47 protein-coding genes and 1 tRNA gene (1 of these 48 running past the window's edge) are annotated in these 57,671 nt (G+C 57.6%); 25 read left to right on the top strand and 23 right to left on the bottom strand.

Features of this window, described 5'->3' with window-relative positions; genetic code table 11:
* Window positions 1-132, bottom strand: the 5' end (the start) of a protein-coding gene (locus ACP2AU_RS12185; RefSeq protein ID WP_426376474.1) for an MBL fold metallo-hydrolase. Its footprint begins 516 nt before the window's first position; the window shows 132 of its 648 coding nt (coding positions 1-132); it begins with the start codon at window positions 130-132; the stop codon falls past the left edge of the window.
* 58 nt (window positions 133-190) lie between these two features.
* Between ACP2AU_RS12185 and ACP2AU_RS12180 the strand changes: the two genes are divergently transcribed.
* From ACP2AU_RS12180 to ACP2AU_RS12155, 6 genes are all read left to right on the top strand, one after another.
* Window positions 191-361, top strand: coding sequence for a hypothetical protein (locus ACP2AU_RS12180; protein ID WP_426376473.1), 171 nt, complete (start codon window positions 191-193; stop codon window positions 359-361).
* On the top strand, window positions 354-3,293 hold the full coding sequence (locus ACP2AU_RS12175; RefSeq protein ID WP_426376472.1) for a hypothetical protein: 2,940 nt from the start codon (window positions 354-356) through the stop codon (window positions 3,291-3,293). Before ACP2AU_RS12180 ends, ACP2AU_RS12175 begins: the two co-directional genes overlap by 8 nt.
* Window positions 3,286-4,713, top strand: a complete 1,428-nt coding sequence (locus tag ACP2AU_RS12170; protein WP_426376471.1) for a hypothetical protein — start codon at window positions 3,286-3,288, stop codon at window positions 4,711-4,713. The genes ACP2AU_RS12175 and ACP2AU_RS12170 overlap by 8 nt, the downstream gene beginning before the upstream one ends.
* Entirely contained in the window at window positions 4,706-5,332 is a 627-nt protein-coding gene (locus ACP2AU_RS12165) for a condensin complex protein MksE (protein ID WP_426376470.1), read from the top strand. The genes ACP2AU_RS12170 and ACP2AU_RS12165 overlap by 8 nt, the downstream gene beginning before the upstream one ends.
* Window positions 5,333-5,535: 203 nt before the next feature.
* Entirely contained in the window at window positions 5,536-6,615 is a 1,080-nt protein-coding gene (locus ACP2AU_RS12160) for an efflux RND transporter periplasmic adaptor subunit (protein ID WP_426376469.1), read from the top strand.
* Window positions 6,615-9,653, top strand: coding sequence for an efflux RND transporter permease subunit (locus ACP2AU_RS12155; RefSeq protein WP_426376468.1), 3,039 nt, complete (start codon window positions 6,615-6,617; stop codon window positions 9,651-9,653). The genes ACP2AU_RS12160 and ACP2AU_RS12155 overlap by 1 nt, the downstream gene beginning before the upstream one ends.
* 73 nt (window positions 9,654-9,726) lie before the next feature.
* On the opposite strand, the gene ACP2AU_RS12150 is transcribed toward ACP2AU_RS12155, so the two are convergent.
* Window positions 9,727-11,568, bottom strand: a complete 1,842-nt coding sequence (locus tag ACP2AU_RS12150; protein ID WP_426376467.1) for a diguanylate cyclase domain-containing protein — start codon at window positions 11,566-11,568, stop codon at window positions 9,727-9,729.
* Between the two features lie 215 nt (window positions 11,569-11,783).
* Here ACP2AU_RS12150 and ACP2AU_RS12145 point away from each other — a divergent pair, with 215 nt between their 5' ends.
* The 6 genes from ACP2AU_RS12145 to ACP2AU_RS12120 all read left to right on the top strand — a co-directional run bounded on the left by ACP2AU_RS12145 (window position 11,784) and on the right by ACP2AU_RS12120 (window position 17,429).
* Window positions 11,784-13,259: a DUF3360 family protein gene (locus tag ACP2AU_RS12145; protein WP_426376466.1), complete on the top strand. Its 1,476-nt coding sequence runs from the start codon at window positions 11,784-11,786 to the stop codon at window positions 13,257-13,259.
* A 23-nt stretch (window positions 13,260-13,282) separates the two neighbouring features.
* A complete protein-coding gene (locus tag ACP2AU_RS12140) occupies window positions 13,283-14,314 on the top strand; it encodes a hypothetical protein (RefSeq protein WP_426376465.1) in 1,032 nt (343 codons plus the stop codon).
* A 75-nt stretch (window positions 14,315-14,389) separates the two neighbouring features.
* Window positions 14,390-15,595 (top strand): CynX/NimT family MFS transporter, encoded by a 1,206-nt coding sequence (locus ACP2AU_RS12135; RefSeq protein ID WP_426376464.1) that lies wholly within the window; start codon window positions 14,390-14,392, stop codon window positions 15,593-15,595.
* 67 nt (window positions 15,596-15,662) lie between these two features.
* Window positions 15,663-16,424 (top strand): SDR family oxidoreductase, encoded by a 762-nt coding sequence (locus ACP2AU_RS12130; protein WP_426376463.1) that lies wholly within the window; start codon window positions 15,663-15,665, stop codon window positions 16,422-16,424.
* Between the two features lie 70 nt (window positions 16,425-16,494).
* The gene (locus ACP2AU_RS12125) at window positions 16,495-17,067 is read left to right on the top strand and encodes a glutathione S-transferase family protein (RefSeq protein WP_426376462.1); all 573 of its coding nucleotides are present in this window, start codon (window positions 16,495-16,497) and stop codon (window positions 17,065-17,067) included.
* Between the two features lie 59 nt (window positions 17,068-17,126).
* A complete protein-coding gene (locus tag ACP2AU_RS12120) occupies window positions 17,127-17,429 on the top strand; it encodes a monooxygenase (protein WP_426376461.1) in 303 nt (100 codons plus the stop codon).
* 42 nt (window positions 17,430-17,471) lie between these two features.
* On the opposite strand, the gene ACP2AU_RS12115 is transcribed toward ACP2AU_RS12120, so the two are convergent.
* Window positions 17,472-17,548, bottom strand: a tRNA-Arg gene (locus ACP2AU_RS12115).
* Window positions 17,549-17,741: 193 nt separating this feature from the next.
* Between ACP2AU_RS12115 and ACP2AU_RS12110 the strand changes: the two genes are divergently transcribed.
* On the top strand, window positions 17,742-18,314 hold the full coding sequence (locus ACP2AU_RS12110) for a hypothetical protein (protein WP_426376460.1): 573 nt from the start codon (window positions 17,742-17,744) through the stop codon (window positions 18,312-18,314).
* Window positions 18,315-18,371: 57 nt separating this feature from the next.
* Here the strand turns inward: ACP2AU_RS12110 and ACP2AU_RS12105 are convergent, their stop codons facing one another.
* Window positions 18,372-21,212, bottom strand: a complete 2,841-nt coding sequence (locus tag ACP2AU_RS12105; protein WP_426376459.1) for an insulinase family protein — start codon at window positions 21,210-21,212, stop codon at window positions 18,372-18,374.
* A 42-nt stretch (window positions 21,213-21,254) separates the two neighbouring features.
* Window positions 21,255-21,554 (bottom strand): hypothetical protein, encoded by a 300-nt coding sequence (locus ACP2AU_RS12100; protein WP_426376458.1) that lies wholly within the window; start codon window positions 21,552-21,554, stop codon window positions 21,255-21,257.
* Window positions 21,555-21,924: 370 nt separating this feature from the next.
* On the opposite strand from ACP2AU_RS12100, the gene ACP2AU_RS12095 reads away from it, so the two are divergent.
* Window positions 21,925-23,910 carry an SDR family oxidoreductase gene (locus tag ACP2AU_RS12095; RefSeq protein ID WP_426376457.1) on the top strand — a complete coding sequence of 662 codons (1,986 nt, stop codon included), beginning with the start codon at window positions 21,925-21,927 and terminating at the stop codon, window positions 23,908-23,910.
* Window positions 23,911-23,963: 53 nt separating this feature from the next.
* Here the strand turns inward: ACP2AU_RS12095 and rnt are convergent, their stop codons facing one another.
* Window positions 23,964-24,629 (bottom strand): ribonuclease T, encoded by a 666-nt coding sequence (gene rnt / locus ACP2AU_RS12090; RefSeq protein WP_426376456.1) that lies wholly within the window; start codon window positions 24,627-24,629, stop codon window positions 23,964-23,966.
* Between the two features lie 37 nt (window positions 24,630-24,666).
* Window positions 24,667-25,698, bottom strand: a complete 1,032-nt coding sequence (gene pyrC, locus ACP2AU_RS12085; RefSeq protein WP_426376455.1) for a dihydroorotase — start codon at window positions 25,696-25,698, stop codon at window positions 24,667-24,669.
* Between the two features lie 157 nt (window positions 25,699-25,855).
* Between pyrC and ACP2AU_RS12080 the strand changes: the two genes are divergently transcribed.
* Window positions 25,856-26,785, top strand: coding sequence for a flagellar protein MotY (locus ACP2AU_RS12080; RefSeq protein ID WP_426376454.1), 930 nt, complete (start codon window positions 25,856-25,858; stop codon window positions 26,783-26,785).
* 25 nt (window positions 26,786-26,810) lie between these two features.
* On the opposite strand, the gene ACP2AU_RS12075 is transcribed toward ACP2AU_RS12080, so the two are convergent.
* A complete protein-coding gene (locus tag ACP2AU_RS12075; protein ID WP_426376453.1) occupies window positions 26,811-27,737 on the bottom strand; it encodes a histone deacetylase family protein in 927 nt (308 codons plus the stop codon).
* Window positions 27,738-27,940: 203 nt separating this feature from the next.
* Between ACP2AU_RS12075 and ACP2AU_RS12070 the strand changes: the two genes are divergently transcribed.
* A complete protein-coding gene (locus ACP2AU_RS12070; protein WP_426376452.1) occupies window positions 27,941-30,688 on the top strand; it encodes a GNAT family N-acetyltransferase in 2,748 nt (915 codons plus the stop codon).
* A 13-nt stretch (window positions 30,689-30,701) separates the two neighbouring features.
* Here the strand turns inward: ACP2AU_RS12070 and rdgC are convergent, their stop codons facing one another.
* From rdgC to ACP2AU_RS12030, 8 genes are all read right to left on the bottom strand, one after another.
* Window positions 30,702-31,628, bottom strand: coding sequence for a recombination-associated protein RdgC (gene rdgC / locus ACP2AU_RS12065; protein WP_426376451.1), 927 nt, complete (start codon window positions 31,626-31,628; stop codon window positions 30,702-30,704).
* Between the two features lie 99 nt (window positions 31,629-31,727).
* Window positions 31,728-31,928: a DUF2788 domain-containing protein gene (locus tag ACP2AU_RS12060; protein ID WP_426376450.1), complete on the bottom strand. Its 201-nt coding sequence runs from the start codon at window positions 31,926-31,928 to the stop codon at window positions 31,728-31,730.
* Window positions 31,929-31,988: 60 nt separating this feature from the next.
* A complete protein-coding gene (gene yaaA / locus ACP2AU_RS12055; RefSeq protein ID WP_426376449.1) occupies window positions 31,989-32,759 on the bottom strand; it encodes a peroxide stress protein YaaA in 771 nt (256 codons plus the stop codon).
* A 12-nt stretch (window positions 32,760-32,771) separates the two neighbouring features.
* Window positions 32,772-33,005, bottom strand: coding sequence for a glutaredoxin family protein (locus ACP2AU_RS12050; protein WP_426376448.1), 234 nt, complete (start codon window positions 33,003-33,005; stop codon window positions 32,772-32,774).
* Window positions 33,006-33,758 (bottom strand): YciK family oxidoreductase, encoded by a 753-nt coding sequence (locus ACP2AU_RS12045; protein WP_426376447.1) that lies wholly within the window; start codon window positions 33,756-33,758, stop codon window positions 33,006-33,008. It lies immediately after the preceding gene.
* A 62-nt stretch (window positions 33,759-33,820) separates the two neighbouring features.
* The gene (gene gph, locus ACP2AU_RS12040; RefSeq protein WP_426376516.1) at window positions 33,821-34,471 is read right to left on the bottom strand and encodes a phosphoglycolate phosphatase; all 651 of its coding nucleotides are present in this window, start codon (window positions 34,469-34,471) and stop codon (window positions 33,821-33,823) included.
* A 4-nt stretch (window positions 34,472-34,475) separates the two neighbouring features.
* Window positions 34,476-35,192, bottom strand: a complete 717-nt coding sequence (gene ubiG / locus ACP2AU_RS12035; RefSeq protein WP_426376446.1) for a bifunctional 2-polyprenyl-6-hydroxyphenol methylase/3-demethylubiquinol 3-O-methyltransferase UbiG — start codon at window positions 35,190-35,192, stop codon at window positions 34,476-34,478.
* A gap of 21 nt (window positions 35,193-35,213) precedes the next feature.
* On the bottom strand, window positions 35,214-36,542 hold the full coding sequence (locus ACP2AU_RS12030) for a TRZ/ATZ family hydrolase (RefSeq protein WP_426376445.1): 1,329 nt from the start codon (window positions 36,540-36,542) through the stop codon (window positions 35,214-35,216).
* A 200-nt stretch (window positions 36,543-36,742) separates the two neighbouring features.
* On the opposite strand from ACP2AU_RS12030, the gene mtnA reads away from it, so the two are divergent.
* Window positions 36,743-37,798, top strand: coding sequence for an S-methyl-5-thioribose-1-phosphate isomerase (mtnA, locus tag ACP2AU_RS12025; protein WP_426376444.1), 1,056 nt, complete (start codon window positions 36,743-36,745; stop codon window positions 37,796-37,798).
* On the opposite strand, the gene ACP2AU_RS12020 is transcribed toward mtnA, so the two are convergent.
* The 4 genes from ACP2AU_RS12020 to ACP2AU_RS12005 form a co-directional block, all read right to left on the bottom strand.
* Entirely contained in the window at window positions 37,791-38,564 is a 774-nt protein-coding gene (locus tag ACP2AU_RS12020; protein WP_426376443.1) for a helix-turn-helix domain-containing protein, read from the bottom strand. The genes mtnA and ACP2AU_RS12020 overlap by 8 nt on opposite strands.
* A 3-nt stretch (window positions 38,565-38,567) precedes the next feature.
* On the bottom strand, window positions 38,568-40,733 hold the full coding sequence (locus ACP2AU_RS12015) for a carboxy terminal-processing peptidase (RefSeq protein ID WP_426376442.1): 2,166 nt from the start codon (window positions 40,731-40,733) through the stop codon (window positions 38,568-38,570).
* A gap of 238 nt (window positions 40,734-40,971) precedes the next feature.
* The gene (locus ACP2AU_RS12010; RefSeq protein WP_426376441.1) at window positions 40,972-43,122 is read right to left on the bottom strand and encodes a 3-hydroxyacyl-CoA dehydrogenase NAD-binding domain-containing protein; all 2,151 of its coding nucleotides are present in this window, start codon (window positions 43,120-43,122) and stop codon (window positions 40,972-40,974) included.
* A gap of 30 nt (window positions 43,123-43,152) precedes the next feature.
* Window positions 43,153-44,361, bottom strand: a complete 1,209-nt coding sequence (locus tag ACP2AU_RS12005; protein WP_426376440.1) for an acetyl-CoA C-acetyltransferase — start codon at window positions 44,359-44,361, stop codon at window positions 43,153-43,155.
* A gap of 185 nt (window positions 44,362-44,546) precedes the next feature.
* Here ACP2AU_RS12005 and ACP2AU_RS12000 point away from each other — a divergent pair, with 185 nt between their 5' ends.
* Window positions 44,547-44,810 (top strand): late competence development ComFB family protein, encoded by a 264-nt coding sequence (locus ACP2AU_RS12000; protein WP_426376439.1) that lies wholly within the window; start codon window positions 44,547-44,549, stop codon window positions 44,808-44,810.
* Between the two features lie 4 nt (window positions 44,811-44,814).
* Here the strand turns inward: ACP2AU_RS12000 and ACP2AU_RS11995 are convergent, their stop codons facing one another.
* Window positions 44,815-47,262 carry a DUF349 domain-containing protein gene (locus tag ACP2AU_RS11995; RefSeq protein ID WP_426376438.1) on the bottom strand — a complete coding sequence of 816 codons (2,448 nt, stop codon included), beginning with the start codon at window positions 47,260-47,262 and terminating at the stop codon, window positions 44,815-44,817.
* Between the two features lie 153 nt (window positions 47,263-47,415).
* On the opposite strand from ACP2AU_RS11995, the gene ACP2AU_RS11990 reads away from it, so the two are divergent.
* Window positions 47,416-47,892, top strand: a complete 477-nt coding sequence (locus tag ACP2AU_RS11990; RefSeq protein ID WP_426376437.1) for a regulatory protein RecX — start codon at window positions 47,416-47,418, stop codon at window positions 47,890-47,892.
* Window position 47,893: 1 nt separating this feature from the next.
* On the opposite strand, the gene mltF is transcribed toward ACP2AU_RS11990, so the two are convergent.
* On the bottom strand, window positions 47,894-49,354 hold the full coding sequence (gene mltF / locus ACP2AU_RS11985; RefSeq protein WP_426376515.1) for a membrane-bound lytic murein transglycosylase MltF: 1,461 nt from the start codon (window positions 49,352-49,354) through the stop codon (window positions 47,894-47,896).
* A gap of 320 nt (window positions 49,355-49,674) precedes the next feature.
* Here mltF and purL point away from each other — a divergent pair, with 320 nt between their 5' ends.
* Both purL and ACP2AU_RS11975 read left to right on the top strand, forming a co-directional pair.
* The gene (purL, locus tag ACP2AU_RS11980) at window positions 49,675-53,580 is read left to right on the top strand and encodes a phosphoribosylformylglycinamidine synthase (RefSeq protein ID WP_426376436.1); all 3,906 of its coding nucleotides are present in this window, start codon (window positions 49,675-49,677) and stop codon (window positions 53,578-53,580) included.
* Between the two features lie 440 nt (window positions 53,581-54,020).
* Window positions 54,021-54,332, top strand: coding sequence for an NGG1p interacting factor NIF3 (locus tag ACP2AU_RS11975; RefSeq protein WP_426376435.1), 312 nt, complete (start codon window positions 54,021-54,023; stop codon window positions 54,330-54,332).
* Between the two features lie 21 nt (window positions 54,333-54,353).
* Here the strand turns inward: ACP2AU_RS11975 and ACP2AU_RS11970 are convergent, their stop codons facing one another.
* Entirely contained in the window at window positions 54,354-54,896 is a 543-nt protein-coding gene (locus tag ACP2AU_RS11970; RefSeq protein WP_426376434.1) for an NUDIX hydrolase, read from the bottom strand.
* Between the two features lie 95 nt (window positions 54,897-54,991).
* On the opposite strand from ACP2AU_RS11970, the gene ACP2AU_RS11965 reads away from it, so the two are divergent.
* The 4 genes from ACP2AU_RS11965 to purT are packed head-to-tail and all read left to right on the top strand — an operon-like array spanning window position 54,992 to window position 57,500.
* Window positions 54,992-55,579, top strand: coding sequence for an NUDIX hydrolase (locus tag ACP2AU_RS11965; RefSeq protein WP_426376433.1), 588 nt, complete (start codon window positions 54,992-54,994; stop codon window positions 55,577-55,579).
* 1 nt (window position 55,580) lies between these two features.
* Window positions 55,581-56,117 carry a gamma carbonic anhydrase family protein gene (locus tag ACP2AU_RS11960; protein WP_426376432.1) on the top strand — a complete coding sequence of 179 codons (537 nt, stop codon included), beginning with the start codon at window positions 55,581-55,583 and terminating at the stop codon, window positions 56,115-56,117.
* The gene (locus ACP2AU_RS11955) at window positions 56,114-56,296 is read left to right on the top strand and encodes a DUF1289 domain-containing protein (RefSeq protein ID WP_426376431.1); all 183 of its coding nucleotides are present in this window, start codon (window positions 56,114-56,116) and stop codon (window positions 56,294-56,296) included. The genes ACP2AU_RS11960 and ACP2AU_RS11955 overlap by 4 nt, the downstream gene beginning before the upstream one ends.
* Window position 56,297: 1 nt before the next feature.
* Window positions 56,298-57,500: a formate-dependent phosphoribosylglycinamide formyltransferase gene (gene purT, locus ACP2AU_RS11950; RefSeq protein ID WP_426376430.1), complete on the top strand. Its 1,203-nt coding sequence runs from the start codon at window positions 56,298-56,300 to the stop codon at window positions 57,498-57,500.
* The last annotated feature ends 171 nt before the right edge of the window (window positions 57,501-57,671 follow it).

Here is a 57,671-nt window from a genome sequence, read left to right as displayed (position 1 = left end):
AACAGCTGCACGAATCCGGCCCAGGTCGCCGCCCGGGTCGACCACTGCTGCCTTGTGGGTTTCAGTACACCAGAGCAGGGTGCAGTTCTGTTCAAAGGGGGTGACGGGAACCACGCGATACTTCAGGGACATAGTCTGCCTCGGGTTGTAAACTTTTCTGCAAGTTTACCAAGGCCGTTACAGGTGAGCCATGGATCGACCGCCTGGTGAACGTCCTTCGGAGTATTGCTTCCTCAAAGACGCTGGCGAAAGGTTTACAAAGGCCATCATGCTGGCGGAAGATCTTGGGTTTGTGTCGCGGGCGCGGGTTTTCCTCGCCGCTGGCAAATTCATGGAACAGGAGATAATTCTGGATGAGTGACTCCCAGGGAAGCCCGGGCAATTTCAATTTTGGTATCCGTCGCCTGGTGCTGGTGGATTCCGCCGGCTTCTGTTACGTGGAAATTCCGGTGGACAACCATGGCCTGATCCTGGGCCCCGGCAATCTGGGCAAGTCTAGTCTGCTGAATTCCCTGCGGCTGTTCCTGCTGCCGGAAAACAACTTCAAGAACAGCCGCAAGAAATTTGCCTTCCGCAATGCCAGTGCGGGCAGTTTCTATTCCAACGAGGAAAGCTATCAGCATTACTTTCCCAGTCAGTTCAGCTTCCTGATCATGGAAGCGGAAAACCCGGCCGGGGTGCATTGCCAGATTCTGTACCGGGACAGTGCCAGCCAGCTCAGCTATGGCCGCGCTTTCGTGCCGGTGGGTTACGACCAGCTGCGGCCCCTGTTCTGGAATGGGGATGACGAGGACGGAATCGGCCAGGCGGTGCCGGAGCTGTCGTTCAGCCGTTTATCCGAGGCGCTGAAGAAGTTCTCCAAAGACACCCGACTGGTGAATGACCCGGCCAAGCTCAAACAGATGCTGTACAGCAGCGAGCTGATGAACGCCGATGCGGTGCGCTATTCCGTACTGCCCCTGGGTGAGTCGGACGAGCGCCGGGTGCAGTCTTTGCGCACACTGATTCTGTTGCTGTTTGAAATGAAGGCAGACGATCAGGCCATGTCCAATGCGGTGGCCAGCATCATCGAGGCGGACAAAAAGTTTGCCGATGACGCCTTCGATTTCAACATCGATGAGTTTCTCAACCGGCACGATCAGCTGAAACAACAGCAAATCCAGCTGAACCAGATCGAAAAAGAGCGCTCACGGTTCGAGAAGCTGCAAAGGGATCATCAGGCCTACCAGACCTTGCTTCGCAGTCAGCATGATTTTGCCGCGTTTCGCGATGGTGTGAGCCATGCTCTGCAGGACATTGGCGCAAGGCGTAAAGCCGCGGTGGAGGCGTTCAACGAGCAGAACGAGACGCTGCGCCATGTGCTGCAGGCCCTGAAAAAGCTGGAGCAGGACGCCAGCGGCCTGAAGGGCGAGATCCGTTCCGCTGATCGGCGCATCAAGCAGGCCGAGCAGAACCAGAAAGATGGCGATTTGCTGGTGTCCCAGTACGGGGAGATGACTCTCCAGGAGATCGAGGACATCCTGAAAGAGGAACTCGATAGCAAGAAAGGGCATCTGGCCGCCCTGAAAAGTGCCGCCCAGGCCGAGATCCGGCTGGAGCAGATCCAGAAAAAGAAGCAGGAACTCGAGCGCAAGCTGGAATCCCTGAAGGAACGGGAAAGCAAGCAACATTGGCAGCTTCAGAACCAGCTGGACGAGGCTACCGCCGCACCGCTGCGGGCCGTAGACCCCCGGTTGGTGATGGCCAGCCCGGGCCAGGATCTGGATGCGGACAGCAAGGCGGCCATCGAAGCGTTTGCCCGGCTGTTTGTGCCCAATGACAAAGGCTTTGACTGGTTCGATGCCGAATACCAGGCCCAGCCGGCCCGGCAGACCGACTTCGCAGAGCAGCGCCGGCATATTGAAGGTGAGCTGCGTGGCATGGAAAAGGAACGGGCGGAGCTGGCAGACACTGCCAACCAGGAACATGACCGGCCACAGTTGATAGAGCGTACAGAAAAAGAAATCCGTGCCATCGAGAAGGATCTGGATACCCTGAGCCGTTACCCGGCCGCCGCGACCACCCTTCGGGATGCCACTGAGGAAAAGCAGGCGGCGGAAGAGCAGCTGGCGAAGCTGGAAGAACAGGCCCGGCTGGAGCAGGAGAAGCAGGATGCGGTTCAGCAGAAGGCCGCCAAAGCCAGGGCCGACAAAGAGCGTATCGAAGAGCGGGAGCGTGAGCTGGCGGGTCTGAGCCGCAGCGTTGGCACGGTAGAGCACCGTTTTCCGCATCTGAAAGCGGTGGAAGCCGAGCAGCCGCTGGTGATTGAGCAGGTGTCTGTTGCTGCTTTCGACGACCTGCAAACCCAGCTGGACGACCTGGAAGAGCGTAGGCGCAGCATCCTCGACCACCTGCGCCAGTTTGTTTATCTCGGCATCCACGAAGACACGGAAGGCGAATTGCAGAAAGACAGCCCGGCGTCCTCCGTGATCCGTGAGACCTTCAAAAGCCTGTCGGATCGGTTTGCCGGCATGGCCGAGCGCTGGAATGTGCTGGAGCAGCAGGTTGGCATCCACAACGAAACCGTGGCCAGCTACCGGCAGGCCCTGAAATCCAACCACGAACACATTGCCCGTTTTGAAGCACAGCTGAACCGCGAGCTGGAGGGCGTGCGCATCAACGACCTGGTGGAAATCCGGGTCGACATCCACACCGATCCGAAATTCCGCAATCTGGTGGAAGAAGCCAACAACATCGATCCCTATGGCAACCAGCTGCAATCGGATGCGTTCTATGACCGTTTACGGGTGTTCGTGGCGGACTTTTTCGGGGAGGGCGGTAGCAAGCGCCTGACCATGGACAAGGTGATCACCGGCATTTCCTACCGCACCCGAAAGGAAAACGCCGCGAATCTGGACAAGAAGGGCCAGTCCACCTCGACCACCGCCCTGATCAATCTGGAACTGGTATACCGGCTGCTGAAGCGGGTGCTGTACCCGGGCGTTCAGTTGTCGTTCCCCATGGTGCTGGACGAGCTGGCCAGCGTGGACATCAGCCAGATGCCCTCACTGCTGGAGCGTCTCCGCAAGCAGGGCTTCAACCTGTTCTCGGCAGCCACCCACAGCGCCAGCGCGGAGATGATTTACCTGATCGGCCGGCACCTGGAAGTCGGACAGATGCGCACCGCGCGGCCCTACAGCCCGCAGCGCACCCTGGTGTTCTGGGGTGGGGCGGAAGGCTTCACCAACGGCGAGCCCCTGAGCCACTGGGCGGACCAGACCCAGAACAATCTGCTGGAGCCGGTGGATGAGTAAACGCTTCAGCACCCTGGACACCACCCGGCTGCTGTTCGAGCACCCGAAGATTCTGTTCCGGATGATTGAACGGATGGACCGGAATGAAGCCCGGTATATCCGCGAGAGCGATCTGGTAGCCGAGGTGATGGACTACACCCGTGCCCTTGGCAATGCCGATCGGGATCGGGTGCGTTTTGCGCTGAATACCGACAATCTGTTCCGCAGCGGTCTGGTGATCGACATCATCAAGGCCGAAGGAGAGCGTCGCCTGGTGTTCCAGGATGCACTGATCAACCTGATGCGGGCCTGTAACGCATCGCTTTACCAAGAACTGACCGATGCCCGCCTGCGGGGCCATCTGGTGACTCTGCGGGATGTGCGGAATCGCCTGGAAACCAGTAGTTTCAGTGACGCGGACCCGGACTACACCGAATTGAGGGATGATCTGAACGAACGGGTCAGTCAGCTCATCGGCTTACTGCGCCAGAACGTGCTGCGCATGCAGACCATCAGTGCCCAGCTTGCGGATTTATCTGGTGACGCCAGTCGGGCGCCTGAGAAATTCCTGGAGTTCCGCCAGAACCTGTTCGAGCAGATCGTGACCCTGTACGAACGCCACATCAAGCCGACTCTGGTGTTTCTGAACCCGGATACCCGGCTGCCGGATGGCAGCAACCTGTTCGAGACCCTGGAAGCGATGGTGCGGTTGCTGGAAAATCACGGCGATCACAGCCTGGCAGACCAGTTGTTCCGTTCCTCCATCAGCCTGAACGCCCTGTACAAACCCATTCAGGCGGTGGCCCAGGAGGTGGAACACTTCCTGCGCAAGACGCGCCAGGGCATGGTCCAGTACAACGCCATGGAGCATTTCTACGGCAAGCTGCAGGAACTCAAGGACGAAACCGAGACCCTCAGCCTGAAACGAAAGTGGCTGGAAGGTGGCGATTTTGCCCGCAGCACCGGCTTTCTGGTGGGCCTTCGGGCCCAGCAACGCCCCAAACATTACGCCTTCGGCGAATCGTCCAGCTACTACCAGCTGTTGTTCAGCGAACTGGACTTGCGCCTGAACGACCTCCGCCGCAAGGCTGAAGTACCGGTTTTGCAGCAAGTGGATGGCAGCGGCAAGCACACCCGGATTGATGTCCAGCGCATCAACCAGCTCTATCAATGGCTGGAGACTCTGGAGCTTCGGCCCACCACGGATCTGGTGCGGGAGCTGCACGGTCGCCTGGACGGTTTTGTCCCCGGCTATCGTTTTCCGGACCTGCTGGCGGCGTTGAACCGGCTGGTCAACTCGCCGCCGGAAGGCCTGCAGGTGGTGACCACCAACCGTTTTCGAATCCTGGATCAGTCATCCGACAGCGAGCAGTTTGTCTATCGCAAGCGCCGCCTGGAAACCGATACCGAGACCAATCAAGAAGAGCAACACCATGCCTGAATTCTCTGACGCGATGGAAACAAAGGAATCCGTGGACCATTCACAAGGTTCGTCCAGCTTCGAGCAGATCCTGCCGGCCCGGAGCGCCGCCATTTACCGGGAATTCCAGGCCGGCCGGGTGATTGTGCGGGATGTGTGGGACAGCAACCGCTCCGAGCTGCGTGCCAATCCGCTCTACAATCTGCTGTACAACCACCTGTCCCATTTCCGGACCTTCTACGAGCACCTGGGCAGCGAATTGGTGTTCAACGAAACCGGTGCGTTTTTCTTTCTCAAGGAAAGCAGTGACGACGAGAGTGAAGAGCACGACGAGAATGCTTTCCGGGTGCAGGTGGTATTGCTGCTGATCGGGCGTTATTTCGCGCGCAGCGGGCGGGATCTGGAGTATCTGGGGCGCCCGGATGCGGGCTTGAATGAGCAGGATCTTGCTGCGCTGGCAGACGACGAGGAATATCAGGAAATTCTGAGGGCTGCACGCTTCGAAAAAGGTCTTGCCGAGGCGTTGGAATACCTGCTCAAACGCAATCTGCTTTTTCGCTCGGGAGCGGTTCATTACTTCCTGAGTTCCGCTGGCTGCTATTTTCTGCGTGAGCTGGTACGGGAATTTGAGCAGAGTTAACCAACGTTGCGTTTCGGTTTATACATTCATGTATGTATGTATATTGCCTGCCTCACACGGTATGATTGACTAAAATCAGGGTCGTTTGTGGGATGTTCAATGGTGGCAGGCCGATAAATTGACCGTTCGGACCGGGCTGGGGACGGATGATGCCAGGTCGAACACCGCCGTGCGGAGTCGCGAGAATGAGAGGAAAGAGAACCATGAGTCGTTTGCTTACCGGCAAAAGTGTGTTTGTTGCGGTCGTAGCGTTAGGTGTGTTTTTGGCGGGCTGTTCCGGCGATACGCCCGATGTGGAGCCGGCCAAGCCAGCGTCCGCTCGGCCTGCTGCGATTATGACCATCAATCCCGAAGGCATGGGTAGCATGAGCTTCAGCGGTGTTGTTCGTGCCGCAGAGAGAGCGGATCTGGCGTTTCGAGTGCCCGGAAAGCTCACAACGATGACGGTGGAGGAAGGCGACAAGGTTCAGGCCGGAGAGGTGCTGGCGGAGCTCGAACAAGAAGAATTCCTCAGAGCGGTTGATTCGGCAAAAGTCGAGTTCGATAAAGCGCAGGCGGACTATCAACGTGGTCTTCAGATTTTCGAATCGACCCAGGCGATCGCCAAAGCGGATCTGGAGAAATTGAAGGCGCAGCGGGACCTGGCCAGAAACCGGCTCTCGAATGCTCGCCAGGATCTCGATAACAGTCGTTTGCAGGCGCCGTTTACCGGTGTTATTGCACAGAAAGTCGTCAGTAATTTTCAGAATGTTAATGCCGGCCAGACCGTTTACGTGCTGAACGATCTTGAGCAGCTGGAAGTGGTTGTTAATATCCCGAGTAAGTTTTTTCTGAAACCGATAAGCCAGAGAAGAGGCTATGCCCTGATTGAGGGTGAAAGCGAGGTTCGCCTGCCCCTGTCTTACAAAAGCTACTCGCCGGTAGCCGATTCGATTTCCCAGACCTATCGGGTGGTATTGGAGCTCATCGACACCAAGGGCCAGAACGTGCTGCCGGGTATGAATGCCCGGGTACACGCCATTGGCGATGGCACTGAGGGCGAAGCGGTGATTCAGGTGCCGGTGCAGGCGGTGGTGCCAACCAATACCGGAGACGAATTTGTCTGGGTTGTTGGCGACGAAGGCAAGGTGGAGAAACGGCTGGTTGAGGTAGGCCGTCTGATGGATGACCAGGTGGTTGTGGAAGATGGCCTTGCCACTGGCGACCGCATTGTCACCGCTGGCGTAGGCGCGTTGACCGAGGGCATGAAGGTTCGGCCTCTCGACAGCGAGGAGCAGCCGTAATGGATTTCGCCCGCTTCGCAATCGAGAAAAGAACCAGTGTCTGGGTGATTGTGTTCCTGGTCTTGCTGGGTGGCTACATCAGCTATATGAATCTGGGGCGCTTTGAAGACCCCGAATTCACCATTCGAAAAGCGGTCATCATTACGCCCTACGAGGGTGCCAGTGCCCAGGATGTGGCGGATGAGGTAACCGACCCCATTGAAGCCGCCGTCCAGACCATGCAAGAGGTAAAAGAGATTACCTCGGTCTCTATGCAAGGGCGTTCTGAGGTTAATGTTGAGATCGAATTGTCGTTTGCCAAGACCAAAGCCGAGCTGGAGCAGGTTTGGGACAAGCTCAGGCGCAAGGTGAATGACGCCCAGCGGTCACTGCCCTCCGGGGCCGGGCCGTCGTTTGTCAACGATGACTTTGCCGATGTCTATGCGCTGTTTTATGCCATCACCGCACCTGGCTATACCAGCAAGCAATTGCATGAGTACGCCGATTTTCTGAGCAAAGACCTGGCGCTTGTTGACGGCGTTGCGAAAACCGCGCTCATTGGCCAGCGCGAGGATCGTATTTATATCGAGATTTCGAGTGAAAGGCTGGAAAACCTCGGCGTAACGGCTGAACAGGTTTATCAGGTATTGCAGAAGCAGAACAGTATTACCGTGGCCGGTGACCTCCGGGCCGGGCCCATGCGCCTGCCGGTGATCCCGAAAAATGCCGTGGGCTCGTTTGAGCAACTGCAAAACCTTCCACTGGGCATTGGCAGTGACGAGCAAACCGTCAGGCTGAAGGATGTGGCCACGGTTGAGCGCGGGTATCAGGAGCCGCCACCCTTCCTGATGGAGTACAACGGTGAACGGGCGATTGGTCTCGGTATTTCCAATATATCCGGCGGCAACGTGGTTGAAATGGGCGATGCGGTGAAAGCCCGGCTGGCTGAAATTGACGATCAGCGACCGGTTGGTATGTCGCTGAATCCCGTATCTGTGCAGTCTGATGCCGTGCGGGCTTCAGTGTCTGACTTTGTTGCCAATCTGGCAGCGGCGGTCGTCATTGTTTTCATTGTTCTGCTGGCGTTCATCGGTTTGCGTTCCGGCATCATCATCGGTTTTGTTCTGCTGCTGACAGTAGCCGGCACGCTGATCATCATGCTCATGGACAACATTGCCATGCAGCGCGTTTCCCTGGGGGCGTTGATCATTGCGCTCGGTATGCTGGTGGATAACGCGATCGTGGTGACCGACGGGGCCCTGGTCAGACTCCGACAAGGTGAAGACCGCTACAAAGCCGTGATCGAGGTGGTCCAGTCCACCAAGTGGCCGCTGCTGGGCGGGACGATAGTGGGGGTTCTGGCGTTCAGCGCAATCGGACTCTCACCAAGCGATATGGGCGAATACGCCGGCTCGCTGTTCTGGGTCATTCTGTATTCGATGTTGCTCAGCTGGATCCTCTCGGTGACGGTTATCCCAATGCTGTGCTATCAATTCCTGACGGTTAAGGAAACCGACACGACAGCAACCGAAGGCCCGGTTTTACGTGGCTATCGCAGTTTGCTGCACTGGGTTTTGGGGCACCGCAAGACAACCGGGCTGGTGCTGTTGGTTCTGTTCGCGGGCGGGATGGCTGGTACCAGCCTGGTGCCACCGGGTTTCATGCCGGAGTCCCAGCGCGCTCAGTTTGTGATCGACGTGTATCTGCCGCAAGGTTCCGACATCTCCCAAACCGAGGAAGTGTTGGGCGGTATCGCAAGTGATGTGGCGGAACACGATGGGATAACCGATGTCACCTCCTTTATTGGTGGTGGCGGTTTACGCTTTATGCTGACCTATTCGCCGGAACCCAGGAACTCTGCGTACGGGCAGCTGCTGATTGATGTCGACGATGCCAAGGCAATCTCCCCGCTGATTCCGGTGTTGCAGGATAAGCTAACGGCGCGGTACCCCGATGCTTCGATAAAAGTCTGGAAATTCATGCTCGGCCGTGGCGGTGGCAAGAAAATAGAGGCGGCCTTTAGTGGGCCGGATTCGGCCGTGCTGCGTGAGCTTGCCGAGCGGGCGAAAGCGGTGATGGAAGAGGAAAGTCGTCTGATTGCGGTGCAGGATGACTGGCGCCAGCAAGTGCCGGTTGTGGTGCCGGTATACGATCACTCCCTGCTTCAGAAACTTGGGTTGACCAGCGTCGAACTCAACCAGGCGATGGCACAAACGCTGAACGGGCGCGCCGTCGGCCAGTACCGCGAGGGAGACGACCTGATTCCGCTGATTGTGAGGGCGCCATTGGATGAACGGCAGCGCGACCGCGTGCTGGAAAGCATCAAGGTATTCAGCCCGAAGTTGGGCGCATCAGTGCCGATCAGTGAGCTGACCGAGCGCATGACGGTCAATTGGCAGGATGCGATGATTCGCCGGATTGATCGCGAGCCGACAATTATGGTTCAGGCCGATCCGGCTCCCGGCGTGGTAACGGCCGAGGCATTCAACGCGGTTCGCGGCAAGATCGAATCCCTCGAACGGCCGCCAGGTTATGATCTGACCTGGTATGGGGAATACAAGGCCTCCAACGATGCCAATGAGGGCCTCGCCGTGTCTGCACCCTACGGGTTTGCAGCCATGATTCTGGTGGTGGTGTTCATGTTCAATGCGATCCGCCAACCCCTGGTGATCTGGCTAACGGTGCCTTTTGCGGTGGTTGGCGTGGTTGTCGGGCTGGCGTCTTTCCAGGCGGCGTTCGAGTTCATGGCGATACTCGGTTTTCTCAGCCTGATCGGGATGATGGTGAAGAACGCAATCGTGCTTGTTGATCAGGCCGACAATGACATCCGTGCCGGTATCGAACCGTTCAACGCTGTGGTTCAGGCTGCCCTTGCACGGGCACGGCCGGTTGTGCTCGGTGCTCTGACCACCATACTCGGGGTTGCGCCCTTGCTGATGGATCCGTTTTTCAAGAGCATGGCCGTGACCATCATGTTCGGGTTGCTGTTCGCAACGGCACTGACCCTGGTGGTTATTCCGTTGCTCTATTCCGTGCTGTTCCGGATTCGCACGCCCTGATCACTTTCCCGGCTTTTCTGGCCTGTATGTCCTGAGGCTTCTGAATTCAGGAGCAGGCCAGAGCTGGAGAGCGTCAGGCGAAAGCCAGGTTATTCCGGCCGCTGGTTTTCACCGAATACATAGCCTGGTCTGCGTTGGCCTGGAGCTCCCCGGCAGTCTGGCCGTCGTGTGGGTAGAGCGCGATGCCCACAGACGCACCAATGCGGGCCTTCTGTCCCTGAATATGAAACGGCTGGTTAAGGGCCTCGATCATTTTACGGGCAATCAGGCGAGTATCTTCGTGGTCATCCAGGGGGCCGGTAATAATCAGGAATTCATCACCACCGCGACGCCCCACAACGTCGTCTGCCCGCACCGTGTGTTTTAGCCGCCGGGCGACGTTCTGGAGTACCTCGTCGCCGGCCTGGTGCCCCAGGGTATCGTTGACGGCTTTGAATTTATCCAGGTCCAGAAACATCAGCGCAAATTGATGATGCTGGCGCCGCGCCTGTTCAATCGCCTGTTCCAGATGGGTGTCCAGGGCGGTCCGGTTGGGCAGTCCGGTGAGCTTGTCGAAATGTGCGAGCCTGAACATTTGTCGTTCGGCTCTTACCCTCGCCGTGATATCGCTGAACGTGAGAATTAATTGTTGGATCTGGCCCCGGGTGTTACGCACCGGTGAAATGGTGAGCAGGTTAGGGGAGGCCTCGGCCTCGGGACCGTTCAGCCAGACTTCACCCTGCCAGGCGTTCTCGGCCAGCAAGTGGCGCTGGATTTCGGCACGACTGATGTTCTTGCCTCGGTCGCAGTCGATAAACGCCATCAGGTTGGCGTTTTTGAGTGCCTTCGCCGTTGCGCCAGTGATGTCCTGAAAGGCCGGATTGGCGCGAATCACCCGTAAACCGGGGTCGCAAATCACGATGGCTTCATGGGTATGGCTGAAAACCTGTTGGGCGAGCCTGAGCTCTTCGGCCGAGCGGGCAATTTGCGATGCCTGATTGATCAAGGCGTGGACCACAGGGTTGAGTGACCACCAGACGATGGCGCCGGCCACCGCCGATAACAGAAGGATGAGCGCGACGCTGACCACGATGTCCTCGATGACCTCTTCAAAGACCTTGGAAATCCGGGAGTTCATGTGCACTTCCCAGGGGTATCCGTCCAGTGGACGAATAAAGGCCAGAACGCGGGTGCCATCGGAGAGTGATGTCCGGAAAAAGTCGGAGTCTGCGACATCGGGGTTATCGGCGGTTGCCAGGCAACCCTCCGGCGCCGACAGTTGCAGCCGCTGGCCGGTTGGGGTGAGTGCCAGTCGCCGCGTTCTATTGGTGTCCACCAGGCACAGGCTGGAGTCGTCACCCACCTCGAACGTTGGTTTCAGTGGTGCAAGATCGAATAACAGCAAGTCGTAGCCCACGATTTTCTCATCCGTGATGATGGGGGCAGACGCGTGGAGCAAGGGCGTTGCGGAATTGTCGGCGGCCAACGTATAGCCCCGGATATCCAGTCTTGAGGGCAAGTTTATGTTGGTGGGTATCTGGTCTTTAAACTGGCCGACGCGAACGATTTCCTTGCCCGAGGCATCGTAGCGTATCAATGCAACGAGGTTGTCGATTCGTCGGGCGGCGTCTTCGAGTCTCGGCCGTGAGAAGTCTGCCAGGGCCTCAGGAGTGATGTCGCCCTTCGCATAGGTTGCCATGGCCCGCGCCAGTTCCGAGCGGCTGGCGGTTTGGCGGGCCAGCTCCTGATGCCGGTCGAGAAACCCCTGGATACCGGCTGCTTTCGCGTTGGCCACCTGGCTTGCCGAGCTCGATGCCTGGCTGTGAATCTGGTTAATCAGCGGCGTAGAAACCGCAGCGGCAATAATGATGCCGGTGAGAACCACTGCAACGATCGCGACGGTGATTATGCGCCGTTTTTGCTCGAAAATGTCCATAGTGCCGCTTGCGAAAGCCGAGACGATTAAACGCCTATATCTTATAGCTTTTCAGCAATAAATGCCGCTATCAGCAGTTGTTTTATGTCATATGCGAATACACGTTTGCCCGACGTTGCGTGCACCAGGTCTCTGTTTTAGCCAAAGGCCCAATGGTTCAACCGCGAACGGATCCCTACCATCGCCCGCACAAAAATTCCAACGTGCGAGTATTCATGACCGATAAAAACAGCAAAAGCAGTTACCTGGCCGACCGCAAACCAAGATCACAGTTCACCTCCCGCAAGGATTACCTCGACCATGAGTTGCAGGTTATGGCGCCCCGCCGATGGCAGCCTAACCTACCGTTCCGGGACTATCGTTTCGAATGGGAAGACCTTGTGCCGGCGATGGCCGCAACCATCGGCAAAGTCGTTATGGTGGCAGCCGTGGTGGCCGCCTTCGCAGCGCCTCTGGGCCTGTCGGCCGAGTTTGTCACCGAGAACGTGCGCTTTGAGTTGATCATTGCGGCGGTGCTCTTTGTAATACTGATTTCCGGTTTCCTGAACCCCACCAGTAATCTGGCGGGAACACACGGCCCCCTGATTCCCCTGATACCGCTGATTGTTGCCTCCGGGGGGCATCCGATGGCCCTGGGTATTCTGATCGGGGTTTTCGGTTTTCTGCTGGGGATTTCCCGGGGCGGCAGTTTGCTGGCGCGCTTGACCAGTAACGGGGTATGCGGCGGTCTGCTGCTGTATCTGGGTTTTATCGGGATCACCAGCCAGATCGATCGTTTGTTTGGCTGGGCAGAGGGCTTCGACAAAGGATACGTGGCGTTCATCGTGGTGGCGGCGACAATCGTGATGTATGCGTGGCTCGAGCATATCAAAATGCGCTGGCTGGCCATTCCGCTAGGGTCGGTTCTGGCAGCGGTGATTGCCTTCGCGTTGGGTGCCCCGTTCGAGTTCGTGACCGAGCCTGGTATCCCCAACATGGACCCAACCTACTGGTGGGGTGAAAACACAGGCTGGCAGCTCGGCTGGCCCGACCTGCACAGTTTTCTGGCGGTTGCCCCCTTTGCCGTGCTGGCGGTGGCCATGTGGTCGCCGGATTTTCTGGGGCACCAGGTGTTCCAGAAACTCAATTACCCACCCAGGACGGAGCGGGTGTTGATGAGCATCGACGATACCATGGTATCGGCGTCGGCACGCCAGGTGGTGGGAACGCTGCTGGGCGGCGGCAATATTACCTCTTCCTGGGGCACGTATATTGTGCCGGCGGCCATTGCCAAGCGCCCGATTGCCGCCGGTGCCGTTGTGACCGGTATCCTGTGCGTGGTAACCGCATTGCTGGGCTATCCGATGGATCTGGCTGTGTGGCCGCCGGTGCTCAGCGTGGCGCTGATTGTGGGTGTGTTCCTGCCGTTGCTGGAAGCGGGTATGCAAATGACCCGTAAAGGCAAGACCACCGAATCGGCCGCTGTGGTGATTTTTGCTTCAGCCCTTGTGAACCCGGTGTTCGGCTGGTCACTGACGGTACTGCTGGATAACCTGGGGCTGATTGGCTGCAAAGAACGCGGCAAGGAGCTGGGCCACACTGGCCGGTGGATTATCCCCGGGCTGGTGTTTGTGATTCTGTGCGCGGTTATGCTCGCCATCGGTATGTTCCCCGGCATCGCCCCCATGCTGGAGACTTTCCGTGTAGACTGAGGTTTTCCCGGCAGGAGCATGGAATGACGGAGCCTGCGCTGTTCCGCTCGCGGCAAAGACGGCGAACTCTGTGGCTGGCGCTTTTCGCGCTGGCCGGTGCCGTGCTTATTGCTGTGAGTTTGAAGCCGCAGCCAATCGAAGAACGTATGGTGCGGTTACAGGCACAGGATGCTTTCGGTGCCGGGTCCGGGCTGTTGCAGCAGCCTCTGGCCATTCAGGCGCTGCTGCTGGACTATCGCGATGATCCTTTGCTCCTGCTCAAGGCCCGTGCGGCTTTGCACGTCTACCCGGAAGATGCCCGCTTTCTGATGGAGCTTTTCGGCACGGAAGCGGAATTCCAGAAAGCGCTGAGCGCTCACGGCGAATACCTCATCCCACCGGTTATGCATTTCTATCGGGCTTCGGTTGGCTCTGTCGAGTTGATCAACCGGGTGGCGGGCACCGGCCGCCCGCTAAGCGCCGCTGAGCGAGCCTGGTATGCCATCAATTTCGTCAACAAGGAAGGTCAGGACTTTACCGGACAGTTCGAGGTGGGTCCGGATGGTAAAGTCCACTGGATCTGGACCGAGCGGATATCCGAAGGCCTTGTGCAGTTTTTCACCAGAGGCATCCGCACCCTGGAATCCCGTTATCGGACCGACCAGCCGATCCGGGCCGAGGATGTGGGTTGGGCCGCTGTCGATGTGCTTTTGATCGGGAGTGCCGCCAAATTCCTGAAAGCGGGCAGGGCGGCCGCCTCTGCCAGCAGGGGAGCAACGGTGAGTGCGCGCTCTGCGGCTTATTCTTCGCGCCTTGCCAGGGCAGGGCGCATGGCGTCCATCATGGTCAGCAATGCCCGATGGCCGGCTATCGCAGCGCTGGCCTACGTGGTGGTGAAACATCCGGCCTTGCTGAACGATCTGTTTGCGGGCATAGCCACGGTGCTTGGCGTGCCGCCCTGGGCTGTTCAGGTTCCGGCCTGGTTTTTGGTACTGCTGCCCCTGTTGCTGCTGACACGCTGGCTGTTTCGGTTCTGCGTCCGGTTTCTGCCCCGGCGTAGAGTTGGTCTGATATAGATCCTTTGCCGTATCGGCTCGGCTCTGCGTAACAATCGCCACGCATTCAAAGTCATTTAACTCCCGGAACGACCTATGCATACCGATTACGACAGATCCTATGGTGCTCTGGCGCGCCTGTGGCCGTTATTGATTATTGCCGGCCTGGCCGTAAACCTTCGGCCCATGATGACCGCCACAGGGCCCTTGTTGGGTGCCATACAAGAGACCACCGGCCTGGGCCTGCAATCGTTGTCGCTGCTGACAGTGCTGCCGATGTTCTGTATGGGCGTTTTCCCGCTGCTGCTGCCCTGGCTGGGCTGGCGGTTTCGTGAAACCGTCTGGATTCAGGGAGGCTTGTTAGCCATTGCGCTGGGTAACTTGTGGCGCTTTGGGGTAACCGATGGCGGCACGTTGATTGCCAGTACGGTGGTTGCCGGTACCGGTGTGGCCGTCGTTCAGGCACTGGCTCCGGGTGTGGTAAAGCGCTGGTACTCTGCCAATGTACCCGTGGCGATGGGCGTGTATTCCGCGTCTTTGATGGCCGGAGGCGGTCTGGCGGCGACCGTCAGCCCGATCGTGGCGGATTATTACGACAGCTGGCAGTGGGGGCTGGGTGTCTTCGCATTACCCGCAGTGCTCGCGATTTTGCTCTGGCACACCCGGCCATCGGAGCGCGACAAAGGTGGCGGGAAGGGCGTTGCTGTTAACTTTTTCCGCAACAGGCGCGCCTGGTTGCTGGCCGGTTACTTCGGCTTGGCGAACGGTGGCTATGCCTGCATGATCGCCTGGTTGCCTTCGTTTGCCCAGGAGCTGGGCTGGAGCGCCCAGGACAGTGGAGACTTGATCGGCATCATGACAGTTTTCCAGGTGATGGCGGCCCTGGGCGCGCCGGCTCTGTCAGCGGGACGACTGGACCGTCGGCCCTGGTTGCTGCTTGCGGTCGTGCTGCAGTTGATCGGGTTCAGTGGTCTGGTATTTTTCCCGGATGCGGCCCTTACGGTCTGGGTCGCACTGATTGGTGCCGGCCTGGGCGCGTGTTTTTCACTGACGCTGACGGTGGCTCTGGATCACCTGTCTCATCCCGGCTTTGCGGGCGCATTGACAGCGTTTGTGCAGGGGATCGGTTTTATGATCACAGCCACCGTGCCTTATCTCGCTGGTGCACTGCATGAACTGACAGGCTCGTTTTACGCAGCCTGGGTAATGTTGCTGATGACCCTGCTGTTAATGCTGGTCGCGTCTTTCCGTTTTACCCCCTCGGGTTATCAACGGGCAATGGGGCATCTGGAGGCGGATTGATGGCTGGATGTCCGTAACGCCAGGCGATTCCAGCACAAAGACACCGGCGCAGTGGAGGAAAAGCAGCATGAATAGTACACAGAAAGCAGTTCTGGTTACCGGCGGTGCCAGGGGAATAGGCCGGGGCATTGTCCGGCATCTTGCGGATGCGGGGTGGCGGGTAGCTTTCTGTGATACCGATACCCCGGCGGGCCAGGCGCTTTTGGGGGAATCAGCTCACGATCTGTTGTTTCTTGAAGGGGATGTCAGTTCCGAAACAGATGTGACCAGCATGATTCGAGATACCGTGACCTGGGCTGGCAGGCTGGATGCCGTCATCAACAATGCGGGGATATCAGACCCGCACACCGGCCCGGTCGAGGCGCTCAGCCTGGCGCAATGGCAGCGGCGGCTGGACATCAACCTGACCGGACCGTTTCTGCTAGCCAAGCACGCGATCCCCTTTCTGAAAGACTCCGGTGGTGCCATCGTGAACATCGCCTCGACCCGGGCGATGCAGTCCGAGCCGGATACAGAAGCCTACGCTGCTACCAAAGGCGGTATTGTCGCTTTGACGCACGCGCTTGCGGTGAGTCTTGGCCCGGATGTTCGGGTGAATTGCATCAGCCCCGGCTGGATTGATACCCAAAGCTGGCAGGGCGATGATGACGCTTGTGCAGAAACCTTGTCTGAGTCGGATCACGATCAGCATCCGGCTGGCCGGGTTGGAAGGCCGGAAGATGTGGCTTCGCTGGTGGCGTACCTGATCTCGCCGGAGGCCGGATTCGTGACTGGCCAGAATTTTGTCGTAGACGGCGGCATGACACGTAAGATGATTTACCAGGAGTGAGTGGTAAACCGCCGCCTCATACAATCCCTTAATGTTTACCGGGAGCTCCCCCATATCCCATGGAGAAATCATGAAACTGATTGGATCAACCACTTCGCCATTCGTCCGTCGCATTCGGCTGCTGCTGGGCGATGAACCCTGCGAGTTTATTAACCTTGATATCTACGGGGAGGGCCGCGATGAGCTTCGGCGCAACAACCCCACCCTGAAAATTCCGGTATTGATCGATGGTAACCAGGAAATCTATGACTCGCGGGTAATCGCCCGTTATCTGGGGCAAGCATTCGGGCATGAAGCCCTGACCTGGGGCCAGGAAAACCAGTTAACGCTGATTGACGGAGCCAATGATTCTGCCGTCACCCTGGTGCTCTCTGAACGCTCCGGCATTGATACCAGCCAGGACGCGATGTTCTACAACCTCCAGCGGGAACGCATTATGACCACCCTGCGGACGCTGGCGGCGATGGTTGAACAAGGTGATTTCCAGCAGTGGAATTACCCGGCAATTTGTCTCTACTGCCTGGTGGACTGGCTGGAGTTCCGGGATCTGGTGGATTTCTCCGGCGTGGAGAGCTTGCTGGCGTTTCGCGACAGCCATCGGGAGCAGCCCCGGGTGAGTGAAACCGATCCTCGTGATGCCTGAGTGACTATCTTTTAAGCTGAAAGTAAAACGAATTATCTTGAGCAGAAGGAATCCCCGATATGAAAACGCTACTGCAGATTGATTTTCCGTTCGATGGCCCCTTTGGGGATGAGATGGCCAAGGCCATGGCCGAGCTCGCCCGCTCTATCGCAGACGAGCCGGGCTTTCTCTGGAAAATCTGGACAGAAAACAGAAACACCCATGAAGCGGGTGGCATCTACTTGTTTGAGGATGAGTCCAGCGCTCAGGCCTATCTGGAAAAGCACTCGGCACGATTGAAGGAATTTGGCGTGCCCGAGGTCAACGGTAAAGTGTTTCAGGTTAATGGGGCATTGACTGCTATTGATCATGGGCCTGTTTAAAACAGGTTTGGTCAGACAATGACCTTTTGAGGAGTGCTGGGATGGTACCCCCGGCAGGACTCGAACCTGCTACCTATCCCTTAGGAGGGGATCGCTCTATCCAGATGAGCTACGGGGGCACAACAGCAGAGCGCGTATAATAACGGTCTGGGGCAGTGGGCTCAAGGCTGGCATTTTTCATTTGTTCACATTGACTTGCCGTTTGCGGGTAGATTCTGCCGGTGGTCGCTGACTATCATGACCTCTGCCTGTGTTCAGGCAGGGGATGGCGAGGAGCCGTCGCATCTAGTACCGGATAAAAAGGATGTCTGCATGAAGTTCTGCAAGTCGCTCGCGTTGTTTATGGTGCTCGCGTTTTCCCAGGCTGTTACCGCCCAGGGATTTGGCGGGTTTGAATCCTATGGTTCTGGCACCAAGTCTCTGCTCAACACGATTGTTGATCAACTCGGAATCAACGACCCTGACAACAGCGTGAAGATGAAAGTGTTCGATACCATTGATGTGGCACTCGAGAGCAACTGGTACTCGTATTGGGTCGGCATGAACGATCTGGCCAGTTCGCAGTACGAGAACGGCGCGGAGAAGGGTTTTTTGCAGGTGTTGTTGCCGACAACTGAGTCCGGTATCTGGATTTTAACCTTTAATAAAGCCCGGGACGTTCCGCAAATCATCATTTCCATGGCCCAGATACGCCATGGCAGTCAGGATGGTGCCTTGTCGGTCTACAATGAAAAGAAGAACGACAGCCAGAACTATGAAGTAAAGAATGAGGCAGACACCTACGCGTTCATTCAGGAGAAGGGCAAGGTCGCCTTCACGTTGTTGAACGTTGGCACGGGCACCGGCTCGGTGGTGTACTTCAACCAGTTTTCCGTTGATCTCTGAGCCTTTCTGTCAGGCCGGAGAGCGCCCCGTGGGGCGGCTCTCCGGATTCGTGTTTACTCAGGTTCCGGGCACGGGACTTTGAGCTCGCAGCATCCGCAATGCCTCTTCCCGGTTTTCAGCCTTGTCGCCGGTGTTGACCCTGAGAGCCCGCTCGCGTTCAAGAACCGAGCGCTCGAAGGTCTCCTGCAATTCAGTGAGTGAGACCGCCCGAATTGCCTCGGCGAGCGCCTCGCGACTGTCAAAGGCCGTATTTTCCCGATCAATTTCCCGCCAGTAGCGGCTGGAAACGTCGTTCAGTTTTCGATCGCGTTCCAGCAACCCGCTGATCACGGCCTGTTTTTCCCGGTTGAGTCGGTCCTCGTCCATTTCCGACAGTTGAGTCGAGAACGCTTTACTGAAATCCCGAATGGCTGAGTCGATGCTTGCGGCATCGGCTGACGGGGATTGCACGACCAGCCCCAGCGCCGGCGTTTCCAGGATTTCAAACGCGGTGGCGTAGACGATGTAGCCCAGCTGGCGCGTGGTGCGGATCTCCTCGTAGAACGGACTGCTGAGAATCTGGGCCAACAGCCGGTATCGCGCCCGCTCCGCATAAGACCGGTTATCGCCCTGCAGATACAGCGTATAGCCGGTGTCCGGGTGATCAACGTTCAGGCCCACATCTGTTTGGCCTGTGGGAACGCGGCGCATACGGGCACGTTCCACACGGGTGCGATCGCGGCCGCTCAGTGCCAGTGCCTGCACTTGTTTTGCGATGTTCAGCGCGCTGGCTGGCGTCAGGTTACCGTGAGCCAGCATGACAGGGTCGGTCTTGTTCAGGAAATTGCCGGCGAACCGTTTCAGTTCCTCCAGTGTGACGTCCCGGGCGGCCGCCAGACGGTCTGAAACCGGGAATGTACCTTCCAGCAAGGCGATTTGTACGAATTCCGACGTTTGTTGAACCGGGCGTTCCCTTGCCTTGTTTTCAAGGCCATCTATCAGATTCTGGCGGGCGATATCAAATCGCTGTCTGGTAATAGCCGGATTAACGAACTCTCCCAGAATCCGGTTGGCTAGCTTATGCAGCTTGTCGTTGTAGCCGCTGACACGCAGGGTAACCCCGCGAAGATGCGGATACACACGGTAATCCAGCCCCGCCAGCCGGGCAGAGTAAGCCCAGGCGTTGAGATTGGTGTTGATTGCGTCTACCAGCAGTTTCGTGAGCACCGTGTTGCGGGCAGAACTCCTTGCTGCCGGCGTTCTCAGGCTTACGTACAGATTGGCTTTGGGCGTTTCAAAGCGGGTGTCGCGGGCATACCAGATATCAAGGCCGTCGAGTTCGGCGATTGTCTCCGGGTGAGCCATGTCGGTACCGGCAACCAGTTCCAGGTTCTCCGGAATGAACGGGTTGGGTGCCGGCAGCGCCAGTTTGCCGGCCAGTGCGGATGCTTCCCGGTTGCCTGACAAGGTTTCGCGAACCCACGGTGTCTGGTACCACTGGGTACGCTGCGGACTGTCGGCGTCCAGGTCCGGGGCGGCGAGCCAGATCATCACGTTATCGGGCGTCAGCCGATCAAGAATAGCCTGGTAGCGTTCGGGGGCGTAGCGCTCCATAAGCCAGGGTGCGGTCAGCACATCTTCGGGTGGATATTCCTTCAGTAGTCTGGACAGCCGCATGGCCTCGCTCTGAGGCTCGCCGCGCTCCCGGAAGCGAAAGTCGATCATGGCCAGCTGGCGCATTTCGTTGAAATAGCGCTGGCTGATGCCATTCTGGCGAATACGGCCGATGTAGTCGAAGGTCAGGTTTGTGATGTCGTCCTGGCGTTCCAACCCCTGCCGCGTCAGCGACATACTGATATCCAGGGTGGCGTGCTCTCCGGTATCCATGCCGGACCCGGCTGACAGGCTCTCTACCAGGCCGGCTTGTTTGAGTACGTCGAACAGACTACCGGGCCCTTCATGCCCGAGCAGATTGGCCACGTAAGCCGTTGGCTTGCTTTTGTAGTACTGCCGCTGTGAGGGAATGGGAAACGACAGGGTCATTCGGCGCTGGTCTTTCAGTGTTTCTGCGGTGACCTTTGCCGGCAGGCTCGCGGTGTCGTACAGCGGGTGAGGATAAACCACGGCCTTCAGGTTGCGGTTGGCGATGGCACCAAAGCGTTCTCTGACCATGGTTTCCAGGTGGTCCAGCGGTTGGGGCCCGTAGACCGCCAGGGTCATAATGTTGGCGGAATAGTTGTTCTCCCAGAACCGGATTAAATCCGGCCGGAGCGGGTTTGTTTCGGTGTTTTCCAGGGTCTCGAGGTTGCCTACGGCGAACTGGCTGAAGGCGTGCGCCGGATTGCCGGCGGCTTTGCGCACGGACAGTAGTCTCCGGCCATCATCCTTCAGCTTGGAGCTGTACTCCGAGTGCACGGCGTTGCGTTCGCGGTCGACCAGGGCCGGCGTAAACAGCGGGTGCGAAAACTGCTGGGCAAAGCGGTCCAGGGCGGGCTCAAGAAACTGCGCCTCAATGTCGAAAAAATAGTTGGTGTCTTCGAACGCCGTGAAGGCGTTGTGACTGCCGCCATGGCTGCGGATGAATTGCTGGTATTCCCCCGCCTCGGGGTATTTCTCTGTGCCCAGGAACAGCATATGTTCCAGAAAGTGGGCCAGGCCTTCCCGGTCTTCCGGGTCGTTGCCGCTGCCCACGGCCACATTCATTGAGGCGGCCGCTTTGTCTGTTTCCGGGTCCGAGGCGAGTAGAACACGCAGGCCATTGTCCAGTTTCAGAAACCGGTACTGGTTTGGGTCGTTCGGGCTTTGATCGGGCGACACGCTTGCCAGCGCCAACGGCGCCAGAAGCAGGGTGACAACGAGCAACAGGATCTGTAACGGGGCGTTGCCAGAGAATACAGGTAACTGAGATTTCGCGGTCATAGGGCCTCGGAAGTCCGGTGTCACGTTCAGGTGTAATAAGGATCAGTGCATCAGGTTGTTTTTGCTGCCTTCCGGCTGCTTCTCGATGGTTTTACGCGCCAGCGCGGCAGCCTGATCAGCATCGAGTTCGCCGGATGCGATCCGTTCGAGTACGGTCGCCATGATCGCAACGGACTGACGATAGTCTGCAAATTCAGACTGGAACGCCTTGTCGATAGCCTGGTATACGGCCTGAATCTTTTCTTCGCGGGAACCGCTGTCAGCCGAAGTATCGTTGATGGCTTTCAGGCAGGCGCGGGCAATGGCGATGTAACGTTCGGTATTCGGGTTATCTTTTGGCATGGTATGGGCTGAACCTTGGTGTCTTGCTCTAATAATGACGGCGACAGGCGCCGGAAGTTCCTGATTATGTCATTGGCGGGAGTCTGTTGCATTGCGGTGCGGTAATTAACCGGTGGAATGCCTTGGCGGGGATTTCTTGTGCTAATCTCAGGTTCATTGTGTCGACTATCCGTACAGAGAAGCCGCACGGGTGGTTAATTTAGAGTATTGGCTCTAATAAAAACAACGGCTTACAGAGTAAAAGCTCTAAAATAGTCCGATACATGATGATTACAATTAAGTAGAATTGCCGGCCGATGGAATCAGCTAAGACTTTGGTCGAAGCTGTGTCGGTAAAAGACAAAAACACAAAAGGCAGAATGGAGTACCTATGAACTATTTCCTGACGGGTGGCACCGGTTTTATTGGCCGCTTTCTGGTTGAAAAGCTGTTAGCGCGAGGCGGTACGGTTCACGTGCTGGTGCGGGAGCAATCCCAGGACAAGCTGGCTCAGCTGAGGGAGCGCTGGGGCGTTGATGATACCCGGGTGAAGGCTGTTATCGGGGACCTCACCAGCGAGAATCTCGGCCTGGATGCCAAGACGCTGAAGTCTCTGAACGGAAATATTGACCACGTATTCCATCTGGCGGCGGTCTACGACATGGGGGCGGACGAAGACTCCCAGGCTGCTACCAATATCGAGGGCACGCGAGCGGCGGTTCAGGCAGCCGAAGCCATGGGCGCCAAACACTTTCACCACGTTTCTTCCATTGCGGCGGCCGGGCTCTACAAGGGGATGTTCCGCGAGGATATGTTTGAAGAAGCGGAAAAACTCGATCATCCATACCTGCGCACCAAACATGAGTCTGAAAAGGTGGTACGCGAGGAATGCAAGGTGCCGTTCCGGATATACCGCCCGGGTATGGTCATTGGCCATTCCGAAACGGGTGAAATGGATAAGGTGGACGGCCCTTATTACTTCTTCAAGATGATTCAGAAAATCCGGCACGCCTTGCCACAATGGGTACCCACCATTGGTATTGAGGGCGGAAGGCTGAACATTGTACCGGTCGATTTCGTGGTCAACGCCCTGGACCATATCGCGCACCTTGAGGGTGAGGACGGCAATTGTTTCCATCTGGTGGATTCCGATCCTTACAAGGTGGGTGAGATTCTCAATATCTTCTGTGAGGCCGGTCACGCGCCCCGGATGGGCATGCGTATCGATTCCCGGATGTTCGGTTTTATTCCGCCGTTCATTCGCCAGAGCATCAAGAACTTGCCCCCGGTCAAGCGCCTCACCAGCGCCGTGCTTGACGATATGGGGATTCCGCCTTCAGTGATGTCGTTCATCAATTACCCGACCCGCTTTGATACCCGGGAACTGGAGCGGGTGCTCAAGGGCACAGATATTGAAGTGCCGCGCCTGCCTTCCTACGCGCCGGTTATCTGGGATTACTGGGAGCGTAACCTTGACCCCGATCTGTTCAAGGATCGCACGCTCAGAGGTACGGTTGAGGGCAAGGTGTGTGTTGTGACCGGGGCCACCTCGGGTATTGGCCTGGCAACGGCCGAAAAACTGGCTGAGGCCGGTGCCATCCTGGTGATTGGTGCCCGAACCCGGGAAACCCTGGACGAAGTGGCGGCCAGTCTGGAAGCCAGGGGTGGAAACGTGCACGCCTATCAGTGTGACTTTTCCGATATGGAAGACTGTGATCGTTTTGTGAAGACCGTGCTGGATAATCATGGCCATGTGGATGTGCTGATCAATAACGCAGGGCGCTCTATCCGCAGGTCGCTTTCGCTGTCGTTTGATCGCTTCCACGATTTTGAGCGCACCATGCAGCTGAACTATTTCGGCTCGGTTCGCCTGATCATGGGGTTTGCACCGGCCATGCTCGAGCGGCGCCGTGGTCACGTGGTAAACATCTCGTCGATTGGTGTACTCACCAACGCGCCGCGTTTCTCGGCCTACGTGGCGTCCAAGTCGGCACTGGATGCGTTCAGCCGCTGTGCCGCTGCCGAGTGGTCTGACCGTAACCTTACCTTTACCACCATCAATATGCCGTTGGTGGCCACGCCGATGATTGCGCCCACCAAAATCTACGATTCGGTACCCACCCTGACGCCGGATGAAGCGGCACAGATGGTGGCAGACGCCATCGTGTACCGGCCCAAGCGCATCGCAACCCGGCTGGGCATTTTCGCCCAGGTGCTCCATGCACTGGCGCCGAAGATGGGTGAAATCGTGATGAATACCGGTTACCGAATGTTCCCGGATTCGCCGGCGGCGGCTGGAAGTAAGTCTGGTGAAAAGCCGAAGGTGTCCAGTGAGCAGGTCGCGTTCGCAGCGATTATGCGGGGAATCTACTGGTAAGCATCAGGAAGGACGAAAAAAACCCGCTTCGGCGGGTTTTTTGTTCCGGTTTGTCAGCCTTGTGGCTCTTCGGCAATCTCGACCGGCGGGGGCGGAAAGCCGCCCAGATCCTGCCAGCGGTTGACGATTCCGCAGAACAGGTCTGCGGTTTTTTCCGCATCGTAAGCCGCAGAGTGGGCTTCCTTGTTGCTGAAGGGAATGCCCGCCAGTTTGCACGCTTGCGCCAGAACGGTGTGGCCATAGGCCAGGCCGGCCAGGGTAGCGGTGTCGAAGGTCGAGAACGGGTGGAACGGATTGCGTTTGATATCCGCCCGTAACGCCGCAGCGAAGACAAAGTTGTGATCAAACGTAGCATTGTGCCCCACCAGTACCGCACGTTTGCAGTCGTGTTCTTTAACGGCCTTGCGGATGGGAGAGAAAATTTCGCTGAGGCCTTCCCGCTCGGGCACCGCTTCACGCTCCGGATTCCAGGGATCAATGCCGGTAAAATCGAGAGCGGATTGCTCGAGGTTGGCCCCCTCGAAGGGATCAATCTGCTGCACGTGGGTTTCGCCTCGATGGAGCCGGCCATTGTCATCCATGGTCAGCAACACGGCGGCGATTTCCAGCAGTGCATCCCGTTCCGGATTGAAGCCTGCGGTTTCCACGTCAACCACCACTGGCAGGAAGCCACGGAAGCGCTGGGATAAAGGGTGGGGCTGTTTGTTTTCTTCTGACACTCGAACTCCGATGTTCGCGGTGGTGAATGAATAGGGTTTACGCCAGACGCCAGTTAACGGTTTCGCCGGCCTTTAACGGCACAATGCTGCCACTGGCCAGAGGCAACTGCTCGGGCATGGTCCAGGGCTCCCGCACGAGAGTAATGGTATCGGTATTGCGCGGCAGACCGTAAAAATCGGCCCCGTTCAGGCTGGCGAAAGCTTCCAGCTTGTCCAGAATGCCCAGGTCTTCAAAGATGTCTGCGTACAGCCCGATGGCACCGAAGGCCGAGTAGCAGCCGGCGCAGCCGCAGGCCGCCTCTTTCTTGTCTCTGGCGTGCGGGGCCGAATCGGTGCCGAGGAAAAAGCGCGGGTCGCCGCTGGCGACGGCCTCACGCAGTGCCTCCTGATGCTTGTTGCGCTTGAGAATGGGCAGGCAATACAGGTGGGGTCGGATGCCGCCTACGAGCATATGGTTACGGTTGTACATCAGGTGCTGGGGGGTCAGTGTGGCGCCGAGATTACCGCCCTGGTGCTGGCGGACGAATTGCGCAGAGTCGGCAGTGGTGATGTGTTCCAGAACCACTTTGAGCGCCGGAAAAGCTTCCAGTGTCGGAGCGAGCACCCGTTCCAGAAAAACCTTTTCCCGGTCGAAGATATCGATGTCTGCGTCTGTGACTTCGCCGTGCACCAGCAGCAACATTCCGCATTCGGCCATGGCCTCGAGCACCGGGTAGATGTTGCGGATGTCGGTAACGCCGGAAGCGGAGTTGGTGGTCGCACCGGCGGGGTAGAGCTTGGCGGCCACGACACCTGCGGTCCTGGCTTCTCGAATCGTCTCCGGTGTGGTGCTTTCGGTCAGATACAGGGTCATCAAAGGCTGGAAAGCCGATTCGCCGGCAGCCGCCAGAATCCGGTCGCGATAGGCCAGTGCGGCGTTGGCATCGCTCACCGGTGGCACCAGGTTGGGCATGATGATTGCCCGCCCGAACGAGGCCGCTGTCGCGGGCACTACGTCGTTGAGAATATCGCCGTCCCGCACGTGCAGGTGCCAATCGTCGGGGCGTGTCATCGTTATCTGTCGTGTCATGAGAAGCAATCCGCAAGCCAGCACAAAATTTTGCGGATTATATCAGAAGCGAAAAGCAGATGTTTTTAACCTTGCGGAAACGAATGCCGCTCAAGTTCCCGGAGCGATGGCCGTTAACTGAAGAGTTCACTGGTTCAAGGCTCCACAGGGCAGGCCTATGGTTTCACCTTTTTGGTTCTTCAGACAGCGCAGGTTGCTGAAAATACTGGCGACAGCAGGGTTGGTGTCATTACCCTCGGCGCCGGTGTTGTCATCCAGTTACGGGGCGGGGATTGAGAACAGCCAGTGGTATCTGTCCGAGTCGGTCTTTGAATGCTCCCTGGTGCATGACATTCCGGGCTATGGCCGGGCAGTACTCCGGCATCGGGCCGGCGAAGACCTGCGCTTCTATCTGGAATCGGAGCTTCGTTTGATGAGCCCGGGGCCGGGTCGTCTGGTGGTGGAAGCGCCGCCCTGGCGCCCGGGTGTGGCGCCCAATCCGATTGGAACCGTGCAGGTTACCGATAATGACCGGGGGGTTCGCTTGGGTAATCGCGAAGCGGTGTTGATTGCCCGGGGTCTGTCCAGCGGTATGCAGCCGACCCTCACCCGTGCTGCACAGTACAGTGGCGAGCCGGTTCGCGTACAATTATCGAACGTGAATTTTACGGGGCCCTACGCGGGTTATCGCGGATGTGTCGCCAGCCTGTTGCCCGTTAATTTCGACCAGATCCGCCGTAGCCGTATTCCTTTTGCCAGCGGCAGCACCCGGCTATCGGCTGCAGATATGGCTTTGCTCGATAACATTCTTGCCTATGTCATGGCAGACAGTACGGTCGAGCGTATCTTTGTCGACGGCCACTCAGACAGCATTGGCAGCCGGATTGATAATCGGGCACTGTCCGAAGACCGGGCCAATGTGGTGGCCGAGTATCTGCGGTCGCAGGGTATTGATGAGAATATGCTGACGGTGCGGGCCCATGGTGATCAGTATCCGGTGTCCCGCAGACCTGCGGACAATCGCCGAACCACCATTCGCCTGCAGCGCCAGGGCGAGCGGCCGGAATTGTTGCAGGCCAATGGTCGGGGCGGGGAGTTTTCCGGCTAGCCGCAAGGCTCCCGCTCACCGGTTTTCAGTAAACCGAATTCAGAACGTCCAGATGCGCTGTTACGCCCTCGGCCAGAGCTTTCAGGTGATAGCCCCCCTCCAGCGTAGAAATGATGCGATCGTTTGCATGGTCGTGCGCCACACTAACCAGCATCTCTGTTAACCAGCGATAGTCTTCGGTCGCAAGATTCAGCTCGCCCATCGGGTCCAGGCGGTGGGCATCAAAGCCGGCCGAGATAAGCACCAGTTGTGGCCGGAAATCCTGCAATTTCTTCAGCCAGGCCGCTTCAACGGTCTTGCGGTACTCTTCGGGTGAACAGTCGGCCGCAATCGGCGCGTTGACAATATTATCGGCCTGCCGGTGAACGTGCGAGTGCGGATAGAACGGGTGCTGGAAACTGGAGCACATCAGTATCCGTTCGTCGCCGCTGACAATGTCCACGGTGCCATTCCCCTGATGGACATCGAAATCAATAATCGCAACCCGTTCCAGGTGATGGAAGGTGAGTGCCCGCATCGCCGCCAGTGCGATGTTGTTGTAGAAGCAGAAGCCCATGGATTTGGCGCGTTCGGCATGGTGCCCGGGCGGACGTGCGCAGACAAAGGCGTTGGTCACCTGGCTGCTCATCACCATATCCACGGCCTGAACGTTGCCGCCGGCCGCCAGTCTCGCCGCGCGGAGTGTGTCTGGCATCATCGCGGTGTCCGGGTCGGTGAACACGCGGCCGCGAGTGGGCTGCATCAGGTCCAGCTGGTGCAGATAGGTTTCCGGATGCACCGTCAACAACTGATCCCGGGTAATTTCCTCGGGCCGGACCCAGTCCAGTTCCTGTTGCAGATTGGTGTCGGCGAGGTAGGCGAGAATGCTTAAAAGACGTTCGGGGCTCTCCGGATGCTCCGGGCCCATGTTGTGTTTCATGCAGTCATCGTGAGAAAAAAAGGCCGTGGTCATGGGTAATGTCTGAACCTGAATATGCTTATTATCCAATCCATGTTATCAGGGATAACCGAAGACTGTCGTATTTCTTTGGTCTAATAACGTCTTAGTCGATTTACATCATGAAATCGCTACCTAAGATAAGGTATACACTGATAAGAAAGTCGTCATATTGACGTCCGTATGTTTTTGTCGCGCACAACACTGGGAGAGTCGCGTTGAGCACCCGCTATCTGGAAAGCCTGTTCAATCCTGAATCCATTGCCGTTATCGGTGCATCGGAGCGTGCCGATAACCTGGGGGGGATGGTGTTAAGGAACCTGCTGGGGGGCGGTTACCCTGGCCGGCTTGTGGTGGTCAACCAGAGTGATTACGAGAACGTGCACGGGGTGCCCTGTGTGCGCAAGGTCTCGAAACTGGATTTCAGTCCGGACCTTGCGATTATCTGTACTCCACCGGATACCGTTCCGAAAATGATCCGCAAGTTGGGTGAGTGTGGGGTGCGGACGGCGATCGTCATGACCGGTGGTATGTCCCGTACCCACAGTAAAACCGGCCAGCCTCTGATGTACTCCGTGCGGGATGCGGCCAGGGAAACCGGTATCCGGGTGCTCGGGCCCAACACCATCGGCCTGATGGTGCCGGCCAGGCACCTGAACGCCACCTACGCGCACATGGGGGCGATTCCCGGCCGGGTGGCGTTTGTCGGGCAGTCCGGCACCATTGCCAGCTCGGTGCTGGACTGGGCCTTTGCCAGAGGCGTGGGTTTCTCTTATTTCCTGACCCTGGGCGATGGCATGGACATTGATCATGATGACCTGATCGATTACCTCGCCCAGGATACCCAGACCCGTGCCATTCTGCTGCATATCGAGAACATACCCAATCCGCGCCGGTTCATGTCGGCTGTGCGTGTGGCGTCCCGCACCAAGCCGGTGATTGCGGTCAAGTCCGGCCGGGTGCCGGAATCCGAGTGGTTTCAGCATCAGTTGCCGGCAGGCATCAAGCGGAGTGATCCGATATACGATGCCATGCTTCAGCGCGCCGGTGTGTTGCGCGTGGATGGTCTCGGGCAGATGTTTGATGCCCTGGAAACCCTGACCCGAATGCGCCCGCTGCGGCGTGAGTCTCTGGCGATCATGGCGAACGGGGTTGGCCCCGGCGTACTTGCGGTAGACCGTCTGGCGGATCTGGGCGGTGAGCTGGCGGAGCTTTCTGATACGACGGTCAAGAACCTGGGCGAGTTGTTACCACCCTACTGGACCCGGAAGAACCCGATTGACCTGAACTACGATGCCACGCCGGAATTGTACGGCAAAGCCATCAAGATTCTGGCGAAAGACCCGAATGTGGCAAACGTCCTGGTGATGTATGCACCCACGCTGATCGAAGACAGCCTGCAGATTGCCGATGCCGTGGTTCAGGCATCAAAAGGCACGCGGCTCAATATTTTCACCTGCTGGCTGGGGCAGAGCACGGTGATGGATTCCCGGGAAGAATTCTACCGGGCGGGTTTGCCGTCGTTCTTTAACCCGGAGAAAGCGGTGATGGCGTTTATGCAGCACGTGCGGCATCAGCGTATCCAGCGCCTGCTGACTGAAACCCCGGAATCGTTTACCGATCACTTTTCCGATCGCGCCAACACCCGCAAACTGGTGGCCAGAGCCCTCAGGGATGGTCGCCGGCATTTGTCGAATCGCGAAGCGCGGCAGGTCATCGGCGACTACGGCATCAACACCATTGAAACCGGTTACTGCGATGATGTGGAAGAGGTGCTGGAGGTCTTTGCGGTGGAGCGCCGGCCCATTGATGTGACCGTCATCCATGAGGACGTTTGCCACCCGTTTCTCGATCTGAGCCCGACACAACGCCGCTATAAGGGCACCGTCAAGAAGCTCAACAGTGAGCAGGTAATCATCGACAGTTGCCGGTTTCTGATGGAGGAATACCGTGAGCACTTCCCGGAAAGTGGTTTTCTGGGGTTTGCGGTGCAGCGCTCGTACCAGCATGTCGGGGGCATTGAATTCAGTGTGGGCATTACCCGGGATGAGGTATTCGGGCCACTCGTGGTGTGCGGTGCCGCCGGTGCCCAGATCAACATCATGACCGATCGCCAGATTGCCCTGCCGCCCCTGAACATGGTGCTGGCCCGGGAGCTGTTACGGCGAACGTATATGTACAAACTGCTCAAGGAGCATAGCCTGAAGCCTGAAGAAGACATCCGGGCGGTCTCGGAGACTCTGGTCACGCTCTCCCAGATCGTGATCGATATTCCGGAAATCAAGGGCCTGGAAATCTCTCCTTTATTGTTCAACGAGCAGGGCGCGGTGGCCGTGAACATCTCCATCGACCTGGAAGGCCAGCCCGTCAAGCCGATTATCCAGCCCTATCCGCGGGAGCTTGAAGAATGGCTGGTGCTGCCAAAATCCGGCCGGCGCGTAATTATCCGGCCGGTTCTGGCCCAGGACGAACCGGCTCACCGGCTGTTCCACGAGCATCAATCACCGGAGTCTATCCGCTATCGTTTCTTCCAGTACCGGAAGCATTTTTCCCGTGAAGACGTGGCGCAGATGGTGCAGATCGATTACGACCGGGAGATGGTCTTCATCGCGAACGCGCCCCGGGAAGACGGCGAAGGTGAGGAAACTCTGGGGACGGTGCGTACCTGGACAGACGCAGACAACCTGCGCTGTGAATTTGCGGTCATGGTGGATGACCGTATGAAAGGCGAGGGTCTGGGTGTGGCCCTGATGCAGAAGATGATCGATTACTGCCGGGCTGGCGGCACCATGGAAATGATTGGCAATGTGCTGCCGGATAACCGGCCCATGCTGCAGCTGGCCGAGCATCTTGGTTTTGAGATCAAATACAATCCCGAGGAAGAAGTAATGGATCTTCGGCTCGTGCTGAACGAGCCGAAGAAAGACTGGCAGAAGGAGCGGCTGGGCAAAGGTGGGCACCTGTAGGCCCACACGCTGATTATTCTTCGACGATGGCGGAGCGGTCCTCTCCGCCCAGGGCTTCCAATAGCCCGGGGATCAGGCGGGAGAGCTCGAGGGTCATGATGGAGAACGCGGCATCGAACTTGGCCAGCGCGTCGTCGGCATCGACGTCGTCCAGCTGTTCCTGCAGGGTTTCCCCGAACTTCAGCCGGCGAATGCCCAGTTCTTCATCCAGAACGAACGAGACATTGTCGTCCCAGGTCAGAGCCAGTTTGGTGACCTGCATACCAGCGTCGAGGTGGTTACGAATTTCGTCAGCCTTGAGGTCCAGGCCTTTACAGCGCACTACACCACCATCTTCGGATGGGTCTTTCAGTTCGCATTCGCTGCCCAGCGTGATCCTGGCCGGATGCTCAATGCTTTCGTTAAGCCAGCCGGTGAAGGTAAAGGCCGGAGACTGTTCAACCGCCGGTGGTCGCACGGGCAGTGAGCCGAGGCTTTTGCGCAGCGTGGAGGCAAGATCTTCGGCCTGTTTGGCTGAGCCGGCATCAACCACAAGTACACCATCCTGCGGTGCCAGGTAGGCGAAGCAACGGCGATTGCGGGAGAAGGCCTGGGGCAACATCTCCAGCATCACCTGCTCCTTGAGTTCATCTTTCTCTTTCCGGCGAACTTTCCGGCCCTGCTCCAGCTCGATGGCTTCCGCGCGCTCCTCAACCATCTCTTTGACCACCGGGCCCGGCAGGATTTTCTCTTCTTTGCGCAGGGCAATCAGAAAATAGCCATTGGCGCTGTGCACCAACTGTTCGCCGTGTTTGCCCAACGGCGGAACCCATCCCTGGCGGTTGGTTTCCTGGGGGCCGCAGGGCTTGAAAGCATCCGCCTGAAGGTTTTCTTCCAGTGTTTCTGCAGAGATGTCGAAGGGTTTGGTAAAACGGAAAACTCGGGCATTACGAAACCACATTAGGCTTAATCCTTGCGTCAGGTCGGAGCTTGCTGAATCGAAAAAAGGGAAGGAATGATACGGCCACCGGGCGGCAGCCGTAAAGAGGCCATGGTCAGGTCATATCTGCATGACCTCGACCAGCACGGTTTTGACGATGAAGCCGACAACGCCGGCGCCGAGCACGGTAAACAGGGCAATGGTGCCAAATTTGCCGGCTTGTGACTTTTTGGCCAGGTCCCAGACGATGAAACCCATCCAGGCAATAAGCCCCGTCAGAAGCACCAGCATGGCGATCTGGGAAAAGACTGCTTCGTTCATTGTTACTCCGATATCAACCGATGTCTGAAAATGTTAAGCACAGCCCATTAATTGGCCGGACTATGGCTCATCCCGCAGGAAAACCCAGTTGTTGTTATCGGATTGGTCTTCGCTGAAATAATAGCCATCCAAATCGAAACCTTTGAGCTCCTCGGCATCAGAGATTTGATTCTGGATGGCGTAACGGCACATCAAACCCCGGGCTTTCTTGGCGTAGAAGCTGATCATCTTGTACTGGCCGTTTTTCCAGTCCTTGAATTGTGGCGTGATCAAGCGTGCGTCCAGTTGTTTTTTCTGTACGCTCTTGAAGTACTCATTGGAGGCCAGGTTTACCAGCACTTTATCGTCGCTGGCCAGAAGTTCGTTCAGGGCATTGGTGATCTTGCTGCCCCAGAAGGCGTACAGGTCCTTGCCCCGGTTATTTTCGAACCTGGTTCCCATTTCCAGCCGATAGGGCTGCATCAGGTCCAGCGGCTTGAGCAGGCCGTAGAGGCCGGAAAGGATCCGCAGATGTTTCTGGGCGAAACTGAAATCGCCTTCACTGAAGCTTTTGGCATCCAGGCCGGTATACACATCTCCCTTGAACGCCAATACAGCCTGGCGCGCATTCCGGGGCGTGAACGGCGTGTGCCAGCTCTGGAACCGCTCGGCGTTCAGCTGGCCGAGTTTGTCGCTGATGCTCATAAGGTTGCTGACCTGGTGGGGTTCCAGATCCTTGAGCTGATCAATCAGTTCGCAGGCATCGTCCAGAAAGTCCGGCTGGCTGTGTGTTTCCGTCGCCAGAGGGCTCTCGTAATCCAGGGTCTTGGCAGGGGAGATGATCATCAGCATATCAGCAGGTCCTCATTGGAGAAACGTAAGTAATTGGTCCCGGGTGAATGGCCAGTCCAGTTCGGCCCCGGTATCGTTACGGCGCAGCACGGGAATGCGGGTGCCATAGCGTTCAACCAGGGCGTTGGACTGGGCGATGTCCACGACGTCTACCGGAATCGGGGCCGGCATGGGCGTGCTGACCAGAAGCGCCTCGGCCAGTTCGCACAAGTGGCACTGGGATGTGGTGTAGAAAAGCAGTTCCATTTATTGCTTCGGCTGCGCGTCGATCTGCTGCCCGTTAACCCCTTTGCTGTCCCGCCCCATCAGGTAGAGGTACACGGGCATTAACTGGTCGGGATCCGGATTGGTCTTCGGGTCTTCTGCGGGGTAGGCCAGCACTCGCATACCGGTGCGGGTCGCGCCCGGATTCAGGCTGTTTACCCTAATGTTGTGGCGTTCGTCGTCCAGCTCGTCTGCGAGTAACTGCGCCAGGCCTTCAACCGCAAACTTGGAGACCGCGTAGGCGCCCCAATAAGCTCGTGCCTGCCGGCCAACGCCGGAGGAGGTGAAGATCATGGAGGCATCATCGGATTTGCGCAGCAGCGGAATCATCGCCCGGCTCAGCAGGAACGGCGCCGTGGCGTTCACGTGCATAACCTTGTTCCAGGTTTCCGGATCGTACAGCTCAACCGGGCTGCGAGCGCCAAGAATGCCGGCGTTGTGCAGCAAACCGTCCAGGCGGCCAAAGTTGTCTTCCAGGGTCATTGCCAACTCTTCGTAATCTTTCACCGCCGCGCCTTCGAAATTCATCGGTACGATGGCCGGCTGCGGGTGCCCGGCTGCTTCGATTTCATCGTAGACCTCTTCCAGTTTGGCGACGGTGCGCCCCACGAGAATGACGGTCGCGCCGTGAGCGGCGTAAGTCTTGGCGGCAGTGCGGCCGATGCCGCTGCCAGCGCCGGTTACCATGACAATGCGGTCTTTCAAAAGATCGGCGGGTGCCTGGTAATCTTGCATAACCTGTCTCCGTGCTTCGGGCATGATCGGGCCTTGGCTTGCCCGGTCGAATTGACTGGTGGCTAGTATAACAGCTTTGTCAGGTCGCTCACGGTGTCGGCAACCCGGTCGGCTTGCCACAGGTCAATCGTCTCCGGCTGCTCAATGTAGCCGTAGCGCACGGCAATCGTGAACATACCGGCATTCCGGCCGGCTTCAATATCGCGTTCGTGATCGCCCACATAGACAGATTTTATCGGGTCCGCCTGGATTTCCCGACAGGCCAGAAACAATGGCTCCGGATGGGGTTTGCGTTGGCTAACGTGATCCGGGCAGATCAGCGTGGCGCAGCGTTGCTCCAGGCCCAGGGCCTCAATCAGGGGTTGCGCAAAACGCACGGGTTTGTTGGTGACAATGCCCCAGGGGATGCCGCGTTGCTCCAGGCTTTCCAGTATATCGTCCATGCCCGGGAACAGAGTGGTTTCTATTGCAACTCCGGTCTCGTACAGGTCAAGAAAGGCCGTGTGTTTTTCGGCATAACCCTGCTGCTCCGGTTCCAGCCCGAAGCCGATGCGGACCATCGCCCGGGCGCCGTTGGACACCGAGCGCCGGATCTGTTCCCCGGGCAGTGCCGGTAGCCCGTGTTCTTGCCTCAACTGATTCAGGCACCGGATAAAATCCGGCGCGGTATCAATAATGGTGCCGTCGAGGTCGAAGAGCACGGCCTCTGGCATAAAATCAGTGCTCACGGGTATCCCGGGCGTGCATCAGGTAGTTGACGTCGACATCGCGGCCGAGCTTATAGACCTTGGTAATGGGGTTGTAGGTCATGCCAGTCAGTTCAAGTACCTCCAGCCCGGCATGGCGCAGGTGGTCCGACATCTCGGACGGGCGGATAAACTTTTTCCACTCATGAGTGCCTTTGGGCAGGAGGTTCAGCACATACTCGGCTCCGACAATCGCGAACAGGAATGACTTGGGGTTGCGATTGATGGTCGACACGAACATGTGTCCGCGCGGTTTCAGCATTGCGGCGCAAGCACGAATGACCGAGGCGGGGTCTGGAACGTGCTCGAGCATTTCCAGGCAGGTGACAACATCGTACTGGCCGGCGTGTTCCGGGTCTCGGGCCAGCTCTTCGACGGTGGTCTGGCGATAATCGACGTTGGCGCCGGACTCCAGGCAATGAAGCTTGGCCACCGACAGCGGGGCTTCGCCCATGTCGATGCCCGTCACGTGGGCGCCTCTCAATGCCATGGCCTCGGAGAGCAGGCCGCCACCACAGCCGACATCCAGTGCCCGCTTGCCTGCCAGTGACACGCGTTCATCGATGTAGTTCAGGCGCAGGGGATTAATGTCGTGCAGCGGCTTGAATTCGCTGGTCGGGTCCCACCAGCGGCTGGCGAGCGCCTCGAACTTGGCGATCTCATTCTGGTCTACGTTCTGGTTGCTCATGTCGTGGGATACTCCGGATAATCAACTGAGAATCTGTGTGCGCCATTCGTTTACCCGCAGTACCAGGTCTGGCACGTCAATGCGGGTAAGTTTGCCATCCTGTAACTGTGGTACGCCGTGAATCCAACTGTGGCTTACCGCCCGGCCATGGTTGCTGTAGACCAGGTGTGAAGCGGGATCGTAGACCGGCTGCAGATAAGGGTCGCTCAGGTCTACTGCGATCAGGTCGGCCAGCTTGCCCGCCACCAGCGACCCCATGTCGTGGTCCCGTCCCAGGGCCCGGGCACCGCTCAGGGTGGCCATCTCCAGAGCCCGGTGAGCTGATAGCGCGGCGGCATCGCCGGCCACGGCTTTGGCCACCATGGCGGCGGTTTTCAGTTCGCCGAACAGGTCCAGATCGTTGTTACTGGCCGCACCATCGGTACCGATGGTGACATTCACGCCCTGGTCGAGAAGCTGCTGGACGGGGCAGAAACCACTGGCCAGCTTCAGGTTGGATTCGGGGCAGTGGACAACGTGCGCGCCGGATGCTTCCAACTGGGCAAGGTCAGTGTCGTCAATCTGGGTCATGTGCACGCACTGGGTGTTGGGGCCCAGTACGCCCAACTCGGCCATGCGGGCCAGGGGCCGTTTGCCACTGTTTTTGATCGCTTCGGTGACCTCAAAGGCGGTTTCGTGCAGGTGCAGCTGAATGGCGGCGCCGGTTTGCTGGGCCAGTTGCACGGCTGAGGTGAGCGGAGCATCTGACACCGTGTAAGGCGCATGGGGGCCGATAGCGGGCATGATGAAGTCGTCGCCCCGCCATTGTTCAATCAGATCGGCGCCTTTGTGCAGGTAGTCTTCCGGGCCAGAGCCCCAGACCGTTGGCATATCCATCAGGGGGAAGCAGGTCTGTGCCCGCATACCGGTGTCGTGTGCGGCCTGGGCCGTGATTTCCGGAAAGAAGTACATATCGGAAAAGGTAGTGGTGCCGGTGCGCAGCATTTCCGCCATCGCCAGGCGCGTGCCATCGGCGACAAACTGCTCGCTGACAAACCTGCCCTCGGCCGGCCAGATGTGTTCATTCAGCCAGGTCATCAGTGGCAGGTCGTCTGCCATACCCCGGAATAAAGACATGGCGGTGTGGCCATGCAGGTTGATCAACCCGGGTAAGACAACGTGCTGGTGAAGATCAAGGGTTTCCCGGGTGCGGTAGTGCTGATCTGCTTCTGGTTGGGGCAGGATGGCCAGTATGCGACTGCCTTGCAGTATCACGGCCTGATGCTCCAGAACGGTGCCAAAGGGTTCCACGGGAATCAGCCAGCGAGCGTTGATCCGGGTATCGGCTGCGGTAATGGTATCTGCGGTCATCAACCTGCCTTGCGGGTCTGGGGCGCACCGGGCGCCTGGAAGTTCAGGGGCAAGTATAACCAGCGGCGTGAGGCAGAACTACCCCGGCAATCGCCGCAGTGCCGGCATTATCGCGATATGGGGCAGGGCTTTTGGGGTCGAGGCGGTTTATCGGGGCTGATACGCTATACTCGCGTTTTTTCTGGCTACGGAGTTTTTCTATGGCAGGTCGAACATCCCATCGTTCCATAGGCACTGTCGCGATGCGTTGGTACGGAGACAGGCTGGAGTTACTGGACCAGCGCTTGCTTCCTGCCGAGGAGCACTGGGTAGTGGCCGACGGCGCCTCGGGCGTTGCTCAGTGCATCACCGATATGGTAGTGCGGGGGGCGCCGGCTATTGGTATCAGTGCGGCCTATGGCGTGGCATTGGCTGCCCGCCACGCTGGCGGTGGCGACTGGCAGGCCGAGGTCAAGCAGGCTATTCGGGTGCTGGCGAAATCAAGACCCACCGCGGTCAACCTGTTCTGGGCACTGGAACGCATGGAAAAGGTGTTCCACGCCTGCTATTCGCTGGATGAAGCTACCGAGCGGCTGGCGGCTGAAGCCGTGCGTTTGCACGAGGATGATCTGGCGGCCAATCTGGCCATGGCAGATCATGCTCTGGAAGTGATGAACCCCAGGAAACCGATAGCGGTTCTGACTCACTGCAACACCGGCGCTCTGGCCACGGGCGGTTACGGCACGGCCCTGGGTGTGGTGCGCCGTCTGCACGAAGAAAAGCTTCTGAGCCGGGTGTATGCCGACGAAACCCGGCCCTGGCTGCAAGGCAGCCGCTTAACCGCCTGGGAGCTGGCAAAAGATCATATTCCCGTCACTTTGAATGCAGATGGTGCGGCAGCGGCGATCATGGCTGCCGGCAAGATTAAATGGATTGTGGTGGGGGCCGACCGGATAACCGCGAATGGCGATGTGGCTAACAAGATAGGCACCTATAACCTGGCGGTGCTCGCTCGTCATCACAAGATCGGTTTTATGGTGGTAGCACCCTCGAGTACCGTCGACATGGCGCTGAGCTGCGGGGCAGACATCCCCATCGAAGAGCGTGAGGGATCGGAGATTCGGGAGATTCGCGGGATACCGCTGGCACCGGCTGGCGTTCAGGTGTTCAACCCGGTGTTCGACGTTACTCCTGCCAGCCTCATTGACGCCATCGTCACCGAAAAAGGCGTGGTGCGCAATCCCAATATCACCGGGATGCGCGCACTGTTCACCTGACTTTCCGGCCCGGATTGCCGCTGCTTGCCGGCGTGCCCGGCAAGGGTTCGGTTCCGGCTTTCAGTTCCGCCAGTTCCTGCTCCTGTTGCTCGATAAAGTGCAGGGACATCTCAAAGCTCTGGCGGGTGAATTCCAGGACTTTCCGGAAGCCCTCGTCTGACAGGTTCCGGGCATTGTCGTGGCGCCGGAAAATGTTGATAAACTCCCGCTCACGCTCAAACTGAAGCGGAATCCGCCCCACACCCCAGTCGCTCAGAATTTGCCAAACTTCCGGGTTGTAATTCCGGGTAGTGCGCATGATAAAGGGAACGGGGTCGTTTCGGGCGACCAGGGCAGCCAGCCTCAAAATTAGCTCGAAGGACAGGGTGGAGGTGCCATTTTCAATGGCTTCGAGCAGGGATTTGTCTTTGAGGTTCAGAGCCTCGCTCATTTCAGAGAGTGTCAGGCCGGCGACTTCCCGGATATCTCTCAGGGACTGGCCGGCGGTCAGCATGGCCCGGAGCTGATCCTGCGAATTGATCAGTGCCCGGCCCACGCGCAGGGATGTGTCGGTGGCTCGGGCGCCAAGGCGCAGTGCCGAGCCGGTCAGCCCGGCGATGCGCTCCATGACCCCATCCGGGGTTTTGTCTCTCGCCCCCGGAGATTCCAATCCTTCGGCTTCGTCCATGGATTGCATGGCGTGCAGGGCATCCAGCAGCATATCCCGGAACACGAGGGCACGTTGTTGCGTGCCCCGATTGTTATCCGGCGATGGCTGTTCCGTCATGGCTCAGGGCGCCTCAGCTTTTGCCGCGAACTGGGCAGGCATGAGAATGGAGGCCATGCGCTGATCAAGCTCCAGCAGGTCGGCCATGATGTGTCCGCCCTCCTGAATCACGAAATCCAGCTCTTCGTCAGTATTGTCCAGATCCGCGGCCTTTTGGTCCTGCCAGGCTTCGAGGGCGTCCAGGTCATCAAACAACTCTTGCCCCTTCAGCTCCCGCCGCGCGTTGGCAATGGCCAGGCGGGTCCGCTCGATCTGATTATGATGGGTTTTGCGTTTATCAACGTTCAGGCTGACATGGTCCATCTTCCGCTGGTCGCTCAGGAATTCGATTTCCTTCTGCAGCACCTTGAATTCCGGGTTAGTCTCGAAGCGCGCCTCATGGCGCTCACGCAACTCGTCAATCACCCCGGTAAAGTCGAAATAGCGGGCGTGGGGAACGGCTTCAATCTGGTCCCAGGGCAGGGCGTGGTCAAGGGCATCCTCGCCAATGCGGGTTTTATCAATACGGGACGGGATTTCAATATCCGGAATCACCCCTTTGTGCTGGGTTGAGCCACCCGATACCCGGTAGAACTTGGACTGGGTGATTTTCAGTTGGCCATGGTTGAGTGGCCGAACGGCCTGTACCGTGCCTTTTCCGAAGGTTTGGGAGCCCACAACCAGACCACGGCCATAGTCCTGAATGGCGCCGGCAAAAATTTCAGAGGCCGAGGCGCTCATCCGGTTAACCAGCACCACCAGGGGGCCGTCATAAACGACGGAGGGGTCTTCGTCTTCCAACACCTGGACATCGTTGTTGGCGTTTCGAATCTGCACCGTCGGGCCTTCGTCGATAAACAGGCCGACCAGATCGTTGGCCTCATGCAGTGCGCCGCCACCGTTGTTGCGCAGGTCCATCACTACACCGTCCACGCCGCCGTTCTTCAGCTCTTCAATCAGTTTGCGCACATCACGGGTGGTACTTTTGTAATTGGGGTCGCCGGCCTGCATTGCCTGGAAGTCGGCGTAGAAGGTTGGAATGTTGATGACGCCAATCTTGTAGGTTTCGCCCTTCCGGTCCAGTTCGATGACATCTTTACTGGCACTTTGTTCTTCCAGCTTTACTTCGTCCCGTTTGATGGCAATGGTCCGCGTGATCGTCTCGTCACTGGCATTGGCGGGGATGACTTCCAGGGTCACGGTTGAATTGCGCGGGCCGCGAATCAGGTCGACCACTTCGTCCAGGCGCCATCCGATCACATTCATCGGCTTTTCGTCGCCCTGGGCGACAGATACGATCCGGTCAGCCGGTTGTAACTGGCCCTGTTTGGACGCCGGCCCGCCAGGCACCAGGCGCACCACTTTGGTGTATTCGTTGTCTGATTGCAGCACCGCCCCTATGCCCTCCAGGGACAGGCTCATATTGATGTTAAAGTTTTCAGAAGTGCGGGGTGAAAAATAGGATGTGTGTGGATCCCACATTCCGGTAAAGGCGTTCATATACGCCTGGAACGCATCTTCGCTGCGGGCCTGGTAGGCGCGTTTCAGTTGCCCCTCATAACGCCGGCGCAGTGTATCCTCGATGGCCTCGTCATCCGCGCCGTTGAGTCGCTGGGCCAGAACGGCGTTCTTGAGCCTCTTGATCCAGAGGGCATCCAGCGCGGCCTGGTCTGCTTCCCATGGTGCTTCCGAGCGGTCTACCCGCACCTGGTCATCGGCCGTGAAGTCCAGGTTATCAATGCCGGCATCAAGCACACCCAGGGCGAATTTCAATCGCTCGATAACGCGTTGCTGAACCAGATTGTAAATGTCGAAACCCGGTTGCAGTTGGCCGGTTTTCAGTGCTGACCCCAGGTGTTGTTTGACCCCGGAAAGGGCATCGAGGTCTTCCCGGGTCAGATAGATTCGCTGACTGTCGAGGTAGTTCAGGTAGGCATCGAAAACGTCGCCGGACAACTCATCACTGATGCCGAGATTGCGAAAATGGGTGAATTGCAACTGACGCGCAATCAGGATGTTGGCCCGCGCCTGGTCGATCGTGGGGGTAACCGGCTCATACCTGGCGGAGTCGTCGATCTTCGCGTAGGCGCCAGAAACGAGGAGGCCCAGGGCCAGGGCCGTGACTGCGCCTGCTTTCCGGGTAAGGGAAGACAGGGAACGGCGCTGCATGGGATTTTCCGCAATGGTCATAAAGGCATACCTGAAGCTGCTGGGCTCGCCGGCCAATTGCATTGGCGCGAAGTCCCGTGACTGTTCGATTTATTGTAGGCAACCGCTACACCTGTTGCCATAGGTCTGGCGTATGGGTTCGTGACAATATGTCCATATAGCCCCGTCATAAACCTTTGAATCGAGTCTAAGGCCGTGAAAAAGAGGGGGGAGGGAAAGGCGTATAGCTGGCCGGAGGAAGAACCTCCGGCCGGTGGGGTCAGGCAAAGTTTTCGTTGGCTTCAGCTTTCTGAAGCAACAGGGCGGGCGGCGTGAATCGCTCGCCGAAGCGATCGGCCAGTTGGCGCGCCCGTTCCGCAAAGGCGCGAACCCCGTATTGATTCACGAACTGGATGGCACCGCCGGTCCAGGGCGCGTAGCCAATACCGAAGATGCTGCCAATGTTGGCGTCTTCTACTGTTTTAAGTACACCTTCTTCAAGGCAGCGAATCGTCTCGATGGCCTGAATGAACAGAAGGCGGTCTTTGAGATCCCGTAACTCCACATGACGGGCTTTTTCGTGGTCAACAAACAGAGTTTCCAGCTCTGGCCACAGGTACTTTTTCTTTTTTTCCGGATACTCATAGAAACCTGCACCGGCGGCTTTGCCCTTGCGCCCATGGGTGTTGACCATGGTATCGATGACCGCTTCGGCCGGGTGCGGATTCCAGGTGCCCCCCGCCGCTTCGGTGTCTTTCTTGCTCTGGGCGCGGATGTGTTGCATCAGGGTAAGGCTGACTTCATCGGAGATGGTCAATGGCCCCACTGGCATGCCTGCGAGCAAGCCTGCGTTGTCGATGCTGGCGGGGTGGATGCCCTCGGCCAGCATACTGATGCCCTCGTTCACGAACGTACCGAACACCCGTGAGGTGAAGAAGCCGCGGCTGTCGTTGACCACAATGGGGATTTTGCCGATTTGTTGTACGTAGTCGAAGGCACGGGCCAGGGTTTCGTCAGTTGTTTTCTCGCCGACAATGATTTCCACCAGCTGCATTTTGTCCACTGGCGAGAAGAAGTGCAGGCCAATGAAGTTATCGGGCTTGGCTGAGGCCTGCGCAAGCTGGGTAATGGGGATGGTGGAGGTGTTGGAGGCAAAGATCCCGTTGGCAGCCATTTTAGGTTCCGCTTCCCGGGTGACGTTTGCCTTCAGGTCGCTGTCTTCAAAGACCGCTTCGATGATCAGATCGCAGCCTTCCAGATGGTCGGCGGAATCCGTGGCCTGGATGCGGCTCAGGATTTCATCTTTCTTTTCCGAACTCATACGGCCGCGGCTGACTTTTTTGGTCAACAGATTCTCGGAGTAGCTTTTGCCCTTTTCAGCATTCTCGATGGAAACGTCTTTGAGCACCACTTCGATACCACGGCTTGCGGTTGCGTAGGCAATGCCTGCACCCATCATGCCGGCACCCAGCACACCCACTTTTTTGAAGGTCTCTTTTTCCACGCCGCCCGGGCGGCTGCCGCCGGCGTTGATGTCGTTAAGCTGAAACCAGAAAGTTCCGGTCATGTTCTTGGCGACCTGGCCGGTTACCAATTCGGCAAAGTAGCGGGTTTCAATCAGGCTGCCGCTGTCGAAGTCCACCTGAGCCCCCTCCACGGCTGCCGCCAGAATGCGCTCGGGTGCCGGGTAACACCCTCGCGTTTTCTGTTTCAGCATGGCCGGGGCGATGGCCAGTTTCTGTGCCATGGCCGGGTGGTGCGGGGCGCCGCCGGGGAAGCGGAAGCCTTTCTGGTCCCAGGGCTGCTGGCACTTGGGGTTGGCCTCAATGAAGACTCTTGCCTTGGCGATCATGTCGTCCACCGAGCTGGCCAGCTCATCCACGATGCCGGCCTTCAGGGCGGCTTTCGGGTTAACTTTTTTGCCTTCCATCAGGAACGGGAACGCGGCTTCCAGGCCAATCATCCGGGGCAGGCGCTGGGTACCACCACCGCCGGGCAGCAGCCCCAGGGTAACTTCCGGCAAGCCCAGTTGGGTGCGGTCGTCATCCAGGGCCACGCGGTGATGGCAGGCCAGGGCGAGCTCCAGCCCGCCGCCCAGAGCGGTTCCGTTAATGGCAGCTACTACCGGTTTGCCACTGGTTTCCAGCAGGCGCATTTCGGCTTTCAGGCCGTTGACCATGTCTTCGAATTCTTTCGCCTGCGCGCGGGTGACTTTGTAGAGCTCCTTCAGGTCGCCGCCGGCAAAAAAGGTTTTCTTGGCAGACGCCAGGACGATGCCCTTGATGTTTTCCAGGTCCCCTTTGATCTTATTGACAGTTTCAGTGAGGGCCGTGCGGAATTCGCCGTTCATGGTATTGGCAGACTGGCCCGGCATATCGATGGTCAGAGTCAAAATCCGGTCTGAACCCAGGTCGTAATGGATGGCACTCATGGTCGGTTCCTTATATTTGAAAGTAGGGAGTCAGACGCGCTCGATGATGGTGGCAATGCCCATGCCGCCACCCACGCACAGGGTGGCGAGGCCGTAGCGCAATTCGCGGCGTTCCAGTTCATCCATCAGGGTGCCCAGAATCATCGCCCCGGTGGCACCCAGGGGATGGCCCATGGCAATGGCGCCGCCGTTGACGTTCACTTTCTCGTCGGGAACGGACAGTTCTTTCTGAAACCGCATCACCACTGAGGCGAAGGCTTCGTTCACTTCAAACAGGTCGATCTGGTCCGCGGTCATGCCGGCTTTGTCCAGCGCCTTGCGCGCGGCAGGCGCAGGGCCGGTGAGCATGATGGTGGGATCGGTACTGGTCACGGCGGTGGCAACGATGCGGGCGCGGGGCTTCAGGCCGAGTTCCTGACCTTTGGCTTCGCTGCCAATCAGCATGGCCGTTGCGCCATCGACGATGCCCGAGGAGTTGCCGGCGTGGTGTACGTGGTTGATGTTTTCCACGTAGTGGTATTTTTCCCGGGCCACGCCATCAAAGCCCATTTCACCCATCATCTGGAATGACGGTTTCAATCCCGCAAGCGACTCCAGGCTGGTGTTGCCGCGCACGTGTTCGTCACGCTCAAGGATGGCGACACCATTCTGATCCATCACCGGAACGATAGACCTGGAAAAATAGCCCTTTTCCCAGGCGTTGGCGGCTTTTTGCTGGGATTTCACCGCAAAACCGTCAACATCATCGCGGCTGAAACCTTCCAGGGTGGCTATCAGGTCGGCCCCGATGCCTTGCGGCATAAAGCCGGTGTGCAGGTTGGTTTCCGGGTCGGTGGCCCAGGCGCCTCCGTCCGAGCCCATCGGCACGCGCGACATGGCCTCTACGCCACCGGCAACTACCATGTCTTCCCAGCCGGAGCGCACTTTCATGGCGGCCAGGTTGACGGCTTCCAGGCCCGAGGCACAAAAACGGTTCAGGGTGACACCGGCAACTTTTTCATCCCAATCGGCGGCCAGCGCAGCGGTTTTGGCAATATCAGCCCCCTGATCGCCCACGGCAGTAACGCAGCCCATCACGATGTCGTCTACCTGAGCGGTGTCCAGCTGGTTACGATCCTCCAGCGCTTTCAACACAGTTGTCAAAAGGGTAATGGGTTTTACGCTGTGCAGTGAGCCGTCTTTTTTGCCCCGCCCCCGGGGAGTGCGAACGGCATCGAAAATATAGGCCTCGGTGGTCATAGTGGTTCCTCTGATGGTAATCCGGGCTTGTTGGCAAAGAGTGGTTACCATAGCCGGTCTTTATGGTGGCCAGTAATGACAGCCACTGCCAATCCCATTGGCAAAATTGCTCACAGAGCATGACACGGACGGCTGTGGCTTCTATCCTGAAATACAAAGACCATGACACACAGGCAGGTTTGCCCATGTCCCTGAGAGATGCTATCGACAACTTTTACGAGCGGCTGGTGCTGGATGCGATCGATGCAACCCGGGAAGAATCGGATACGGCGGATTATCTGACTGATGTTATGTGCGTTGCTCTGAACCGCTTACCGGCGAGGTATTACCGGCATACCATCGACATGATGTTTTATCTGGCCGATGAAGAATTGAAAGATATGAAAGCAAAATCCCTGGCTGCCGTCAGGCAGGCCAGGGATTTTGTCCGTCAGCATCAGCGGGATTGAGTTGCTATTGCTGCAGATGGCTTTCGAGGGCCTGAACGAGTCGATCCGCGTGCTCGCGGGTGATCCCTTCGTCGCCCGGTTGCAGGCACCATAGCGCGACCAGCTTTTCGAGTTCCTGTGCGGGTTCGCTGTTGTCGCCGTTACCCAGGCCGTCTGCAAGGCGCTGAACCTGGATCTCCATCCGCCTTCCCTGATCGGCTTCGGGCGTTTCCCGGCCGGCGAGAATCTCCGCACGAATGGCCAGGTCCCGGCCAGGCAGTGGCTCCGCGTTTTTGACCAGGCCTTGCCATGCCGAAGGGGTTTGTTCCGGGGCGCCGTCACCGGTAACGCGTTCGTGGACAAGTGTTTTCCAGCTTTCCAGCCTGGCCTGCAGTTTTTTCAGCTGACCCAGTTTCGCCAGGTGGTCCCGAAGTTGTTGGACGTCATCGCGAACCGGGCGGGACAGAGAACCGGCCGCCAGCGTTTTCAATGCGGTTCTGGCTTCCTCAAGTGTCTCATCAGAGGTGCTTGTGTCCAGGTTTCTGTAGCGCTCCAGGGTCGCCTGCGCAGCGGTGTCGGCTTCTTCGGTCGCCTGCTGTTGCGCTGACCGTTGCGCACTGCGCCGCTCGAATATCTGATCGCAGGCATTGCGAAACGCCTGCCAGAGTTTCCGGTCTTCGCGGTGGCGGGTTATGCCGATGCTTTTCCACTCCGATTGCAGGGCCTTGGCCTGATCCATTGCTTCCTGGAGTGGCTCATGGTCAATCAATGCCTCGGCTCGCTCGATGATCGCCTGCTTGGCTGCTTCATTTTTTTGCCGCTCCTCGTCCAGAGGGCGCTCCAGCTTCTTCAGCAGATCGTCGAAGTGCTTTTGCACTTTGCGGTTGTCGCGAAAATCCACCGGCCAGGCGGCTTTCCATTCCTGGCGGGCGGTCTGATGAATGCGTTCTGCGCCTTTCCAGTCGATCGTGCTCCAGTCGGCTTCGGCCAGGAAGTGTTCCAGCTCGTCGCAGATGGCTTGCCGTTTCTGCAGGTGGACCTGCTTCAGATCGGCTTTCGCCTCAAAATAGGCCTTGCAGGGCTCGTAAGCCTGATCGGATGCGGCTTTAAAGCGCTTCCAGAGCACGCGGTCTGAGGAACCGCCAAGTTCACGCCAGTCGTTCTGGAGTTCTTTGATCCGCTCGGCTTTGGCTTCCGGCTCTATAGGCTGCTCCGCCAGGTACTCCATTTGTTCACACAGGGAGACCTGTTTGGGTTCGGTGGCGAACCCTTGCCAGTCGCTCAGTTCCCGGAACTGGCCCGTGAGCAGCTGCATCTTGGCCTGGAACGCTTTTCGATGGTGCCCATCGAGGCCCTGGAGCTGGTGCTGAGCCGTTTTCAGTAACTGGCGGGACTCCCTGAACTGTTTCGCTTCCAGTGCCGTCTCCAGCTTGGGAAGAGTGGTGTTCAGGGCGGCGACCAGCGCCTGTTGCTGTTCTGTATTATCGTTGCCTGAAGGGGCCTTTTTCGGCTTTCCAGCCAGTGCGCTCAGGTTGGAAAGCGTCGGGGGCAAGGGAAAGTCACGGGGCCAGTCCACTTCTTGCAGTATGGCTTTGGCATCGGCTTGCGCGTTATCGGCCTCATCGCTTTCCAGTTCGCTGATTTGCATCCGTACTGCATTCAGGCGCCGAACAGCCGACAGATAATTGCGCAGGGCCAGCATGCTCTGTTCGTACTGTTTCTGCTCATGCTTGTCGACCTGGGTTTCCCGCGTGGCCTCAAGCCAGCGGTTTTCCTGGGTCTTCTGCAGCGCATCGAGAGCGGATTCTGACGGAAGGTCGGTGGAGTCAGAGCCTTTGAGCTGAGCTAGCGTCTGTTGCAAGAGCTCCAGCGTTTCTTGCCTCTGGTGTTTTTGGTCCTGATGTCGCTGTTCTTCCCGGCGTGCGTCCTCAAGCTCTTTTAAACGCTCCCGAATCTGGTGCACTGCGGCGAGAAACTGTTGGGCCTGCCCTGCGGGGGCCTGTGCTTCAACGTCGCGCCAGCGCTCTTGCAGAGCAGTCAGCCGGGCCTCGTAACGTTTGGTGTCTTCGCTCTTCGCCTGCTCTTGTGCCTGGTCGACCAGTTCGTCAATGCGTTGCCGGGTGGCGGCTTCATTGGCCTGTTGTTCTTTCAGGGCCTGAAGCGATTGCTTGACGGCCTGATAAACACTTTTATCCCGGCCTTTTGTCTGTTTGAGCACTTCCTGCAGCTTGTCTTCATCGGTGATGTCTCGGGCTGCGTTCAGGCGGATAGCCGAGGTTACCCCTTGCACCGCCAGGGTTGTCAGCGCTGCTTGTCCGGGGTTGGCGGCAAGCTGGCTCTCTTGCTGCTGGCGAAGTTGTTGCCGTTTATCTGCTTCGGTTGGCTGGTTGGTTTCCTGTTTTCCGGATGCCTTCTGGCTCTCGAGAGAGACGGTTTTGCGTTTCTTGAACAATTTCTGAATGAATGCAGCCATAAACGGTATCCTTTGGATTGCAACCAGTTTGCGGTGACGGCAGAGTATCCGCCCTCCGGCCCGATCCGGGTTGTGGTATCGGGTAGTGTGTTTTCGGGGATTCCCCGGGACGCCAAGTCTATCGTCTTGCAAGTCATTGCGGAAAGGGCCTGTATGGTAAAAGATCGAAAACAGGAAGATCCGGAATACCAGGCGCGCGCCATTGCCCTGCGTTTACTGGCGCGTCGCGAGCACAGCCGGTACGAGTTAGCGCTGAAATTGAGGCAACGGAAGATTGAGCCTGCGGTTTTCAATCCGGTATTGGACGACTATGAGCAGGAAGGCTGGCTGGATGACAGCCGGTTTGCGGATATTTATGCTCGTCAGAGAATGGAAGCGGGCTACGGGCCGCTGAAAATTCTGGCGGATCTACAACAGCGTGGTGTCAATCAGGCGCCAGAGGGTGTGTCAGCGCTGACAGAAGAGGAGTGGTGTCTTCGGGCTCTGCAGGCCCGGGAAAAACGCTTCGGGCTCGGGAATGTTGAGAATGATTTGCCGGAAAAGCTGCGCCAGACCCGGTTTCTGGCCCGGCGCGGCTTTTCCGCTTCGCAGTGCGACTATGCGGTGAGGGCCCGGCAAGAGGCGCTTTGACTTACAGCGTGGGAGGGATCAATCGCAATTCCGGGGGCAGGTCAGCCCGCAGATCTGGTTGGGGCGTTGAAGCCGCAGTGTCTTGACCTTCTGAGCCTTCATCAAGCCAGGTGAGGCCGTCTTCAGGCCCTGATGCCGGCACGGCGTCCGGCTCGGTAACCCGGACCAGAACGTCGTAGTACCGGCGAATATTCTGAACATACACAACGGGTTCGTGCCCCCGTGCATAGCCAAAGCGGGTCTTGGTATACCACTCTTTCTGGGCCAGCAAGGGTAGAAACTCTTTTACATCCATCCATCGGTCCGGGTCTTTTCCAGCGGACTGGGCGAGGCGCCTGGCATCTTCCAGGTGGCCAAAGCCCACGTTATAGGAGGCCAGAGCGAACCAGGTGCGATCCGGCTCCGGAATTCTGTCAGGGATACGTTTATGCACCATTCGGAAATATCGTGAGCCCCCCTCAATGCTTTCTTCAGCATCCAGGCGGTTGTTGATGCCGATGTATTTGGCTGTTGTGCGGGTAAGCATCATCAGGCCACGGACACCCGTCGGAGACACCGCATTCGGGCGCCAGTGGGATTCCTGGTAGCCAATGGCCGCCAGCAATCGCCAGTCCATTCCCGACTCTTTCGCATAGTCCTTGAACAGCGATTGATAACGCGGAAGCCGGTTTTCAACGTGGTGCATAAAGGTGCGGGCGCCCACGTAGTTGAGCCTGTCCAGGTGGCCGTAAAAACGCTCGGCTAACTGTGCGATGGTACCGTTGTCCTGCATTTTTTCCATAAAGCCCCGGGCCGCCTGTACCAGGGTTTTATCCTGCTCTGGCGGGAACAGCCATACGAGATCCTGGGGCTCGTTCAGTGCGAACGCTTCGTAGACCTTGGGGAAGAACACGTGATTCAGATCGAGTTCATTCGAGGCGATCGCGGCGTAATGGATCTCGCCACTTTCAACCCGGGAGAGCAGGCCGGCGGCATCTAGGCCCGGGTGTTTCTGAATAATCGGGCCGGGCGCCGTTGCATTATTGTCGAGGAGGTGTTCGTGGTTGCTGTCGGCCAGCATATGGACGGTTTCAGACGATAAATCGTCTATCGTCTCCGGTGCTGGAGCTTCCTTGTGATAGACAATAACCGATTGTGCGGAAACGCCGACGGGGACCGCGCGGTAAGGATGTTCAAAATCCGGCCGTTGGGTAAGGCCTGCCAGCCCGATGTGCGCATAGTTTCTGGATAAGACCGAGAGTATTTCGGAGTTGTCCTCGGCGACGCGAACACGGAGCTCAACGCCCAACTCGTCGGCGAACAGTTGCGCGAGTTCAAAATCGTACCCGGTTTGTTCGTCCTTGGCCTGGTAATAGATTGAGGGTGCGACCCGGGTGATCACATGAAGGACACCCTCCTGTTTGACTTCCTGAAGAGTCGTGGGCCTGGAGCAGCCGGCGAGTATGACGATGGCCGGAGCCATGGCCAGCCAGGCCAGCTGATTCCGGAACATTTTGCTCAATAGTGACAAATCCCTGCCTCCGCTACACGCCCAATGGTCAGGATGGTTCGGGAGATTGCTCCCGCGTTCCTGCTTTTGATGCTACCCGCGCTCCTTGCGAGACTTTAATCATCCCTGTTGGCCGACAGCGGGTCAATTGCTCCGGTTAATTGTCGTGCAAAAGAATGTCAATTTTACGGGGCGGAAAGAGTCCAGCTTACGCTGTAACCTTATGTCGGTTTCAAGTATGATTGCGGCCTTTCAGACGACCCCCGATTCTTCGCGCGATACAGGTTGATATCATGCTTGAACTTCGCGGCGCGCCAGCGCTCTCGCCCTTTCGTTCCCGCAAACTGCATTCCCGTATACAGGAAATGGTTCCGGGTGTAGACCATGTGTATGCCGAGTTCATGCACTTTGTAGATCTTGATGCCGGTTTGTCCGATTCGGAACAGGCCATCCTGGACCGCCTTCTGACCTACGGACCAAGCGTGCCGGCGGAAGAGGCCGACGGTATTCTGTTTTTGGTGGTTCCGCGCCCGGGCACGCTGTCGCCCTGGTCCAGTAAGGCAACCGACATTGCCAGAAATTGCGGACTCCGGCAGATTCGCCGCATTGAGCGGGGTATTGCCTTTTACGTCAAGGCGGCGAAAAAACTGGGCCTTGAGCAGCGCGAGCAGATTGCGGCGCTGCTTCACGACCGTATGACCCAGAAAGTGTTTCACGAGATGGGCGGAGCGGAATTGCTCTTTAGCCATGAAGAGCCGCGTTCCCTTGGGCGCGTGCCGGTGCTCTCCGGCGGCCGGAATGCGCTGGCACAGGCAAACACCCGTCTAGGGCTCGCCCTCGCAGATGATGAAATTGACTATCTGGTGAAGTCATTTGTGGGTCTTGAGCGTGACCCCACCGATGTCGAATTGATGATGTTTGCACAGGCAAACTCTGAACATTGCCGCCACAAGATTTTCAACGCGTCGTGGGACATCGATGGTGAGGGGCAGGAAAAATCGCTGTTTGCGATGATCCGCAATACCTTCGAAATGAATAGTGAAGGTGTGCTTTCCGCCTATAAAGACAACGCATCGGTTATTGCCGGTAGCGAAGCGGGCCGGTTCTTTCCGAGCCCGGAATCCGGCGTTTATGGTTATCACCAGGAACCGATTCACATCCTGATGAAGGTGGAAACCCACAACCACCCCACTGCAATTTCTCCGTTTTCCGGTGCCGCAACCGGGTCTGGCGGTGAAATCCGGGATGAAGGTGCAACTGGCCGCGGCTCCAAACCCAAAGCGGGCCTAAGCGGTTTTACGGTATCCAACCTGAACATTCCCGGCGACGAGCAACCCTGGGAATTCGGGTACGGCAAGCCGGATAGAATTGCGTCTCCGCTCGACATTATGATTGAGGGCCCCATTGGCGGGGCGGCGTTCAATAACGAATTTGGGCGCCCGAACCTCGCCGGCTACTTCCGGACGTTCGAGGAAAAAGTGCCGGGGGCAGCTGGCGAGGAGGTTCGCGGTTACCACAAGCCGATCATGATTGCCGGGGGGCTGGGCAATATTCGTGAGGAGCACGTTGAGAAGGGCAATATTCCGGTTGGCGCCAAGCTGATTGTGCTCGGTGGCCCGTCCATGCTGATTGGTCTCGGCGGCGGTGCTGCGTCTTCCATGGACTCGGGTTCCAGTAACGAAAATCTGGATTTTGCTTCGGTGCAGCGGGATAACCCGGAAATGGAGCGCCGTTGTCAGGAGGTTATCGATCGCTGCTGGCAGATGGGTGACGATAACCCGATTTGCTTCATTCACGATGTGGGTGCTGGCGGTTTGTCCAATGCCATGCCCGAGTTGGTGAAAGACGGCGGTCGCGGTGGCAAGTTCGAGCTGCGGGACATTCCCAGTGATGAACCGGGTATGTCACCACTTGAGATCTGGTGTAACGAATCCCAGGAACGTTACGTGATGGCGGTGGCGCCGGAGAATCTCGACCGCTTTGATGCCCTGTGTCGTCGGGAGCGTTGCCCATATGCCGTTATTGGCGAGGCAACCGAGTCGCACCACCTGGAGTTGGGCGATTCTTATTTCAACGACAAACCTGTGGACCTGCCGATGGACGTACTCTTCGGCAAACCACCGCGTATGCATCGCAGTGTCAGCCGCTCCTCATTTACCAAGCCGATTTTCGATTCCACCAAAATTGATCTTGGCGATGCCGTGCGTCGGGTTCTGAGATTGCCTTCGGTTGGCTCCAAAAGTTTCCTGATCACCATTGGTGACCGCACGATTACCGGCCTGGTAGCCCGGGATCAGATGGTGGGGCCGTGGCAAGTGCCGGTCAGTGATGTGGCTGTAACCGCCGCTTCGTTTGATACGCTCACCGGCGAGGCCATGGCCATGGGTGAGCGTACACCGCTGGCAGTCATTGATGCTCCGGCCTCAGGCCGTATGGCTGTCGGGGAAACCATTACCAACCTGGCGGCAGCACCTGTTGCCAGGTTGTCTGATATCCGCCTGTCCGCGAACTGGATGGCCGCTGCCGGTCATCCCGGAGAGGATGAAAACCTCTACGAAACCGTTCGCGCAGTTGGTATGGAGTTGTGTCCGGCGCTGGGGATTACGATCCCGGTGGGTAAAGACTCCATGTCCATGAAAACCGCCTGGGAAGAAGATAGTGGCGAGCAGAAAAGTGTAACGGCGCCATTGTCACTGATCGTCAGTGGCTTTGCGCCGGTTACGGATGTTGCCCGCACACTGACCCCCCAGTTGCGCAGGGACGCCGGCGAAACCGATCTGATTCTGGTGGACCTGGCTGCAGGTCAGAACCGTCTGGGCGGTTCGGCCCTGGCGCAGGTTTACCGCCAGGTGGGGGCGGTGGCTCCGGATCTGGACGACCCGGAGGACATCAAGGCGTTCTTTGCTGTTATCCAGGGGCTGAACAGTGACAGCAAGTTGCTGGCTTATCACGACCGGTCCGATGGTGGTCTGTTCGTGACTCTGGCTGAGATGAGTTTTGCCGGCCGAGCAGGTGTTGATATCAAGCTCGACGGTCTGGCGGAGGATTCTTCCCAGTTTGCGCGCGAACTGTTCAACGAGGAACTGGGCGCGGTCATCCAGGTTCGTCGCGAAGACACGGATTTCGTGCTGCAGCAATTCTCCGGGGCAGGGCTGGGCGACCACACCAGTGTGATTGGCACGCTGAACGACAAGGATCGGGTTCGTCTGTTCTTTGGTGGTGAGCCCGTGCTGGATGAGACCCGTACAGAGTTGCAGCGCCTCTGGGCTGAAACCAGCTACCGTATCCAGTCTTTGCGGGATAACGCCGACTGCGCGGCCGAAGAGTTCGAAAATCTGCTGGATGACACAAACCCCGGTCTCAATGCCGAGCTTACGTTTGACCTCAACGAGGATGTAGCGGCTCCGTTCATCAATACCGGCAAGCGGCCCAGGGTTGCCGTGTTACGTGAGCAGGGTGTCAACGGCCAGGTTGAAATGGCGGCGGCCTTTGATCGGGCCGGCTTTGAGGCTGCAGACGTTCACATGAGCGATCTGTTGTCGGGGCGTGTCAGTCTGGAGAAGTTTCAGAGCCTTGTGGCCTGTGGCGGCTTCTCTTACGGTGATGTATTGGGGGCCGGCGAAGGTTGGGCGAAATCTATATTGTTCAACGATCGGGTTCGGGATCAATTTGCTGCGTTCTTCAATCGCCAGGACACACTGGCCCTTGGGGTGTGCAATGGCTGTCAGATGCTGTCCAACCTGCATGAGTTGATTCCGGGCAGTGAAGGCTGGCCGCGATTCGTCCGAAATCAATCGGAACAGTTTGAAGCCAGGTTGGTTATGGTTGAGGTTGCCGCTTCGCCCTCTGCGTTCATGGATGGCATGGCAGGCTCGCGTATGCCGATTGCGGTTGCCCATGGCGAAGGTCGGGTTGAGTTTGCAGCGGGTACTTCTGCAGATACGCTCTCGGATAGTGAGCTGGTTGCGCTGCGCTACGTTGATAATCGTGGTCAGGAAACCATGCGGTATCCATACAACCCCAACGGTTCTGAATCCGGTATTACCGGCATTACGACCCGTGATGGTCGGGTGACGATTATGATGCCTCATCCGGAGCGGGTGTTCCGGGCTGCGCAGCATTCGTGGCGACCTGACAGCTGGCAGGAAGATGGCCCTTGGCTGAGAATGTTCCGGAACGCCAGAAAATGGTTCGGTTGATTCTCTGAACCGCGGCTTACGGAAGCCGGTCTTCAGTCTCTGTTAATCGGAGAAAGAGGGCCGGCTTTTTTTATGGGGTATGGAGTGGCCGTAGCGTTTGAGTGTCAACCCTATTTCATCCGATATCTTTGCAAAATAATCTTGAAATATGTCAGTTCGGGGCTTGACTCAATAACTTTATGCACATTCTGATAGCGACTTTGTTTGTTCTGTGAACAAATGTTGTGAGCTCGGTTCAGTTTTTGTTTGGCCTTCATAACCTGTTGATTATAAACGATATAAAAAGGCGGGTGAAAATGTCGTCAATTTAAGGTCAGGTCAGTATTCATGGGGGCTGTGGGACGATTCCCAGAAACTTTCCCCAGAGTTATCCACAGAATCTGTGAGTAAGTTGAAAATCATGAATGCCAGCCAGTAGCTGGCCGAACCGGGAGGGTTTTATGTACAAAATCTGCTATTTCGTACCGGCGAGTCATCTGGAACAAACGAAGCAGGCACTGTTCGATGCGGGGGCCGGAAAAATGGGCGACTACGACCATTGCGCCTGGCAATGTGAAGGCCAGGGTCAGTTTCGGCCTTTAGCCGGGAGCGACCCTTTTTTGGGTGAGCGGGGTCAGTTGGAGACAGTGCGGGAATACAAAGTGGAGCTGGTGTGTGAGGATCATCTGATAGGCGATGCGCTCAGTGCCATGAAGCGGGCACATCCATACGAAGAGCCGGCCTATGAAGTTATAAGGCTGGTCGATCTTTAACAAGCCGCCAGCCTTACCAGTCTACTTGCCCATGGGGTGGCGTACATCGTCCACGTGGACGCCGAACTGCTCTTTCTCCAGATCTGAGAGAAAGAGTTCGAGGGTTTTGCGCACGGTGGGAAAAGAAATCTCGCTCCACGGAATATCATCGGGAGAGAATAATCTGGATTCCAGAGATTCCTCACCAACCCCAAACTGACCATCTTTCAGGCTGGCGCGATAGAACATATGTACCTGGTTGATATGGGGTACATCGATAATGGAGTAAAGCCCCTGGATGTCGACCTCGGCGAGTGCTTCTTCCCGGGTTTCCCGGGCGGCAGCTTCAATCGTGGTTTCGGCATTTTCCATAAAACCTGCCGGTAGCGTCCAATATCCGTACCGCGGCTCGATAGCGCGCCGGCAAAGCAGGATCTGCCCCGCCCATACGGAGACTGTGCCGGCGACAATTCTTGGATTCTGGTAGTGTATTGTTTCGCAGCTAACGCACACGTACCGGTGTCGATTGTCACCTTCCGGAATGCGTTGTTCGACCGTGTGGCCGCAAGTGCTGCAATACTTCATGAGTTTCCCCGTATACTGAGTGTCTGTTGGTATTCAGTTTAACGATCCCGGCTGCCTGTGTCTCATCGAAAATCAGGATTCCACTGGAGTAGCGAGTGCGAGACCTATTAAGAGAAAAGCTTACCAATTACGCCCCGCGGCAGCTGGCACTGGACTATCCCGAGGCGGGTATTCTGGTGCCGGTGACAGATAACGCGGAAAACCCCGAGATGGTTTTCACGCTCAGGTCCGCCAATCTGAAAACCCACCGTGGTCAGGTATCTTATCCGGGTGGGAAGCGAGATCCGGAAGACTCTTCTCTTGTGGCCACTGCTTTGCGCGAAACCCACGAAGAAATTGGCTTGCCGCCCGATCAGGTACAGGTGATTTCCCCGTTGGGGCAAGTGATGTCGCGCTACGGCATATTGGTTACACCATACGTGGGTGTGGTTCCGGACGATCACCCCGTTGTGCCTAACCCCCACGAAATCGAAAGCGTGTTTCGCGTGCCATTATCCTTTTTTCTCGAAGATCGGCGGGAACGTACCGATGCGCTTCACTTTCTGAACCATACCTTTTATGTACCTTGCTATCGTTGGGAGCGCTATCAGATCTGGGGGTTGTCTGCGGTGGTTCTGGTTGACTTTCTGAACGCCGTGTACGATGCCCGAATCGACTTGCTCCAACCACCTCAAGGAGACTGATATGTTTTATGAGCTCGAAGGTAAGCGCCCCCAGTTGATTGGCGACGGGCAGTTTACTGCTCACAATGCGGTTATTATCGGAAATGTCCACCTGCAGGAAAAAAGCAGTATCTGGTACAACGTGGTGATTCGCGGCGACAATGACCGCATCACCGTTGGCCCGGAGTCCAATATTCAGGATGGGTCTGTTTTACACACCGACCCGGGGCTGCCTTTAACCGTGGGGCGCGGTGTTACCGTTGGCCATAAAGTGATGCTGCACGGTTGTGATATCGGCGACTATTCATTAATTGGCATAAATGCGGTCGTCCTGAATGGCGCAAAAATTGGCAAGCATTGCCTGATCGGCGCCAATACCCTGATCCCGGAAGGTATGGAGATACCGGATGGATCAATGGTTGTCGGATCACCCGGCAAGATCAAACGGGAACTCAACGAGGCTCAGAAGAAAATGCTTGAAATGAGTGCGGCGCACTATGTCCAGAATGCTGCCCGTTACACACAGAGCTTTCAGTCCTGTGAGCCGGAGAAGCAATGAGCAGAGCCGACCGGGTACGTTCACCTTGCGTTAGCGTATGCGCATTGGATGAAAACGATGTATGTATTGGTTGCCATCGTTCAGGCGAGGAAATCTTTCGCTGGACGCAAATGACCGATGAGGAACGCCGACAGGTTCTGAAGCAGGTCGCAATACGTGAACAAAAGGTAGCGCTTTGACATGACCGATCTTGGTAAAAGCAATGTAAGGCTGGGTACACCTCTGAAGGGTAATGCTTTTCGAGTGTTATTTTGCGGGTCCGGCGAGCTGGGCAAGGAAGTCGTTATTGAGTTGCAGCGATTTGGTGTCGAGGTAATCGCGGTCGACCGTTATGCGAACGCCCCGGCCATGCAGGTAGCTCATCGTGCTCATGTCATCGATATGTTGGATCCAATGGCGCTTCGGGCTGTTATAGAGGAAGAGCGCCCCAACCTGATCGTTCCGGAAATCGAGGCAATAGCAACGGCGGAACTGGTGAGCCTCGAGCAGGAGGGATACCAGGTTATTCCCAGCGCTCGGGCGGTTGATCTCACGATGAACCGTGAAGGTATAAGACGGCTGGCGGCAGAAACGTTGAATGTGCCCACGTCGCCTTATCGTTTTGCGGCAACGCGCAGTGAGTATCTGGACTCCGTTCGCCAAATCGGTTTGCCCCTGGTGGTCAAACCGGTGATGAGTTCTTCCGGTAAAGGGCAGAGCACAGTCACGTCTGAAGCTGACATCGACCGTGCCTGGGAATATGCCCAGACCGGCGGGCGGGCTGGAAAAGGACGGGTGATTGTCGAGGGGTTTGTGGATTTCGACTATGAAATCACGCTACTGACAGCCCGGCATAAAGGAGGGGTTACCTTCTGTGCTCCCATAGGCCACAGGCAGGAGGACGGGGATTACCGTGAATCCTGGCAGCCTCAGCCAATGAGTGCCCTTGCACTGGAGCGCTCCAGGGAGATAGCCCGCGCGGTCGTGGACAATCTCGGTGGCTTTGGCATCTTCGGCGTCGAGCTTTTCGTGAAGGGCGATCAGGTCTGGTTTTCGGAGGTGTCACCGCGCCCGCACGACACCGGCCTGGTGACCCTGGTGTCTCAGGATCTGTCAGAGTTCGCTATTCATGCCCGCGCCATTCTTGGTATTCCTATTCCGCAGGTTACCCAGAGAGGCCCGGCGGCATCGGCCGTTATCCTGCCGGAGGGTGAGTCCGGAGAAGTTGCATTTAGTGGTTTGGCCGAAGCCCTTGCAGAGCCTGGGACTGAACTGCGTTTATTCGGTAAGCCAGAACTGAAAGGGCGCAGGCGAATGGGGGTTGCGCTTGCTCTTGGTGAATCGGTGGAGTCTGCAAGGCAGACAGCCAGGGCTTCAGCGGAAGCGGTAAACGTGGAGCTTTGATGGTGATACCCGGAATATGGCCGAATCGGCGCATATTGCGGGTGATTTTTAAACGACTTGAGTGTAATCTGATCAATCGCATAGGTGGAAACCGAAGTCATCGAAAATAAGTTGGAAACGGTCGTTGACAGGTTCGGTGAGGTCTGTAGAATGCGCATCTCTTTCGAGGGG

Origin of the sequence: Marinobacter sp. VGCF2001 (assembly GCF_049943275.1) — a bacterium.
GTDB lineage: Bacteria > Pseudomonadota > Gammaproteobacteria > Pseudomonadales > Oleiphilaceae > Marinobacter.
This window is presented reverse-complemented; position numbering and strand designations above follow the sequence as displayed.

Excerpts from the sequence above, each read along its gene's own strand:
- ACP2AU_RS11990 (WP_426376437.1), top strand. The coding sequence starts at position 47,416 with ATGGTAAAAGATCGAAAACAGGAAGATCCGGAATACCAGGCGCGCGCC.
- ACP2AU_RS12125 (WP_426376462.1), top strand. The coding sequence starts at position 16,495 with ATGAAACTGATTGGATCAACCACTTCGCCATTCGTCCGTCGCATTCGG.
- ubiG (WP_426376446.1), bottom strand. The coding sequence starts at position 35,192 with ATGAGCAACCAGAACGTAGACCAGAATGAGATCGCCAAGTTCGAGGCG.
- ACP2AU_RS12155 (WP_426376468.1), top strand. The coding sequence starts at position 6,615 with ATGGATTTCGCCCGCTTCGCAATCGAGAAAAGAACCAGTGTCTGGGTG.
- ACP2AU_RS11975 (WP_426376435.1), top strand. The coding sequence starts at position 54,021 with ATGTACAAAATCTGCTATTTCGTACCGGCGAGTCATCTGGAACAAACG.
- ACP2AU_RS12165 (WP_426376470.1), top strand. The coding sequence starts at position 4,706 with ATGCCTGAATTCTCTGACGCGATGGAAACAAAGGAATCCGTGGACCAT.
- ACP2AU_RS12160 (WP_426376469.1), top strand. The coding sequence starts at position 5,536 with ATGAGTCGTTTGCTTACCGGCAAAAGTGTGTTTGTTGCGGTCGTAGCG.
- ACP2AU_RS12095 (WP_426376457.1), top strand. The coding sequence starts at position 21,925 with ATGAACTATTTCCTGACGGGTGGCACCGGTTTTATTGGCCGCTTTCTG.
- yaaA (WP_426376449.1), bottom strand. The coding sequence starts at position 32,759 with ATGCTGATGATCATCTCCCCTGCCAAGACCCTGGATTACGAGAGCCCT.
- ACP2AU_RS12005 (WP_426376440.1), bottom strand. The coding sequence starts at position 44,361 with ATGACCACCGAGGCCTATATTTTCGATGCCGTTCGCACTCCCCGGGGG.
- rdgC (WP_426376451.1), bottom strand. The coding sequence starts at position 31,628 with ATGTGGTTTCGTAATGCCCGAGTTTTCCGTTTTACCAAACCCTTCGAC.
- ACP2AU_RS12015 (WP_426376442.1), bottom strand. The coding sequence starts at position 40,733 with ATGACCATTGCGGAAAATCCCATGCAGCGCCGTTCCCTGTCTTCCCTT.
- mltF (WP_426376515.1), bottom strand. The coding sequence starts at position 49,354 with ATGGCTCCGGCCATCGTCATACTCGCCGGCTGCTCCAGGCCCACGACT.
- ACP2AU_RS12135 (WP_426376464.1), top strand. The coding sequence starts at position 14,390 with ATGCATACCGATTACGACAGATCCTATGGTGCTCTGGCGCGCCTGTGG.
- ACP2AU_RS12020 (WP_426376443.1), bottom strand. The coding sequence starts at position 38,564 with ATGACGGAACAGCCATCGCCGGATAACAATCGGGGCACGCAACAACGT.
- gph (WP_426376516.1), bottom strand. The coding sequence starts at position 34,471 with ATGCCAGAGGCCGTGCTCTTCGACCTCGACGGCACCATTATTGATACC.
- ACP2AU_RS12140 (WP_426376465.1), top strand. The coding sequence starts at position 13,283 with ATGACGGAGCCTGCGCTGTTCCGCTCGCGGCAAAGACGGCGAACTCTG.
- ACP2AU_RS12170 (WP_426376471.1), top strand. The coding sequence starts at position 3,286 with ATGAGTAAACGCTTCAGCACCCTGGACACCACCCGGCTGCTGTTCGAG.
- ACP2AU_RS12000 (WP_426376439.1), top strand. The coding sequence starts at position 44,547 with ATGTCCCTGAGAGATGCTATCGACAACTTTTACGAGCGGCTGGTGCTG.
- ACP2AU_RS12100 (WP_426376458.1), bottom strand. The coding sequence starts at position 21,554 with ATGCCAAAAGATAACCCGAATACCGAACGTTACATCGCCATTGCCCGC.
- ACP2AU_RS11960 (WP_426376432.1), top strand. The coding sequence starts at position 55,581 with ATGTTTTATGAGCTCGAAGGTAAGCGCCCCCAGTTGATTGGCGACGGG.
- ACP2AU_RS12180 (WP_426376473.1), top strand. The coding sequence starts at position 191 with ATGGATCGACCGCCTGGTGAACGTCCTTCGGAGTATTGCTTCCTCAAA.
- ACP2AU_RS12120 (WP_426376461.1), top strand. The coding sequence starts at position 17,127 with ATGAAAACGCTACTGCAGATTGATTTTCCGTTCGATGGCCCCTTTGGG.
- ACP2AU_RS12010 (WP_426376441.1), bottom strand. The coding sequence starts at position 43,122 with ATGAGTGCCATCCATTACGACCTGGGTTCAGACCGGATTTTGACTCTG.
- ACP2AU_RS12080 (WP_426376454.1), top strand. The coding sequence starts at position 25,856 with ATGGTTTCACCTTTTTGGTTCTTCAGACAGCGCAGGTTGCTGAAAATA.
- ACP2AU_RS12075 (WP_426376453.1), bottom strand. The coding sequence starts at position 27,737 with ATGACCACGGCCTTTTTTTCTCACGATGACTGCATGAAACACAACATG.
- ACP2AU_RS12060 (WP_426376450.1), bottom strand. The coding sequence starts at position 31,928 with ATGAACGAAGCAGTCTTTTCCCAGATCGCCATGCTGGTGCTTCTGACG.
- ACP2AU_RS12030 (WP_426376445.1), bottom strand. The coding sequence starts at position 36,542 with ATGACCGCAGATACCATTACCGCAGCCGATACCCGGATCAACGCTCGC.
- ACP2AU_RS12130 (WP_426376463.1), top strand. The coding sequence starts at position 15,663 with ATGAATAGTACACAGAAAGCAGTTCTGGTTACCGGCGGTGCCAGGGGA.
- pyrC (WP_426376455.1), bottom strand. The coding sequence starts at position 25,698 with ATGACACGACAGATAACGATGACACGCCCCGACGATTGGCACCTGCAC.
- ACP2AU_RS12150 (WP_426376467.1), bottom strand. The coding sequence starts at position 11,568 with ATGGACATTTTCGAGCAAAAACGGCGCATAATCACCGTCGCGATCGTT.
- ACP2AU_RS11970 (WP_426376434.1), bottom strand. The coding sequence starts at position 54,896 with ATGAAGTATTGCAGCACTTGCGGCCACACGGTCGAACAACGCATTCCG.
- purL (WP_426376436.1), top strand. The coding sequence starts at position 49,675 with ATGCTTGAACTTCGCGGCGCGCCAGCGCTCTCGCCCTTTCGTTCCCGC.
- purT (WP_426376430.1), top strand. The coding sequence starts at position 56,298 with ATGACCGATCTTGGTAAAAGCAATGTAAGGCTGGGTACACCTCTGAAG.
- ACP2AU_RS12145 (WP_426376466.1), top strand. The coding sequence starts at position 11,784 with ATGACCGATAAAAACAGCAAAAGCAGTTACCTGGCCGACCGCAAACCA.
- ACP2AU_RS12050 (WP_426376448.1), bottom strand. The coding sequence starts at position 33,005 with ATGGAACTGCTTTTCTACACCACATCCCAGTGCCACTTGTGCGAACTG.
- ACP2AU_RS11955 (WP_426376431.1), top strand. The coding sequence starts at position 56,114 with ATGAGCAGAGCCGACCGGGTACGTTCACCTTGCGTTAGCGTATGCGCA.
- ACP2AU_RS11995 (WP_426376438.1), bottom strand. The coding sequence starts at position 47,262 with ATGGCTGCATTCATTCAGAAATTGTTCAAGAAACGCAAAACCGTCTCT.
- ACP2AU_RS12045 (WP_426376447.1), bottom strand. The coding sequence starts at position 33,758 with ATGCAAGATTACCAGGCACCCGCCGATCTTTTGAAAGACCGCATTGTC.
- ACP2AU_RS12105 (WP_426376459.1), bottom strand. The coding sequence starts at position 21,212 with ATGACCGCGAAATCTCAGTTACCTGTATTCTCTGGCAACGCCCCGTTA.
- ACP2AU_RS12175 (WP_426376472.1), top strand. The coding sequence starts at position 354 with ATGAGTGACTCCCAGGGAAGCCCGGGCAATTTCAATTTTGGTATCCGT.
- ACP2AU_RS12110 (WP_426376460.1), top strand. The coding sequence starts at position 17,742 with ATGAAGTTCTGCAAGTCGCTCGCGTTGTTTATGGTGCTCGCGTTTTCC.
- mtnA (WP_426376444.1), top strand. The coding sequence starts at position 36,743 with ATGGCAGGTCGAACATCCCATCGTTCCATAGGCACTGTCGCGATGCGT.